Below are 55,009 nucleotides of genomic sequence, written 5' to 3'. Positions count from 1 at the left end.
CCGGCAGAAGAGCAGGACGAATACCTCGAAGCCTACCGGCAGAGGATCGAACAGGACTATCCCAGGGCGGCCGACGGGCGCGTGCTGCTGCGCTTTCCGCGCCTGTTCCTGGTGGCGATCAGGGCTTGAGCAGTCAGGGATTGAGCCCGTCAGGTTCGCGGCAGGCGCTCTCCCCTCAGTCGAAGGGGCAGGGCCAGCTCGACGGGACGGTGAAGCCGGGCGGCAGCTTGGTTCCGGCGTCGCCGCAGGCGAGATCGACCTGCTCCTGCTCCAGCCCGGTCGAGGACGAAAGATCGAGGCCCTCGATCCGGGTCAGGAACAGGAAGGCATGGGAGAAATCGAGGCCGCCCTCGAATTTCGCCTTGCTGAGGTCGGCGCGGGACAGATTGGTGTAGCGGAAGCGGGTGCCTGTGAGCTCGGCGCCGGAGAAATCGGCGCGGCCGAGCTCGGCCTTGTCGAACACCGCATTGGTCAGCACCGCTTCCTTGAAGCTCGCCCGCTGCAATTCGGCGGCGGCAAAGGTGGCGCCGGTGGCGTTGACCCTGTCGAAGCCGGTGCGATAACCCTCGACGCGGTTGAAATTGGTCTTCTCGGCGCTCGCCCCCGTCAGCCAGGCGCGGGCCATGACGGCTTCCTCGAGATTGGCGCCGTCGAGATTGGTCTTGCTGAGGTCGGTCAGGGTGAAGTCGGCCTCGACAAGTACGGCGCCGCTGAAGTCGTTGCCCTGCAGCATGATCATCTTCTTGGCGCAGTTGCTCCAGTCGACGCCCGGCGCGGGCGCGTTCGAACACGCGGCGGCCGCGGCAGGCCGGACTGGTGCAAGCGCGAGCGAGACGAGGACGGCGCCCGCAGCCAGCAGGCAGAGACCCGGACGGTGGCCCGCCGTTGCGGCCGGACGATCACGAAGCGCGGCAAGAATGCTCATTCCAGACTTCATTTCGGCGCACGCTCCTGCAAATCCTGTCGAGCCTCGTTTTTCGCATATGGTGGCGGAAATGGGAAGGACAAGTCGCGCCCCGCCAAGGCCCGGCAGATCAGCGCATCGGGGCTGTCCGTCCAGGTGCGATTGCCCTGCTTGCGAAGGAGATGCGCGGGGCCGGCATGCGGAGGACGTCAGCTTCTTCCAAGCGAGGCCAGCAGCGCCACCAGAGCGGCCTGTCGATGGGTGTCGGTCTTCTGGAAGATGGCCTTGATCCTGCTGCGGGCGGTTTCCTTGGTGACACCGAGCGCGTCCGCCGCATTTTCGAGGGTCTCGCCGGTCGCCAGAAGCGCTGCGAGACGCGCTTCTGCCGGCGTGAGCCTGAAAGCGCGGCTGAATGCCTGCCAGTCGGACCTGGCCGGACGGACGACCTCTTCGAGAAGCAGCAATGCCCGCGCGCACAGAAACGGGGACTTCGCCGCGCCATCGACGGGCAATGTCCTGATCACCAGCGGGGCGGCGTTCTCCCGCCGGACGACGATCGGAGGCGCCAGCAGGGTCTTGCCCTCGCGAAGTCCCCGCAGCCGGTCGACGACCTTGCCGTATTCGGCCGCCGCGTGACGGTCGCGGAACATCAGGCGCTCGCCGACGATAAGGATGGACGCCCGCATCAGTTGCCGTGCGGCGGCGTTGGCATGGATGAACCTGCCGGTCTCGTCGATCGCCACCACCGCCTTGCCGATCTGGTCGAACGAATCGGCCACGGACGACAAGGCGACGCGGCCGGCGAGATGGGCAAGACTGCCGACTTCGTTCAGCCGCAGGGAGAATTGCCGGAAGACGGCCCTGTCGCTCTGTTCGAACGCGCCCTGGCGCAGGGACCGATGCAGTGTCAGGGACCAGAAATCGGGGCCGCCCCGAACGCCGATGCCCGCCCACCACCTGCCGTCGAAGCGGGGCATGAACTCTTCGAAGAACGGCGCGCGCCGGTCGTCGGCGCCGACCAGGTCACGATCGAAGGCAACCTCGCCCCGCATGTTCAGGACCCGGGCGCGCCGGTGACTGTCTGCGTCCTGCTCGGGCCAGCTCTCGCGGACATAGGTTTCCAGGCATTCCGTGAGATGCGCGGTCGCCAGCGCCCCTGCCGATCCCGTCTGCGGGATCAGGGCAGCCCCCATGGCGCCGGTGGCCACCGCCACCTCCGCCAGGAGCTCCGTCCAGCGCGAGGGATCGGCAACGATGTCCGACACCTGCATGGACGCGTGCTGCAACCGCTCGATGTCGATAGACATCCCTCTCCCCCGTCTTCTCCCCTGCGTGCTCTCCCCTGTGTGATCGCCAGGCACAAACGGCGCGCACAACCTGAAGCAGAACCTAGTGCAATATGGACCGGCTGACTACAGGGCGGTTCGGCGCCCCCATTTGCACAGTTTTGCGCGACCGGCCCAAGCCCCGATCAACCCCCAAAAGGGGGTCGAATGTCTTCCCCGCCAATGCTTCCGTCCGCGCCGGGGGATCATGCCCCGCAGGACGAGCGGCAAGAGGGGCTGACGGGTATGGACACTTCCTGGAAACTGGCGGCGGCGCTTGCAGCCGCATTGACGTTCCCGGCGCCGGCACGCGCCGCCGACGGCGACGGGGCGCGCGGCTTCGACGTCGATGTCGCCATCGTCTTCGCGGTCGACTTCTCCTCCTCGATCGATCCGGACATCGCCGACCTGCAACGGAACGGGCATGTTGCAGCCCTCACCTCGCCGGAGATCATCAAGGTCATTTCCGGCAATCCCCGCGGCTGCATCGGCGTGACCTATTTCGAATGGGCGAGCCCGGCGCACATCAGGATCGTCCTGCCGTGGACGCGGATCTGCGGAGCGGCAGACGCCGAAAAGGCGGCCGGGGTGATCAGCCGGAAAGGCGATACCGGCTTCAGCCGGCGGAGCAGAGGCGGGACATCCATCTCGTCGGCGATCGAAGCCGGAAGACTGCTTCTCGACGAATTTCCGGGACACGCCGACAGAAAGGTCATCGACATCTCCGGCAATGGCGAAAACAACGACGGCCTGCCCGTTCAGGACTCCAGGACGAAGGCCGTCGAGAAGGGATACACGATCAACGCGATCGCCATTCCGGATGGAAGGGACGAGAGTTCCGGCCGTTCACTGGCGTCCTATTTTGCCGACAACGTCATCGGCGGTTTCGAAGCCTTCGTCATGGTGCCGCGGGCGACGGGCGACTACACCCTGGCCCTGCGCCGGAAGCTGGCAAGGGAGATTGCCCTCGACATCGACCTGCCCGTGGATCCGCCTATGCAGCGAGCGGAGGCCCGCATCGGGTGGCCGCCGGCCGTAACCATCGCGGACGCGCGATAGGCCGACCCGTCGCTCAGCCGCCGATCCGCGCCGACAGGAAATCGACGAAGGCGCGGATGCGGGCTGCGAGGTGTTCGTGGCCGGCGAAGACGGCGTAGACGGTCTCGATCTCGCCGGAATGGAAATCCTCCAGCAGCGGCACCAGCCGGCCGGCGGCGATATCCGGCTCGACATGGAAGCGGCCGACGCGGCCGATGCCGACGCCGTCGAGGCAGAGCTGGCGGACGATGGAGCCGCTCGAAGCCATGACGTTGCCGGACACCGTGTGGAGGACCGGCGAGGACCGGCCCGGCAGCCGGAACGCCCATTCATCGACGCTGCGGCGGAAGTTGAAGCGGATGCAGTTGTGGGTCGCGAGATCGTCGGGCGTCCTCGGCATACCGTGACGCTCGAGATAGGCAGGTGCCGCCATGACGACCGGCGTGCTCTCCATCAGCTTGCGCGCCAGCAGCGACGAATCGCGCAAGGGGCCCGTGCGGATCGCCACGTCGGTGCGCTCGCCGACCACGTCGATGACGCTGTCGGTCAGGGTCAGGTCGATCCGGATCTCGGGATAGAGCGCCAGGAAATCGGGAAGCAGCGGCAGGATGATGCTTTCGCCGATGGCGACGGCGGCATTGACGCGGATCGAGCCGCGCGGCGAGGCGCGGGCGCCGCCAGCGACCGTCTGCTCGGTCTCCTCGATCTCCGAGAGGATCCGGCGCGCGCGCTCCAGATAGACCTCGCCCTCCGGGGTCGGCTCCAGCCTTCGGGTGGTGCGCACCAGAAGCCTTGTCGACAGCCTGTCCTCCAGCCGGCTGACGAGCTTGCTGACGGCGGACGGCGACAGGCCCAGCCTGCGGCCGGCGGCTGAAAAGCTTTTCATGTCCACGGCCGTCACGAAGACTTCCATTTCGCCTGCGCGGTTGTCCATTGCGGTGATCACCTGTGAATTGGCTTCAAAGATACTTATCCTATCACACGGATTATCGAACAAGGGCGCGCAGGCCATATTGGCGGCAACCAAACCGTTCACCCGTTTTGCCGCCCGGCCCGGGCCCTGCCCCGGCGCCTGCTGCGGAAGGAGAAGTCCATGCCCCTTGCGCTCTTTGCCCTGACGATCGCCGCCTATGCGATCGGCACCACCGAATTCGTCATCGTCGGCCTCTTGCCGACCGTCGCCTCCGACCTCGGCATCACCCTGCCGCTCGCCGGCCTCATCGTTTCCATCTATGCGCTGGGGGTCACCTTCGGTGCGCCGGTGCTGACGGCCCTGACCGGCCGGGCGGCCCGCAAGCCGCTGCTGCTCGGCCTGATGGCGCTGTTCGTCGCCGGCAACACGCTGGCGGCGCTGTCGCCTTCCTACGAGATCCTGCTTGTCGCCCGCGTGCTGTCGGCGTTTGCCCATGGCGTGTTCTTCTCCGTCGGCGCGACGATCGCGGCCGAACTCGTTCCCGAGGACCGGCGGGCGTCGGCGATCGCGATGATGTTCATGGGGCTGACGGTCGCGATCGTCACCGGCGTGCCGCTCGGCACGGTGATCGGCCAGACCTTCGGCTGGCGCGCCACCTTCTGGGCGGTCGCAGCCCTTGGCGTCATCGCCTTTGTCGGCATCGCCGCACTGCTGCCGAACAACCTGCAACGCCAGAAGGCGGCGAAGCTTTCCGAGCAGGTGCGCGTGCTCGGTTCCGGCCGGCTGCTGCTCGTCTTCGCGATGACGGCGCTCGGCTATGGCGGCACCTTCGTCACCTTCACCTATCTCGCTCCCGTCTTGCAGGAGATCACCGGCTTCTCGGCCTCCTCGGTCAGCCTGGTGCTGGTGCTCTACGGGCTTGCGATCGCCGCGGGCAACATCGCCGGCGGACGGATCGCCGACCGCGACCCGGTCAGGGCGCTGACGGTGCTGTTCGCAGCGCAGGCGGCCGTGCTCGTACTCTTCACCTTCACGGCACCGTCGCCGGTGCTGGCGCTCGTCACGCTGACGGCGCTGGGTTTCCTGTCCTTCGCCAACGTGCCGGGCCTGCAGCTCTACGTGGTACAGCTCGCCAAACGTCACCGCCCCGCCGCCGTCGACGTCGCCTCGGCGCTGAACATCGCCGCCTTCAATCTCGGCATCGCGGCCGGCGCCTGGATCGGCGGGCTGGTCGTCGCCTCCCCGCTCGGCCTCGGCGCCACACCCTGGGTCGGCGCCATCCTGGTCGCCGCCGCCCTCGGCTTCACGCTCGTCAGCGGCGCGCTGGACCGGCGCGGCCATGCGGGTTCCGTCGAGGCCGGCGCCGATCCGGCCCGGGCCTAGGCGGGCCGGCGCTGGGGGGCTGCGGGCGGGCGGCCATTCGCTCCAAGCTCGCCCGCCCCTCATCCGCCCTTCGGGCACCTTCTCCCCGCGAGCGGGGAGAAGGACATATGCCACACCGGTTCCCGCCCCCCTCTCCCCGCCCGCGGGGAGAGGGTTCGGGCGAGGGGCGGCCCCTCGCACAATTCGCCCGCGTCGACGTTGCGGCGGCCCCCTCATCCAGCGCTTTTCGCCACCGTCTCCCCGCCGGGGAGAAGACGGGAGGTTCCCGCGCCCATTTCCTTCCGCCGCGGCCTCGGCTATGACGGTTGTGGGCCGTCACGGTGCCGCCCGGGGAACACTTCCATGCAGACCAACCAGAACCTTTCGGCACAGGCGATGCCGGACTGGCCGGCGATTGCCGCCGTCGTGCTTGGCGTCACCGCCTTTTCGGTGGCGCAGGGCGTCACCTATCCGCTGATTTCGCTGGTGCTGGAGGCGCGCGGGGTATCGCCGACGCTGATCGGCGTCAACGCCTTCGGCTTCGCGCTCGGGCTCGCCGCGGCGACGCTGATGATCGGGCGGCTGACGCAGCGTTTCCGCGCCCAGCACCTGATCGTCGCGGGCCTCGTCGGCTGCTCGGTCTGCCTCGCCACATTCGCCGCCTTCTCGTCGATGCCCGTGTGGTTTCTCGCCCGCTTCCTGCTCGGCTTCTGCGCCAGCCTGATCTTCATGCTGAGCGAGGCCTGGCTGAACGTCGCTTGCCCCGACCGGCTGCGCGGGCGCGTCTCGGGGATCTATGGTGCGGCGGTCTGCGCCGGCTTTGCCGCCGGGCCGCTCGCAATCCCGCTGTTCGGCACCGCCGGCGGCTTCGGCTTCGCGCTGACCGCAGTCTATCTCGCGCTCGTCGCGTTCGCCACCGGGCTGTTGATGGTCCAGACCCGCACCGTGCCGGAACCGTCGTCGACGAAGGACGTGTTTTCCTTCTTCCGCCATGCGCCGATGCTGGTCCTGATGGTGTTCGCCTTCGGCTTTGCCGACATCGCGGCGATCTCGGCGATGCCGGTCTATTTCGTCAAGAGCGGGCACTCGGAAGCCTTTGCAGCACTGAGCGTCACCGTGCTGGCGCTGCCGACGGCGCTGGCGCAGCCCTTCATCGGCTATGCGCTGGACCGGCTCTCCCGGCACGCGGTCGCGGTCGGGACGGCGGCGGTCGCGGCGGCCGGCTATGTCGCGCTCCCCTTCCTCGACCGGCCGGCGCTGATCCTCGTCGCCTTCGGCCTGATCGGGGCGGCCAGCTTCTCGCTCTATACCTGCGCGCTGACCATGCTCGGCGAGCGCTTTCGCGGCAGCATGCTGGTGGCGGGAAGTGCTGCCTACGCCTTGACCTACGCGGTCGGCAGCGGCGCCGGCTCCAGCCTCACGGGGCTGGTGATGGGCGTGGTCGGGCTCGATGCCGGCCCGCTGATGGTGGGAGCGGCCCTTGCCGTCTTCACGGGATACTTTGCCCTCTCGGGACGGCGGCAGGCCTGATTTCAGGGCTGATTTCGGGGCTGGCGGGCACGTCCCGGCGCGGCGCTCGCCGTCACCGACGGAATTTCGGCGACGGCGATCTCCAGGAAGAAACAGGCGCTGCCCCGGAGCAGCGCCGGAAGGCCGAGAAGCGCGACCGGACCCTGCGCGGGCGCGCCTTCCGCCGTTTTCGTGCTCAGACGAACTGGCCGAGGCCGGGAACGGAACCCACGACCGCGTCGACGACGTCGTCACCGGCATATTCGCGGGCGACGGCGATCGTCTCCTTGGCAAGCCCGGTGATCTCGCCCATGCCGAGACCCTCGCTCATCAGCTGCTGGCCGAGCGCCATGACGCCGCCACCGCCCATAGCATTCATCAGCCCGCCGAGCAGGCCGCCGCCGCCGGCGCCCTCGCCGTTGTAGCGGGCGACCAGATCGGAGGCGCCGGGGATGGCCTCGATCATCTGCGCCACCGGCCCTTCCGCCGCCTCGCGCTGCAGGAAGCCCAGCATCATGCCGATCGCCTTCTCGGCCGTGGCCGGGTCGATGCCGACGCTTTCCGCCACGCGGTTGACGAGATCGTTCATGGAAATCCTCCGATGTTTTCTTTGACGTTAACGTCAACGTTATTGGAATCGTGCAGCAAACTCAAGCGCCGTCCAACGGCAATCCGCAACCGCGCTGCGGCTTACGAGAGGTGTTGAAGTTCCGCATCCACCTTATAAAGTCGCAAATACGATTCAATGATGAATTCGGGATGAAATCGGGGACGCGGCGGAACGACACGCCCTGCCCCGCCCGGCACGACAAGGGAGTGACACGGTGAGCGAGACGATACTTCAGGACGGCAAGCTCTACATCGGCACCAGCCGCAAGCCGGACAATACGATCAACAAGCCCGAATACCTCGAACTGAAATTCGGCAACCGCCACGGGCTCGTCACCGGCGCCACCGGCACCGGCAAGACGATCACCCTGCAGATCCTCGCCGAAGGCTTCTCCAATGCCGGCGTGCCGGTGTTCTGCGCCGACGTGAAGGGCGACCTCTCCGGCATCGGCGCGATGGGCGAGGCCAAGGACTTCCTGCTCAAACGCGCGGAGGAGATCGGGCTCGAGCCCTACGACTTCCAGGAGTTCCCGGTGATCTTCTGGGACCTCTACGGCGAGAAGGGCCATCGCGTCCGCACCACCATGACGGAGATGGGGCCGCTCTTGCTGTCGCGGCTGATGAATGCCACGGATGCGCAGGAAGGCGTGCTCAACATCGCCTTCAAGATCGCCGACCAGGGCGGCCTGCCGCTGCTCGACCTGAAGGACCTGCAGGCGCTGCTGAACTACATGGGCGAGAACGCCACCGAGCTTTCCAACAAGTTCGGCTTCATCTCCAAGGCCTCGGTCGGCTCGATCCAGCGCGAACTCCTGATCCTCGAACAGCAGGGTGCCGAGCACTTCTTCGGCGAACCGGCATTGAAGATCTCCGACATCATGCGCACCACCAATGACGGGCGCGGCGCGATCTCGGTGCTGGCCGCCGACAAGCTGATGATGAACCCGCGCCTCTACGGCACCTTCCTGCTGTGGCTGCTCTCGGAGCTGTTCGAGGAACTGCCGGAAGTGGGCGACCCGGAAAAGCCGAAGCTCGTCTTCTTCTTCGACGAGGCGCACCTTCTGTTCAAGGACGCGCCGAAGGTGCTGATCGAGCGCGTCGAGCAGGTGGTCCGCCTGATCCGCTCCAAGGGCGTGGGCGTCTATTTCGTCACGCAGAACCCGCTGGACGTGCCCGAGACCGTGCTCGCCCAGCTCGGCAACCGCGTGCAGCACGCGCTGCGCGCCTATACGCCGCGCGAGCAGAAGGCGGTGAAGACAGCCGCCGACACCTTTCGCCCCAATCCCGATTTCGACTGCGCCACCGTGATCACCGAACTCGGCACCGGCGAGGCGCTGATCTCGACGCTGGAGGGCAAGGGCATCCCCTCGATGGTGGAGCGCACGCTGGTGCGCCCGCCGGCCTCGCGCGTCGGCCCGCTCACCGACGCCGAGCGGGCAAATGTGATGAAGGTCAGCCCCGTCGCCGGCCTCTACGACGAGGATTTCGACCGGGAATCGGCCTACGAGATGCTGGCGGGGCGGGCGAAGAAGCTGGAGGAGGCGCAGCAGGCGGAGCAACAGGCCGAGCAGGCGCCGGAACAGGAAGGGGAGAACGGCGGCCGCTGGACGCTACCGGGCTTCGGCGACGAGCCGACCCAGGCCTCGACGACCGGAAAGACCAAGGCGCGCTCCGGCTACCAGCGCGAGACGGTGGTGGAAGCAGCGATGAAATCCGCAGCCCGCAGCGTCGCCAACTCACTCGGACGCGCGATCGTGCGCGGCATCCTGGGAAGCCTGCGGCGGTAGGACGATCCGGTCTCCCCGCACCGGCCCTTCGCCCCCATGCGGGGAGAGAGGCGGTTGAACGCCGGGGCCTCTACCCTCCCCTTGAGGGGGAGGGTTGGAGCGAAACTCCGGGGTGGGGTGATGTGACGCCGGCGAGGAATTCGGCGGTGCGCGCGACGAGCGGCAACCGGGCGCGACATATTGCCGACGACAGCGCCAGCCGACCCCCCGGTGACGACAGCAAAATCGCAGATCACAGCGTCAGCCGCACCGTCGGTCACCCCCACCCGCCGCTGCGCGGCGACCTCCCCCTCAAGGGGGAGGTGGGTGGATGACGCGACGCCGGGGCCTTTACCCTCCCCTTGAGGGGGAGGGTCGGAGCGAAGCTCCGGGGTGGGGTGATGGGACGCCGGTGAACGGGTTCGGCGGTGCGGGGCGACGATCGGGTTCCCCAGTGGGCGTGGCGATCGGCTCGACCGCCGGAGCCTGCAAATCGCCAGACGACCGCGCCCGTCTTGCCAGGCCGCGCAACCTCTGATTAGCTCGGTCCGTCGCAATCTGGAATCACGTCTCCCATGTCGGTCGCAAGGCGGCGGCGCCTGATCAGGCGCCAGCGAAGTTCTGTCGGGCTCGCGCTCGTCGCGGCCATCTCCTTCCTCGCCGGCATGACCGATGCGATCGGGCTGATGGCGGTCGGCGAGTTCGTCTCCTTCATGAGCGGCAACACCACGCGCGCGGCGGTGGCGCTCGCCGAAAGCGACGTGGAGCGGGCGATCCTGCTTCTGACCGGGCTTGTGGCCTTCGTGCTCGGCAACACCTGCGGGGTGATCGTCGCCGCCCGCTCGCGGCCCTCCCGCGTTCTCCTCTGCGTCACCGCTTTCCTCGCCGCCTCGGCCCTGGTGCCGGACCCGCGGGAGGTGCGCTTCCTGCTTCTGATCTTCGCCATGGGCACGATCAATGCCGCCGTCGAGCAGATCGAGGGCCTGCCGATCGGGCTGACCTATGTCACCGGCGCGCTCTCCCGCTTCGGACGGGGGCTCGGGCGCTTCATCCTGGGCGTGCGCGACCGGAAATGGCTGGTCCAGATCGTGCCGTGGACCGGCATGCTGGCCGGCGCGATCGCGGGCGCGAGCCTGCAGCGCAATGCGGCCGGCGCGGCCGTCTGGGCGCCCTTCATCGTCGCCGCCCTCGTCACCGCCGCCTCGATCCTCATACCCCGCCGCTGGTCGGTCCGCTTCCTGCAGCGGTGACGGCCTGCCCGCCTCCGCGAGCCCTCCCCGTGTCGCCAGAGTTGAAAATTCCCGCGATCGGTGCTATCCAGCCGGCCTCAACCGACGCTGCGAAAGGAGGGCGGACGTGAGATTCGATTTCCTGTCCAATCTCTCGCACGGTCCCGATCGTGCCCTGCAGATGCGTTTGCAGGGCTGACCAGAGACCGTTTTTCGACGAACCCCTTCTGGTCTGCCCTTGGTGGCAGCGCGCATCCTTGCGGGATGCTGCGCCAATTCCAATGCTTCCGAGCCTGAACGCGCTTGCATTCGACGATGGCCGATGCCCGCGATGCCGCGTTTGCCCGGACAATTCGACCAGGGACCGACAATGTCGCTCATCACGCTTCGCAATCTCGGCGTCACGCTGGGCATGCCGCTCTTTTCCGGCCTGAACCTCTCCGTCAACGCCTCCGACCGGATCGGCCTCGTCGCCGCCAACGGCCGGGGCAAATCCACCCTGCTGCGGCTGATCGCAGGCAGCCTCGAACCCGGCGAGGGCGAGGTCACCCGCGCGCGCGGGCTGACCGTCGGCCATGTCGAGCAGGGCGTGCCCCCTGCCCTCATGGAGGCGAGCCTGCATGACGCCGTGCTCGCAGCGCTTTCGCCGGAGCAGGCGGGAGACGAGCGCTGGCGCGTCGACGTCGTCATGGAGATGTTGGAGGTGCCGGAGGCGCTGCGCACCCGGCCGCTGTCGCAGCTCAGCGGCGGCTGGCAGCGGCTCGCCCTTCTCGCCCGCACATGGATCCGCGAACCGGACGTGCTGCTTCTCGACGAGCCGACCAACCATCTCGACCTCTCCCGCATCCTGCAACTGGAGGGCTTCGTAAACGGGCTGCCGCGCGGCACGGCGGTGATCGTCGCCAGCCACGACCGCGCCTTCCTCGACGCCACGACGAGCCGCACGCTGTTTTTGCGGCCGGAAAATTCGGCTGCCTTCGCCCTGCCCTATGACCGGGCGCGGGCGGCGCTGGACGAGGCGGATGCGGCGGACGCACGGCGCTACCAGCGCGACATGAAGCAGGCGGCGCAGTTGCGCCAGCAGGCGGCGAAGCTGAACAATATCGGCATCAATTCCGGCTCCGACCTGCTGGTGGTCAAGACGAAGCAGCTGAAGCAGCGGGCGGAGAAGCTGGAGGACGCGGCAAAGCCCGCCCATCTCGAGCGCTCCGCCGGGGCGATCCGGCTTTCCAGCCGGGGCACCCATGCCAGGGTGCTGGTGACGCTGGAGGATGCGACGATCGCCACGCCCGACGGCACGGCCCTCTTTCGCACCGGCCGGCAGTTCATCTGCCAGGGCGACCGGATCGTGCTGCTCGGCTTCAACGGCACCGGCAAGACACGGTTCGTCACGGCGCTGAAGGCCGCGATCGAGGGTGCCGCCGTCTCCGGCATCAAGGCGACGCCGTCGCTGGTGCTGGGCCATGCCGACCAGGCGCTCGCCGACCTTGCCGATACGGACACGCCGCTTGCCGCGCTCACCCACCGCTTCGCTCTTGGCGAGCCGAGGGCGCGTTCGCTGCTGGCCGGCGCCGGTATCGCCATAGAAAAGCAGGGCCAGCCGCTCGGCCGCCTCTCCGGCGGGCAGAAGGCGCGGCTCGGCATGCTGGTGCTGCGGCTGACCGAGCCCAGCTTCTACCTGCTCGACGAGCCGACCAACCATCTCGACATCGAGGGGCAGGAGGCGCTGGAGCAGGAACTGATGGCGCGCCAGGCGACCTGCCTGTTCGTCTCGCACGACCGAAGCTTCGTCCGCGCGGTCGCCAACCGCTTCTGGCTGATCGAGAAGCGGAAACTGGTCGAGGTGGAGGATGCGGAACGCTTCTTTGCAGAGGCCAGGGCGAACTGATCGATGGCGGAGGTGAGCGGACCAGGCCGCTCACCTTCTTGCCGCTGCATGGCTTGGATGTGGCCGCTTGCGCCTAGAGCATAGTCGGCGATTATTGAATCGCCGACTATGCTCCATCTTCTTGGTTCTACGCAATTCCAGACGCAAAACCTGTTCCCACTTTTGCTGGTATTGCTTTGGAGTGATGACCTGCCTTCAGGTGGCGGTTCATTTCTCTGCATCATCGGCATGCGTCGCGCGCAACAGGTTGTCCCGCAACTTCACAACAGATTCCTGCACCACTGGAAACTCGTCGCCCAGCCCGGTGGCCTCCATCAGCACTGAACCCGGTTCCAGTTCCACAAGGTCACGCCCGGCAGGGGTAAGGCTCACCCGCACCTGCCTCTCGTCGGCGGGATCGCGCCTGCGATGCAGGTAGCCTTCGGCCTCGAGCTTCTTGAGGATCGGCGTCAGGGTGTTCGACTCCAGGAACAACTTCTCGCCGAGCGCACGAACGGTCTGCTCGTCCGCCTCGGAGAGCGCCACGAGAGTAATATATTGCGTGTACGTCAGGCCAAGCCTGTCCAGGATCGGCTTGTACGCCCGCCCGAAGGCGAGATTGGCCGAGTAGATGGCGAAGCACATGAAATTCGCGAGCTTTCTTCCGCTGCTGCCCGTCTGCGCGGGCGCATCCTCTATGGTCCTGGTCTGAACAATGGGCATGAACATCTCCATCCGGTTTCTGGCACCCATATTAATCGTATCCGATTAAATCGCAATATGGTTGACAAAGGCATTGAATGAATCTATACACATCGCATCCGATTAGATCGGACACGATCAATATCATCAAAGGATATGAAACATGACTGAGAAGCTCGTACTCAGCGGCAAGACCCACAACACCGGCGGCCGTGACGGCGGCACCCGAAGCAGCGACGGAATGCTGGACCTTCGCCTGTCGCAGCCTCACCCGGCCGCCGAAAACCTCTTCGGCGCCGCATGGTCGGCCTGCTACATCGGCGCAATCGAACTTGCCGCCGCCCAGCGCAAGGTCAAGCTCCCGAACGGCCCCGCCGTCGACGCCGAGATAGACCTGAACGTCAATGAGGGTTCCTACTTCCTGCGGGCACGCTTCAACGTCAGTTTGCCGGGCATCGACCGAGACATCGCACATGAACTGATCCATGCTGCCCACGAAATCTGCCCCTATTCCAAGGCAACCCGCGGCAACATCGACGTGGAAACCACCCTTGCCTGAATCGGGACCGGCAGGCCTGGCTGTCGAACGGCAGGCCCGCCCCACGCGGTGCCAAACGAGCGGAGGACATTCGCCATGACGGAAGAAACACGCAGCGCAGAGAACTACCCCGGCAGGCGCTCGCCCCGCACCACTGCAGCAGCCAACTGGACAGCCGGCTGGCGCCTGGCGTTCCGCAGCAACAAGCCGAACGAGTTCGTGACCGGCGAGCTTCGGGCCGCCCTTGGCGAAGGCTTGCCGGTGCCAACCGGCTTTGGCATCCCGATGAGCCGGCGCAATCTATCCGAAGCCTGATGAAAAAGGCCCGGCGAAGCAGTTCGCCGGGCCGCATCGACCAAGTTATGTCGACCGCTATCAGACGACCGTCGTCTTGACGTCGAGGTTGCCGCGGGTGGCGTGGCTGTAGGGGCAGACGACGTGGGCCTTGCTGACCAGGTCCTCGACCACGGCCTTGTCGACGCCGGGGACGGAGACCTGCAGGGCGGCCTCGATGCCGAAGCCGCCGCCGTCTTCGCGCGGGCCGATGCCGACAGTGGCCGTCACTCTCGCTTCATCGGGGATCTTTACCTTCTCCTTGCCGGCGACGAACTTCAGCGCACCGAGGAAGCAGGCGGAATAACCGGTGGCGAAGAGCTGTTCGGGATTGGTGCCGCGGGCGCCGTCGCCGCCGAGTTCCTTCGGCACGGTCAGCGTCACGTCGAGCACGCCGTCTTCGGTGGCGCCGTGGCCCGCACGGCCGCCGGTGGCAGATGCCTTGGTGGTGTAGAGAATGGGCATGTCGGGTCTCCTTCGGTTGTCGATAAATAATTATGTAGCGCATAATCTAATTGCGCGCAATATAATTTTGCGCATTGCATTTTGAGATAACACCTGCGACAATACGGCATGGCCAAGGAACACGCGATCGCGGACATTCAGAGCAACAAGGCGATGCCGGGCGACGGCGCAATGCGGATCGACGATGCCATGCTGGCGCTCGACCGCCAGCTCTGCTTCGCCATCTACTCAGCCGCGCATGCGTTCAACCGTACCTACAAGCCGCTGCTCGAGCCGCACGGCCTGACCTATCCGCAGTATCTGGTGCTGCTGTCGCTCTGGCAAGACGACGCGAAGACCGTCAAGGCGCTCGGCGAGGCGCTTCACCTCGATTCCGGCACGCTCTCGCCGCTCTTGAAGCGGCTGGAGGCGAGCGGCTACGTCGCCCGCAAGCGCGACCGCGCCGACGAGCGGCAGGTGCTGATCACGCTGACCGGCAAGGGCCGGCAGATGAAGGAGGAGGCCCGCGGGATCCTGATGGAGATCGGCAAGGCCTCCGGCTGCACGGCGGAAGAGCTGGGCGCCCTCGGCGCCGGGCTGCAGGCGCTGGCCGACAAGCTGCGCGCCGGCCACGGCCCCGACCCGGCCGGCGGCCCCGCGGAAGGCATACCGGAAGGCTCGCCGGGAAAATAGGCTGGCTCCGGCAGGCGCCCGCCCTATATTGCCGTTCGTCACCGACGATGGAGGCCGAATGCAGCACGATGACCGGCAATGGCGTCTGACCGGCCTGTCGGCGGGGCTGTGGTGCATCGTCGTCGGCCTCGGCATGATCGTCTTCTGGCTGGCGGAGCCTGCGGAGCTCGCCGCCCGCCATCCCGAGATTTTCGGCATGAAGTTCAATGCGGCGCTGGCGTTCACGGTGCTCGGCGCGGCCTTTCTCCTGGCGCTTTCCGGCCACCGCGCGCTGCCGGCCATCGGCGCGCTCGCGGTGCTCGGCTACGGCGTGGTCGCGCTGGCGCAGCACGTCTTCGCCGTCGACCTCGGCATCGACCAGGCGCTCTACAGGCCGTTCACCGATATCGGCACGAGCCTGCCCGGACGGATCGCGCCGAACACCGCGCTCTGCTTCATCCTCATCAGCCTCGCCGTCATCCGCCGCGCGCTGCGCGGCGAAAGCGACATCGTGCAGATCGCCTGCAGCTATGCGGCCGTGGCGATCGCCGCCACCGCGCTGATCGGCTACCTGATCGATTTCGACGCCGCCCACGACTGGGTCGCCTACACGCGGATGTCGGTGCAGAGCGCCACCTGCTTCCTGGCGCTGGGGGTCGGCATCCTCTTCATCGGCGCGCGGACGGCCGGCTATCACCGGCTGGCGATCGCCGCCTCGCTCGGGGTCGCGACCTACCTGATCCTCTTGACGCTCGCCTATCTGAAGGTCAGCGAACAGGCGAAAAGGCTGCCGTTTGCGATCGATCGCGACGGGATTTCCTCGACGGCGGCCACGCTGCTCGACCTCATCCTGCTGTCCGGGCTGATCTATGCGGGGCTGCTCGCCTATTCCTACTGGAGCTCGCGCCGCTACCGCCGCAGCGCCACCCATCTCAGCGAGAGCCAGGGGCGGCTTGCGGCGATCATCAACGCCGCCGTCGACGGCATCCTGACCGTCGACGCGAACGGCACCATCCTTTCGGCAAATCCCGCCTGCGAGCGCATCTTCGGCCATGCGCCGGAAGACGTCGTCGGCAAGCCGGTCAGGATGCTCCTGCCCGGGCCGCCCGGTGACGGGGCGGAGGCGACCGGAGGCGGCCATAGCGGGGCCGGATACGTGGTCGCCAGCGGCGAGACGGACGCACGGCGCAAGGACGGGCGCATCGTCCCCGTCGAGCTCTCCGTGGCCAGGGTCGAGCTTGCCGAGGGAACCGTCCACACCGCCATCATCCGCGACATCTCCGAGCGCAAGCACTTCGAGCGGCAGCTCCTGGCGGCCAATGCGGAACTGGAGGAATTCGCCTACCGCACCTCGCACGACCTGCGCTCGCCGATCGCCTCCTCGATCGGCCTGCTCAACATTTCGCGCGAGCTTCTGGAAAGCGGCGACCACGACGCGCTGGCGGGCACGCTGGAGCGGATGGAGCGCAACTTCACCCGGCTCGACCACCTGATCCAGAACATCATCGTGCTGACGCGCGACCGGCTGCTGGAGGAGGAGGACCGCCGGATCTCCCCCTTCGACGTGGTGCAGAGCCAGGCCGACACCCTGTCGACGCTGGAAGAGGACGGGCGCGTGCGGATCGCCAACCATATCCCGCCGCAATTGACAATCTCGACCAAGCCATCGAAATTCGAGGTCATCGTCGGCAATCTCCTGTCCAACGCGATCAAGTACCATGATCCCGGGGAGACGGATCCGCGGGTCGACGTCCATATCGAGGAGCATGACGGGAGGATCCGTCTCGTGGTGGAGGACAACGGGCTCGGCGTGCCGGAGGAGAAGCGCCCGCTTCTGTTCCGCATGTTCAAACGCCTGCACCCGAGCCGGTCCTTCGGCAGCGGGCTCGGCCTCTATATTCTGAAGAAGAGCGCCGAATCGCTCGGCGGATCAGTCACCTTCGAGGCCAGGGACAAGGGCAGCCGCTTCATCGTCGAGCTGCCAAACGGGGACGGACATGAAGCTGAACACCATACTGGTGGTCGATGACGACGAGAACGACCAGTTCATCTGCGAATACACGATCCGCAAGTTCGATCCCGCCATCGCCATCCTGAAGGCGCAGGACGGCACCGAGGCGCTGGCGATCCTCAAGACCGAGACGCCGGATGCCATCATCCTCGACATCAACATGCCGATCATGAACGGCTTCGAGTTCCTGGAACACTACGCCAGCACATTCGCCCACCATGCCCCGGTCGTCGCCATGCTGACGAGTTCGCAACTCGGCTCCGACCGCGAGCGGGCGCTGCGCTATCCCTTCGTCAGGAGCTACCTGGAAAAGCCGCTGACCATCGAGCACCTGCGGCAGATGCAGGCGCTTCTGGAGGCCTGACGGGACGCGCGCCTCCGTCTACTTGAACCGTTGCATTGGAGAATAGGCACAGCGTTCCTGCAAAGATGCCCCTCATCCGCCCTACCGGGCACCTTCTCCCCGCAAGCGGGGAGAAGGGCGATGGCCGCGGCGTCTCCGTCCCCTCTCCCCGCTTGCGGGGAGAGGGTCGGGGTGAGGGGCAGGTCTTTCCGTCAGCCGAACCGCCGGCGTTACAGCACCACGATCGGGGAGCCGTTCGGGACGCGGCTATAGAGGTCGATGACGTCCTGATTGAGCAGGCGCACGCAGCCCGATGAGGCGGCGCGGCCGATCGACTTCCATTCCGGAGTGCCGTGCAGGCGATAGAGCGTGTCCTGGCCGTTCTGGAAGATGTAGAGCGCGCGGGCGCCGAGCGGGTTCGACAGCCCAGGCGCCATGCCGCCGTTGCGGGCGGAGTAGCGTTCCAGGTCCGGCTGGCGGGCAATCATGCTGTCGGGCGGGGTCCAGCGCGGCCAGGCCTGCTTCCACTGGATGACGCCGCGGCCGTCCCAGGCAAAGCCCTCGCGGCCGATGCCGACGCCGTAGCGCATGGCCCGGCCGCCGGACAGCGTCAGGTAGAGATAGCGGTTGTCGGTATCGACGATGATCGTGCCCGGCGCCTCGCCAAACGGATCCTGCACCTCGTGGCGCAGGAAGCGGGCGTCGATCTGCCGGTACGGAACCTGCGGGATGGTGAAGCCACCGTCGATGCGGACGTCGTACATGCCGGCATAGGCCGGGTCGAGATCCGGGATGCCGGTCGGCAGCACCGGCTGCTCGTAGGGTCCCTGGTCGGGATCGCGCCCCTCCAGCCACGGCCCCGGGACCCCTTCCAGCGCCGGATTGCGATAGACCGCATCTGTCTGCCAGCGGAACCGGTCGGTGTTCATCGACGACGTGCAGCCGGCAAGGCCCGTGGCCGCGGCAAGCCCGGAGAGCCGAAGGAACCGGCGGCGGGAGAGAGTGAGTTCTGAGGCCATGATCAGCGACGCATTCCATGAAGTCCGAGAGACGCAGGCAGGAAGATAGGGGACGATTCCTTGCCGGCGAGATAACGTCGTTACCGTGCCGCAATTGTGGCAGACCCGGCTGGCGCGTGGCTTGCGGCCGCCACGCCGCCGTCCCCTGCCCCTGCGGAGGCAAGATGTGGGCATTGCCCGCACGCGCGGTTTGCCTAATCTGTGCTCCGACACCAATTCCGGAGCCTGTCCGTGACCGCTATCCGCCGTGCCAGCCTCGACGAGATCCGCCTCTTCCATGCGAAGATGATGGCCGCTGCCGGCAATGCCACCGACGACCGGCTCGCGCGCATCATCGAGGCCGTGCCGCGGGAAGCCTTTCTCGGGCCGGGGCCGTGGCAGATCAGGGCCGGCCGCGGCTATCTGGAGACGCCCGGCGCCGATCCGGCCTTCCTCTACCAGAACGTGCTCGTCGCCCTCGATGCGGAAAAAGGCATCAACAACGGCGAGCCATTCCTGCATGCGGCCTGGCTCTGCGCCGCGGCCCCCGCCGCCGGCGAGACGGTCATCCATGTCGGCGCCGGCACCGGCTATTATACCGCCCTGCTCTCGATGCTGGTGCTGCCGAACGGGCGTGTCCATGCCTACGAGATCGAGGCGGCGCTTGCGGGGCGGGCGCGCGAGAACCTCCGGCCGTTCGAGGGGGTGGAGGTGATCGACGGCGACGCCACGGCCCTGCCGCTGCCGCCGGCCGACCTGATCTACGTGAACGCCGGCGTGGTGGCCCCGCCGGTTCGCTGGCTCGATGCGCTGCGGAGCGGCGGACGGCTGATCTTTCCCTGGCAGCCGACCGACAGGGTGGGGCTCGCGCTGCTGGTGACGCGGACCGATGCCGGCCATCGTGTCCGCCCGCTGATGCGCGCGACCTTCATCCCCTGCATCGGCGCATCGGACCGTTCCGGCTGCCGCAAGGCGCCAAGCGTTGCCGACGCGGCCGCCGTCCGCTCGATCCGGCTGACGCGCGACGGGCCGCCGGACGAGACGGCCTTGGCGATCTACGACGACGTCTGGTTCTCGCGGGCCGACATCTGAAGCACGTCGCGATCTTCCAGCTTCGCTTCCGTGCTTCAGCCCCTTGATCCACGCCTGTCGTCGTCGCAAGACCGTCGCGCACCTCTGCGCGACATTGTTCAGAGCGTGTTCTTGTGGATCCTGCCGTCCTTCATGATGACGGCGAGGTTCTTCTGCGGGTCGCCGAGGAGGGCGATGTCCTCCAGCGGGTTGCCATCGACGAGGAGAAGATCGGCGAAGGCGCCGGGCTCGACGACGCCGAGCTTGGCCGGATAGGGGTTGCGCGGGCCGGAGAGGCCGAGGAGTTCGGCATTGGTCGAGGTTACCATCTTCAGGATCTCGGCGCCGGAATACCATTTCGACAGATGCGTCAGCATGGTGTTCTGGCGCATCGTGATCGCCGGCGAGAACAGCATGTCGGAGCCCCAGGCGAGCTTGAGCCCGTGCTTGCGCGCCAGTTCGTAGACGACGGGCGTGCCGGCGATCACCTGGTTCAGGCGTTCGGCGGACGGTCCGGTCAGGGGCACGGCATCCTCGGTCGACAGGAACGGCTGGGTGCTGAGCCAGGCGCCCTTTTCGGCCATCAGCGCTGCCGTCGCCTCATCCATCAGGTGCGCGTGCTCGATGCAGGCGGCACCGGCATTGACGGCGCGCTGCACCGTTTGCGGCGCATAGGCGTGCACGGCCACATAGGTGTTCCAGTCGCGCGCCACGGCGACGGCTGCGCGCAGGTCCTCCTCGCTGAAGGTGGTCATGTCGAGCGGGCTGCGCGGCGAGGACACGCCGCCGCCGCCCATCACCTTGATCTGGGAGGCGCCCTGCAACAATTGCTCGCGCACGCGCATCTGCACCTCGCCCAGGCTGTCTGCGAGCATCGCGCCGCCCACCTGCTCCATGATGCTGAGCCGGGCGGGATCGCGGGGGATCTCCGTGGGCATCCTAAGGTCGCCGTGCCCGCCTGAGGTGGTGATGAAGGCGCCGGAGGGATAGATTCGCGGGCCGGGAATCGTACCAGTGTCGATCGCCTGCTTGAAGGTGAAGACGGGTCCGCCGAGGTCGCGCACGGTCGTGAAGCCGCGCAGCAGCGTGCGTTCGGCCTCGGCCGTGGACGCCGTGTAGATCAGCCCCGGATCGCCAGTCGTCGCAACCCCCACCGGCACGGCGGCGAAGAGCGTGTGCCAGTGCGCGTCGATCATGCCGGGCATCAGGAACCGGTCGCCGCAATCGATGACCGTCGCCCCCGCCGGCGGCGGGTTGTTGCTCCGGTCGACGGCCGCGATCCGGCTGCCCTCGACCAGGACCTGCACGCCGGTCTCGCTGCCGGCCGAGGTGCCGTCGAACAGCCTCGCCTGCCGGAACAGGGTCTGCGGCGGCTTGTCGGACGCCTGCGCAAGGACGGGCTTCGGCACGCCGGCAATGAGCGCCGCACCGGCGCCGGCGAGCAGCGCGCGACGGGTCAGTCGCTCCAGGCGCAACGATGCCTGCTGGACCTCGAGCGACTGGCAGGCGCAACCGCCACCATGGATCAGATGACGGTATTTCTCCCCGAGACGCAGCATTCACATTCCTCCAGCAGGTCGAGATCGACAGAGACGCAAGGCATGCAACTTCCGCGGCACCTTGGCCGACCACGGCGGCATTGTCCAGCGTTAGCGGAGGCCGGCCGAGCCGCATCCGGGGAACTCGCGGCTATCCGCTCCAGGCGCACTGATAGGCGAGCACCCGCTTGGAGAAGCCCTTCAGCCGGAAGCGGCCGGCGCGGGCGAAGCGGTCGGCTGTGCCGCATTCCTGGAAGACCTTCTCGGAGGCGAGGATCTGGTCGGCGCCGGCGGCGGCGCAGAGCCGCGCGGCCGTCTGGACCGTCGTGCCGAAGAGGTCGTTGCTGTCCTCGACCGGCTCGCCGGAATCGAGCCCGATGCGGATGTGAAGCTCTTCGGGGTTGTCGGCATTGAAGCGCTGGAACTCGCGCTGGATCTTCACGGCACAGTCGACGGCGGCCACGGACGACGGGAAGGCGGCCATGATGCCGTCGCCGGTGTGCTTGACCTCGCGGCCGGCGGAGCGCGACAGGCAGCGGCGGACGACCGAATCATGCGCCCGAACGAGCTCGGTGGCCCTGCGGTCGCCGAGGCGCGAGGTCATTTCCGTCGAGCCGACGATGTCGGTGAACAGCACCGCCCGGTGACCGGCATCCCGGCTTTCGGCACCGGAGCCCCGGCCTTCCAGATCGTCGATCCGGCCGAGGAAGGCCTCCACGGCCGAGAGCGCCACCTCGACGACCTCGCTTGCGACGAAGCCGTGCGCCTCGCGGTGGACACACTGGGCGGTTTCCATGTCGGGCGCATCGATCAGGCAGAAGGTCCGGCCGTTGCGGTGGTCGAACCAGTAGGTCAGGAACTTGACCCCGTACTGGTCCTGAATGCCGAGATCCTTCAGATGCGCTTCGGCCACCTCCTCCGAGGTCGCGCCCGTCAGGTCGTGCCTGTCCATGAATATCGGCATCGCCCGCTCCCCTCGTCGGGATCGTGTCGCATGCCGGAATTTTACGTCAGCCGCGGCGCGGCGTCCATCGCACCCGGCGCTCTCGCCTGGTGCAGGCTGCCCCTCCCGCAACCCTTTCGCCGGACGCCGGCCTGCCGCCGCTCACCCTAGGGTGTCACGATGTTGAACCAGAACTCGAAGTTGTCGAGCATGGACACGAGCTGGCCGAGCTTGGCATTGTCGCCCGTCACCTTGACGCTGCCATCCGCGGTTGCCTTGTCCAGCGTCGTTTCCCCCAGCACGATGCCGTTCAGGCTGTCGCGGGTCAGCGTGATCGTGGCGTCGGCATTGTCGGCCTGCCGGCCAGCCGTGTTGTTCAGAACGCCGTTTTCCAGCTGAAGCAGGTACTTGCCGTCCTTTTCGCCGAAGTCGAAGTTGAAGGTCAGCTTCGTATCGCCGGCCTTCTGGCTGTTCAGACGCACGCCGAGATAGTCGAAGAACAGATCGAGCGACATCGCCCGCACCGTATCCGGGCTTGCGGTGTTCGGCGTCGGCAGTTGCGTGACGCCTTCGCGCAACTCCTTCGCCCCGGTCAGATAGAAGTTGCGCCACGGCCCGGATTCGGCCTGGTAGCCCTGCTGCTCCAGCGCATCGGCGACGAGGTTCTTTGCCGCCTGATTGTCCGGATCGGCAAAGACGACATGGTTCACGACCTCGGCGACCCAGCGGTAGTCGCCGTCCTCATAGGACTTCCTCGCCTTCTCCATGACGGCATCGGCCCCGCCCATGAACTCGACATATCTCTTGCTGGCCTCGACCGGGGGCAGTTCGTGCAGCGTCGAAGGATTGCCGTCGAACCAGCCGAGGTAGAGCACATAGGTCGCCGCCACATCGTGGTAGACGGAGCCGTAATAGCCCCGGTTGGCCCAGAACGTGGCCAGGCTGTCCGGCAGTTTGAACGCCTCGGCGATCTCGCGCATGGTCATGCCCTGGTTCACCATGTGCAGGGTCTGATCGTTGATGAACCGGTAGAGGTCACGCTGCTTGGAAAGCAGTTCCCTGACGTTGTCGTTGCCCCAGGTCGGCCAATGATGCTGGGCGAAGATGATCTCCGCCTCGTCGCCCCACATGATCAGCGCTTCGTTGAGATACTTCGACCACGGCAGCGGCTCGCGAATCTTGGCGCCGCGCAGCGAATAGGTGTTGTGCAGCGTATGCGTCGCGTCCTCGGAGGTCTGGATCGCCTTCTTCTCCTCGATGTACCAGAGCATTTCGGAAGGCGCCTCCGACCCCGGCGCCATCAGGAACTCGTAGGTCAGGCCGTCGATCGTTTCCTTCTGGCCCGTCTCCGTGATGATGTTGGTCGGTGGGATCAGCGTCACCGTACCTGCGGAGGTCGTGGTGCCGAGACCGGCGCCGACCTGTCCTTTCGGGTCGGCGTTCAGTAGGTTGCCGTACATGTAGCTGGCACGGCGGCTCATCGCGGTGCCCGCCATGACGTTCTCGGCGACCGCGGCTTCGAGGAAACCCTCTGGGGCATAGATCTTCACGGCGCCGGAGGCCACGTCGGCCTCCTCGACGATACCGCGAACGCCGCCATAGTGGTCGACGTGGCTGTGCGTATAGATCACTGCCTTCACGGGCTTGTCGCCGCGATGCTGGCGATAGAGGTCGAGGGCGGCTTTTGCCGTTTCGGCGGATACGAGCGGATCGACAATGGTGATGCCCTCGGTGCCCTCGATGATCGTCATGTTCGACAGGTCGTAGTTGCGGACCTGGTAGAGCCCCTCGGTGACCTCGAACAGGCCGCTGATATTGATCAGTTGCGACTGCCGCCACAGGCTGGGATTGACGGTCGCGGGCGCCTCTGCGCCTTCGGCGATGAAGCCGTATTGCTGCGGGTTCCAGATCGGATTGCCGCCGGCGCCCCGGATCACATCGGCCGGCAGCGGCGCGATCAGGCCCCGCTTGGCGTCGTCGAAGTCCGATGTGTCGTCGAAGGGCAGTTGGGTCAGCAGGGCATCGTTTGCGGCCCGCGTTGCCGCCGTGGCGTCCTTCTGTGTCGCCGCGTCCTGCGAATGGGCGGGAGCCCCGCTGCCTGCGATGAGCGCGATAATGGAAAGACCGGTCAAAAATCTGGCTGTACGCATTCTCAAAACTCCATCCAAAAAGGTTTCTGGCACTGGGGTGTCGCTGCTATTTGAGATGCCTGCTCGTCAGAGCGTCAGTTCCTCGCCTCGGCGGCCCTCAACTTGCGGGAGCGGCCTTATCTTTGCGCGATAGACAAGTTGTAGGGCGGGGAGGTCGTATTTCAAAGGAAAACCCCCTGAAAGAACTCAGATTCTTGCGCCGCGGCGGCATTCGGGTTGCCTCCGCCCCCTACCCCGCCTCTTTCGCCTCCACCAGCGCCATCAGCGTCTCCAGCCGGTCGGCATCGCGGGGGAGCTTGTCGTCGCGCAGGCGGGCGATGCGGGGGAAGCGCATGGCGACGCCGGACTTGTGGCGGGTGGAGCGGTTGATGCCCTCGAAGGCGACCTCGACGACGAAGCCGAAGCCGGGCTCGGCGCGCACCGCGCGCACCGGGCCGAAGCGCTCGACGGTGTTGTTGCGCACGAAGCGGTCGAGCACCTCGAGCTCGGCGTCGGTGAAGCCGAAATAGGCCTTGCCGACCGGCACCAGCACCTCGCCCTCCGCCCCACCTTCCGGACCTTGCGCCCAGACGCCGAAGGTGAAGTCGGAATAATAGCTGGAGCGCTTGCCGTGGCCGCGCTGGGCATACATCAGCACGGCATCGACATTGTAGGGATCGCGCTTCCACTTGAACCACGGACCCTTCAGTCGGCCGGCCTGATAGGCGCTGTCGAGACGCTTGATCATCACGCCCTCGATGACCGGATCGGGCGGATCGGCGCGCAGGCGTTCGAGCTCGTCCCAGCTTGAGAACGGCACCAGCGGCGAGAGGTCGAAGCGGTCGTGCGGGGCCTTTTCGACCAGCCCGGCGAGGCGGGACCTGCGCGCGACGAAGGTTTCCGGGCGCACGTCCGCCTCGGCATCAAACAGGATATCGTAGGCGCGCACGAAGGCGGGATAGTCCTCCAGCATGCGGGCGTTGACCGTCTTGCGGTTCAGCCGTTGCTGCAGGTCTGAGAAGCTGCGCGTCGCGCTGTTGGAGCGGGCGGTGCCACCGACCAGAAGTTCGCCGTCGATCACGCCCTGAAAGGTCATGGCCTCGACGATGTCGGGGAAGGCGGCCGAGATGTCGTCGCCGGAGCGGGAATAGAGCCTGCGGGTGCTGCCCGCGGCCGAGAGCTGGACGCGGATGCCGTCCCATTTCCATTCGGCGGCGAAATCGGCCGGATCGAGGCCGTCGAGATCGCCCTCGCCCACGGGATTTGCCAGCATGACCGAATGGAAGATCGCCGGCGTCGCCAGCACCGGGCGTTCCGCCCTGCCCTCCAGCCAGGCAAACAGCGCCTCGTAGGGCGGCTCGAGCCCGTGCCACAGGGTCTCGATCTCGATGATGTCGCGGCCGGAGAAATCGGCGAGCGCCTGCTTGGCGAGCCTCGCCGAGACGCCGATGCGCAGGGCGCCGGTGGCGAGCTTGATGAAGGCGAAACGGGCGGACGGATCGAGCCGGTCGAGCAGGTCGCGCACGGCTCCCCGCACCTCGGTGCGGCCGAGCGCGTTCATGCGGGTGACGACGGCGGACAGGCGCGGCTGGCCGGCCTCGTCGATCCGCTCCTTTCGCTCCTGGTCCCAGACGAGCGCGATAGTCTCGGCGAGGTCACCCACGTAATCGTAGGAATAGCGGAACAGCACCTCGTCCATCCGCTCCAGCACCAGATCGCGCAGCAGCGCCGGCTTGACGCTCTTCAGGTCCAGCGTGCCGGCGATCGCCGCAAGGCCATAACCGCGATCGGGATCGGGCGTGTCGCGGAAATAGTCGGCGAGAAGCTTCAGCTTGCCGTTGCGCGACGGGGTGAGCACGAGGCGATCGAGGAGGCTGGCGAAGGCTTTCATGGGGGTGCCGCCGTGCAGCAAGTCCTCTCCCCACCCCCTCCCCACAAGGGAGAGGGGTTCGGCCGGCGCCGGCCGAAGCTGTCGGCCATCCGGTGCACCGCGGCGAAGCCCCCCTCATCCGGCCCTGCGGGCCACCTTCTCCCCGACGGGGAGAAGAGGGAGTGCGCAGGTGGCGCAACGTTACCGAGCTTTCCTTTGGCGAGGGCGTGGCCGCCCGGGCTCTTCTCCCCACCGGGGAGAAGGTGCCGGCAGGCGGATGAGGGGGGCGGCGGGGATGGCACGGCCGCAATGAGGTCGCCAGTCCGATTGCGATGAAGCACCATCAATCCCCCTCGTCCTCATACCCCACGAGGTGCAGCGGGCGGGCGGGGATGTTGGTGAGTTCGCACCAGCGCACCAGCGCCTCCTCGCGGCCATGGGTGACCCAGACCTCGGCCGGGGCGAGGTCGCGGATGGTTTCGGTCAACTCGGGCCAGTCGCAATGGTCGGAGATAACCAGCGGCAGCTCGACGCCGCCCTGCCGGGCGCGCTGGCGCACCATCATCCAGCCGGAGGCGAACGCGACCAGCGGCTCGGGGAAGCGGCGCGCCCAGCGCTCGCCGAAGGCGGACGGCGGGCCGACGATCACGGCGCCGGAGAGATCGGTCAGGTCCCCCTTTTCCAGCGTCGCCGGGCGCAACTCGCCGAGATCGATGCCGCGCGAGACGTAGTAGTCGCAGAGCCTTGCCAGCGAACCATGGATGTAGATCGGCCGGTCGTAGCCGCAGTCGCGCAGGAGCCGGATGACGCGCTGCGCCTTGCCGAGCGAATAGGCGCCGACGAGGTGGCTGCGCCCGGGAAACTGCCTCAGCGAGGTCAGAAGCTTGCCGATCTCGCCCTTCGGGTCGGGGTGGTGGAACACCGGCAGGCCAAAGGTCGCCTCGGTGATGAAGACGTCGCAGGCGACCGGCTCGTAGGGCGCGCAGGTGGGGTCGGGGCTGCGCTTGTAGTCGCCGGAGACGCAGAAGCGGATGCCGCCGGCCGAAATCGCGATCTGCGCCGAGCCGAGCACGTGACCGGCCGGATGGAAGGAGACCTTCGTGCCCGAGAGGTCGATCGTCTCGCCGAAGGCGACGGCCTGCGCGGTCCCGCAGAAATCCGCGCCGTGGCGGATCGCCATGATGTCGAGCGTCTCGCGGGTGGCCAGCACCGCGCCGTGGCCGGCGCGGGCATGGTCGAAATGGCCGTGGGTGATCAGCGCGCGGGCGACCGGCCGCATCGGATCGACGTAGAAATCGCCGGAGGGGCAATAGAGGCCGGCGGGCGCAGGATAGAGCAGCTGATCTGGCTTCATCCCCGGAAAGATAGGCGAATTTGCGCGGGCCGCCAGAGCGGGCGGCGACTTTGCGGAGGCATGCTCCGGCGAACCCGGCCGCTCCGCCATCGCGCCGCATGACGGGCGCTCGGGATGACCACCGCTCAGGACAGCATCGTCAATCCCTGCCGCAGCGCGTCGACGTCGACGCCGGTAAGGCCGGCTTCGACTGCGGCATGGGTTTCGACCCAGATCGGCAGGGCGCGGGCCAGAAGGTCCCTGCCCGCTTCGGTCAGCGCCAGCCTGCGGCCGCGGCGGTCGCGCGGATCGGGCAGGACGGCGACGAGGCCGCGGCGCGACAACGGCTTGACGGCCGCCGTCAGCGTCGTCCGGTCCATGGCGAGCAGGGCCGCGACGGGCGCCATCGGCGGCGGCTCGGGACGATTGAGCGCCATCAGCAGCGAGAACTGGCCGTTGGTCAGGCCCACCGGGCGCAGCGCCTCGTCGAAGCGGCGCCCGAGCGCGCGGGCGGCCCTCTGGGCATGCAGGCAGAGGCAATGGTCACGCACGTGCAGCGTGGTATCGTGGGAAACGGCGGGGATGGCAGCATGCTCGGTCATTTGCACTACTGTTGATATCAACGTAGTCTTGTCAAGAGCCACCATGCCGCAGGTCCTAAGCTGGCCTTGGCGGACAGGGGATGGCTCCGAGTTTCTATCGCGGACGACACGCACGGGAGGTAGCGGCAATGGCAGAGATCACGACACAGCACCGGTGGCTGGAGCGGCTGGTGGGCACCTGGGACGTCTCCGACGAGGCGACAGCCGGACCGCCGGCGGAAACCACCTGGACGGAAACCGTCCGCCGCGTCGGCGGGCTGTGGGTGCTGTGCGAGGGCCGCGGGCTGATGCCGGACGGCGAGCCGGGCGAATCGGTGATGACGATCGGCTACGATCCCGCCCGCGACCGCTATACCGGCACCTGGATCGGCTCGATGATGACGCATCTGTGGCACTATGACGGGATCCTGGAGCCGACCGGCAACGTGCTGGCGCTGCACAGCGAGGGCCCGGATTTCGAGAACGAGGGCAAGCGCCTGCCCTATCAGGACGTGATCACCTTCATCGACGACGACCACCGCACGCTGACCGCGATCGTCAACAAGCCGGGCAAGGGCTGGGAGAAGATGATGGAAGTCCACTACTGGCGGCGCCGATAGGCGATCGTCCTTCTCCCCGCCTGCGGGGAGAAGGGACGCAGGAGGCGCAGCGGGCGCGGTGCCGCAGGCGCGGAGGCGTCCCTGCGCCATTTGCGGCCATGGGCGGATCGACCTTGCGATGATGGCGAGACAGCCGGACGACACCGGGCGTCCTCGGTTGACATATGGGGGGCAGCCCATAAGCTGCGGGCACGCCTTTGGCATCGACACCGTTTTGGGAGACAGGGATCATGCAGGTGCCCCGCAGACACGTATGGCCAGGCGCATGAGGCGGCTTCTGCTGGCGAGCCTCGCTCTTTGCCTTTCCGCCCTGGCGACCGCGGCCGCAACGCTCGACACGATCGCGAAACGTGGAACCGTGCGGATCGGCTACATCGCCGACCAGGCGCCCTTTTCCTCCGGCCAACCGGGGGCCGAACCTGCGGGATATGCCATCGACCTGTGCGGCAGGATCGCCGACGAGATCGAACATCAGTTTCCGCAGTTGAAACGCGAATATGTCGAGATGACGCTCGCCAACGGCTTCGATGAGGTCAGGAACGAAGAGATCGACCTGCTTTGCGGTTCGATCACCGTGACCTTGCAGAGGCGGGAGATCGTCGATTTCTCGCAGCCGATCTTTCTCACCGGCGCGAGCGCGCTGCTGCGCAAGGATTCACCCGACTACCTGCAGACGCTCTTTCTCGACGGACCCGCCGTTCACGCCGTCAGCGAGCGCCCGGCCACGAACGTCATCGGCATGCGCGCGAACACGACGACGACGGCGACCCTGCACGAGGCGCTGGCGATCCAGGAATCCAAGACCCGGCTTGCCGATTTCAACACGCATGAGGACGGGCTCAAGGCGCTGGAGGATCGCAAGATCGATGCCTACATCGCCGATCAGGCGCTGCTCGTCAGCCTGGCCAAGCGGGCGCGCGATCCGTCCGCGCTCAAGGTCGGCGACCGCCTGATCACGCATGAACCCTATGCGATTGCGCTCCGCCGCGGCGACGCCGACTTCCGCCTGCTGGCAGACCGGGCGCTGACGGACTTCTACCTGTCCGACGATTTCCTGCCGCTGCTGGAAACCTATTTCGGCGCCGAAGCCCCGATGCTGCACACGCAGATCATCATGCAGCACGTGCCGTAAGTCGAGCGTGCGGGCGGAAGCCGGTTTGCCTGCACGGTCTTCGGACAATGTCTGCGAAGGGTCGGCAACGGCAAACGATGATGTCGTGGACCTGTCCCATCGCGGGCGGTGGGCCGCCCCGGTTCTGCCCGATCGCACCAAGCTCGAAAGCACTGGCCGATACCTCCGGGCAAGCCCACTCATGCCGTGTGCGTGGGAATGTCACGATCTCTGCGTCAACATGGCTGATGTCGCATGCAGCAGTCTTGAGGTAGTGATCCGTCACGACAGATAGCGTCAAGCAATAGCCTGGAAATATCCGAAATGTGGGATTGGTTCCCTATAGTCTTCTTTCCGCTCAAGATTCTCGTGTTAGGCACGGGCATGTTCTTCGCCATCAAGTGGCATTACGATCAAGCGAAGAAGAAATAGCGAAACCAGCGGACCGCAAGCGCCCGCCGATCGGAGAAGCCCCGCCCGTTTGGTCCGTTCAAAGCCGCCAAAGGCCGTCATTGCCAAAAAGGAAAATCTGAGATCAGAAAACGGAGTTTCTGGTCCTTGTGTTCGTGTCATCAACGTCCTGCCCCGCAGACGGCGGGCGACATGAAGACAGGATAGACGACATGATGCAGAATCACGCCCTGGCAGCCACGCCGGAAGGTATCGTCCCGGCCTTGCTGGCCCACCTCAACTCCCTCGACGTCGAAACAATGCTCGGCTACTACCATTCGGACGGTATGATTATCGACGCGGCCGGGCATGAGCACAAAGGGCGCGCGGCAATCGGAGCCGAACTTGAGAAGTATTTTTCTCTCGGCCTGCAAATGTCGATCACGCAACGCCACCTGTTTGTCGCAGCGGATACGGCGTTGCTCATCCTCGACTGGTCCTACATCGGCACCGCTCGCGACGGGACCGAGATCAACATGGTGGCGACGGCAACGGATATTGCACGACGAGGTGACGACGGCTTGTGGCGTTATCTGATCGACAATCCATTCGGCGCGCAGCGCCGGGACCAATCCTGATGACCGAGGGCGCGCTCAAGCCTGATCCGGGCGCAGATACCCGCGTTGACGGCATCTGGCGCGGCGTCATCACCACTGGCATCTACTGCCTGAATTCCTGTGGCTCCCGTGCGCCGCGCGCCGAGAACCTCCGTCGTTTCCGATCCGCGGAAGAGGCCGAGCGTGCCGGATTTCGACCCTGCCGTCGCTGCCGGCCGAACGAGGGAAACGTCGAGCAACGAAATGGCGAAATCATCGCCGAAGCATGCAGGCTGATCGAAGAGGCTGACGATGCCGCTTCCGTATCCGCGCTGGCGCATGCTGTCGGCGTGAGTGAAGGACATTTCCATCGACTTTTTCGCAAGCACACCGGCCTGACGCCGCGGGCGTACCGGGAGCAAAAGCGAGCGGCGGACGTGAGGGAAAAACTTGTCCGCGGGCGTCCCGTGACCGAGGCGTTCTATGACGCGGGCTATGGTTCGAGCGGGCGGTTCTACGCCGTCACCAACAGGTCGCTCGGCATGACGCCGCGTCATTTCAGGGATGGCGGAACGCAGGAAACGCTGCATTTTGCCGTTGGACAAACCTCGCTCGGGGCAATCGTCGTCGCCTCAAGTCCAAAGGGTATCGCCGCAATCCTGATCGGCGACGACCCGGAGACCTTGCTTCGCGACCTGCAGGATCGTTTTCCGAAAGCGATCCTGGTCGGAGGCGATGCCGACTACGAACGCACCGTCGCCCAGGTCGTCGGCCTGATCGAGGCTCCCAATCTTTCGAAGGATCTGCCGCTGGACATCCGGGGAACCGTCTTCCAGCGGCGCGTATGGCATGCCCTGCAGTCGGTTCCTGCCGGAAGCACGGTCTCATACGACGAGATTGCGAGGCGCGTCGGTCACCCCCGGGCCGTCAGTGCAGTTGCCAGCGCCTGTGCTTCGAATCCGCTTGCTGTTGCCATTCCGTGTCATCGGGTGGTGAAAAGCGACGGCACGTTCTTCGGGTACACCTGGGGGCTTGAAAGAAAACGAACCCTGCTCGCGCGCGAATACGAGGCGACACGGATGACGACGGAAAGCTTGTCATAAGCTGCGCTGCAGGAAGCGCCCGACCTTCTCACAGCAAGTTCTTGCAGAAGTCGCGACGATTTGCCGGCGGTGCGAAGCACCGGCGACGAAACACCATGAACCAATGACAGGAAAGTCAAACATATGGCCCGCATGAACTGGTATGAGATCGCGCCGGAAGGCGCGAAAGCGTTGCTGGGTGTCCATCACTACGTGATGAAGAGCACGAACCTGCCCGAAGACCTTATCCATCTTGTGTTTCTCCGGGTATCGCAGATCAACGGCTGCGCCCATTGCATCGATCTGCACAGCCGCGATCTGCGCAAGACCATGTCGGTCGACAGGATCACGCTGGTGCCGGTGTGGGATGAAGTCCCGCATCTGTTCTCCGATCAGGAGCGCGCCGCCCTGGCGTGGGCCGAGGAAGTGACCCGGCTCAGCGAAACCCATGCCTCCGACGAGGCCTACGCGGCGGCGTCTGCGGCGTTCGCACCGAAAGAGCTGGTCGATCTGACGATTGCCATAGCGGCCATGAACGCCTTCAATCGCCTGGGTGCCCCTTTCCGCCTTCCTGTCGTCGCCAAGGCGGCTTGATCCGGAGCAGGACAGGACAAGGCGATGATGTCGCCTTGTCCTTCGCGGAGGGCCGGCGTCCACCGCACACGTCGTGACAGCTCAGATATTGGGAATGCGGAGCAGGGTCTCGATGCCTTCGGCGCGCACGGGCTTGCTCAGATAGTAGCCCTGGATCTCGTCGCAGCCGGCGCCGCGCAAGAAATCCAGTTGCTCGCGGGTCTCCACGCCCTCGGCGATCACCTTCAGTTGCAGCGTATGGGCGAGCGAGATGATGGCGCGGGCGATCGCCGCGTCGTCGGGATCGTCGGGCAGGTCCTGGACGAAGGAGCGGTCGATCTTGAGGCGGTCGACCGGGAAGCGCTTGAGCGCGCTGAGGCTGGAATAGCCGGTGCCGAAATCGTCGATCGCCAGATGCACGCCCAGTTCCTCCAGCCGGTGCATGAGGGCGACGGCCTGCTGCACGTCGGCCATGATCACGCTTTCGGTCAGCTCGAGCTCGAGATAGCGCGCCTCAAGCCCGCTTCGCTTCAGGGCCGAGGCGACGCGCTCGACCCATTCCGGCTCCTGGAACTGGCGGGCGGAGACGTTGACGCTGACGACGACCGGCGGCAGTCCGGCGTCCTGCCAGGCCTTGTTCTGCCGGCAGGCGGCCCGGAGCGTCCAGTCGCCGATCTGGCCGATCAGGCCGGCCTCCTCGGCGAAGGGAATGAAGTCGCCGGGCATCAGCAGCCCGCGCTCGGGGTGGTTCCAGCGGATCAGCGCCTCGACGGCGAAGATGTGCCCGGTCTTCAGGTCCATCTGCGGCTGATAGTGGAGCACGAACTCCTGGCGCGCGATCGCCCGGCGCAGTTCCTCCTGGTAGCGCAGCTTCTCATGCGCGCTCGACGCCATCTCGGCGGTGAAGAACTGCAGCGCGTCGCGGCCGATCTCCTTGGAGCGGTACATGGCGAGGTCGGCATTGGCGAGCAGTTCCGTGGCGTTGCGGCCGTGGCCGGGATAGAGGGCGACGCCCATGCTGCAGGTGACCTGCACGCTGTGGCCCTCGAGCAGGACGGGATCGGCGACCGCCCTGCGGATCGATTCCAGCCGGACCGACAGCTGCTCGTTCCTGCGGCGCGGGCCGGTGAGGAGGACGACAAACTCGTCGCCGCCGAGGCGCACCAGCGAATCCTCCGGGCGCAGCTTGTCCAGCATCCGCCGCGACACCGTCTTGAGCAGTTCGTCGCCGGCGTGATGGCCGAGGCTGTCGTTGACCAGCTTGAAGTTGTCGAGGTCGATGAAGGCGACGGCGATCGTGCCGTTGGCGTCGTCGGCGGCCTCGATCGCGCTGGAGATGCGCTCGTCGAGCATGCTGCGGTTGGGCAGGCCGGTCAGAACGTCATGATGGGCGACGAACTGGATGCGGTCCTCGGCCTGCTTGCGCTCGATCGCGATGCCGGCGATGTGCGTGGCCATGCCGAGCAGCTTCTGGCAGGCGGCGGACGGCAGGCCGGGCGTGCGCCCGTAGAGCCCGAGCGAACCGAGCACCTGGCCCTGATAGGAAAGGATCGGCGCCGACCAGCAGGAGCGGAAGCCGAAAGGCAAAGCGAGGTCGCGATAGCCTTCCCAGAGCGGATCGGCCGCGATGTCGGCGACGAACACCGGCTCGCCGCGCCACATGGTGGTGCCGCAGGAGCCGACCGCCGGGCCGATCGGGATGCCGTCGATGCGGGTGAAGCAGTCCGGATCGAGATTGGGGGCAGCGACGTGCCGCAGGCAGTTTTCCGCCGGGTCGAGCAGCAGGATCGAGCCCGCGACATCGGCGACCTGCCCCTCGATCAGGTGGATGAGCGCGGTGAAGACATCCTTCAGCGGCGCGCCGACCGCGATCATCTTCAGAAGCTCCGCCTGGCCGAGATGCAGTTGCTCCTGGCGCATGCGCTCGGTGATATCGCGGGCAATGCCGATGATGCCGACGATTTCGCCCTGCTCGTTGCGCATCGGCAGCTTGGAGGTGAGCAGGCACTTCAGCCCGCCCCGGCCGTCCGGGATCTTCTCCTCCATGTCCAGCATCGGCTCGCCCGAGCGCATGATCTCCTGCTCGATCTCGAAGAACTGCTGCGCGAGTTCGGGCGGAAAGAGGTCGAAATCGGTCCTGCCGGTCAGGTCCGTCTCCCTGTAGAGGTCGGAGATGACGGAGTGATTGGCCAGCAGGAAGCGGCTGTCGCGGTCCTTGAAGAAGAAATAGTCCGGCGCCTGGTTGATCATCGCCTCCATCCAGTAGGCGCGACTGTGCGGATCGCCGGCGATGGGAAAACGGCGCGCAGCCTCCGCCATCAGCCGCTCGCTCGCCGCAAGCAGGCGCGATGTCGGATCTATCGTCTCGCCTTCCGGCGGCGACAAATGCTCTGACAGCTGCATCCGCAATTCCCCAACCTGCCTGCCTTGTGTGCGGCAGGACCTCGTCATTGCAACCCAAAGCTACACTCCAGACCATTATCCAAAGCTGAATCCATTCGTTCCAATGCCGGATATCCGGCGACTTCCGCACGGAAACGGCACGGCGGCCGGGCCGGCCGCGCAGGCCGGCCGGTGCCCCGTTTTCGCAAGCCGTCCCGCGATGGACAGGCCCTCCGGCGGCGGGCGGGCGCAATCACGCGGAATCCGTGTCATTTTGGCACAGAACAATCTGGCACGGTTCCTGCTCCCCGTAGGCCAAGGAGCAGAAATGGTTACCAGACGCCTAATCATCTCTTCGATCGGCCTCGGGGTGCTCGGCGCAGCCGCGCCGGCGCGCGCCGCAGGCATGCCGGCGGCAATCGAGGTCGACCTGCGCGGCGCCATCGACGCCTCGGCGCATGGCGTGCGGCCAGGCGGCGGCGACCGCAAGAGCAAGGCCTTTTCCCGACTCCTGAAGGAGGCCACGGCGAAGCAGATGCCGGTCTTCCTGCCGCCCGGCGATTATGTCGTCTCCAACATCGACCTGCCCGACAACACGCGGCTGACCGGCGTTGCCGGCGCCACCCGGATCCTCTACGGCGGCGACGGCTACCTGTTCGCCTGCCAGGGCGCCGGCAGCATCGTGCTCGAAGACCTGGTGATCGACGGCAACAACCGCTGGCTCGACGACACGGTGGAAGGCCTCGTCCATCTTGCCGCCGCCAGCGACGTCAGGATCGAGAACTGCGAGATCAAGGGCTCGTCGAAATCCGCGCTCCACCTGGAGCGTTGCGGCGGCCGCATCGAGAAGAACCGCATTTCGGGCGCGGCGGAGCATGCGATCCATGCGATCGAGAGCACCGGGCTTTCGATCGCCGCCAACACCGTGCTCGACTGCGCCGACGGCGGCATCCTCGTGCACCGCTGGACCAAGGGGCCGGACGGCACGATGGTGACCGGCAACCGGGTCTCAGGCATCGGCGCGCGCAGCGGCGGCACCGGCGAATACGGCAACGGCATCAACATCTTCCGCGCCGACAACGTGATGGTGACGAACAATCACCTCTCCGACTGCGCGTTTTCCGCGATCCGCTCCAATGCCGGCTCCAACGTCCAGATATCCGCGAACACCTGCCTCGCCTCGGGGGAGACGGCGATCTATTCCGAGTTCGGCTTCGAGGGCGCGATCGTCAGCGGCAACCTGATCGACGGGGCGGCCAACGGCATCCTGATCGTCAACTTCAACGAGGGCGGGCGGCTCGCGACGGTCACCGGCAACGTCGTGCGCAACCTGAAGCTCGACGGCCCCTACGTCCACGACGGCGCCGGCTTCGGCTTCGGCATCGCCGTGGAGGCCGACACCGTCGTCAGCGGCAACACCATCGAGAACGCACCGAGATACGGCCTGATGCTCGGCTGGGGGCCCTACATGCGCGGCCTCGTCGTCAACGGCAATCTCGTGCGCGCCGCGCCTATCGGCTGCGCCGTGACCGTGGTCGAGGGCGCCGGCACGGCGCTCATCTCGGGCAACGTCTTTTCGGAAACGCCGCAGGGCGCCATCGCCGGCTACCGCTGGAACGAGCGGACGACGGGCGAGCTTGCGGACGGGGCGGAGCCCTTCGCCCATCTCACGATCGAGCGCAACCGGACGGGATAAGCCGGGCAGGCGCTCCCGCGGTGCGCGTCTGGCCGACGCGCCCGCGGTCAACTCGAAGACAGGCCGCCGGGCGATCCGCCTCGCGGCCTCTGGAACTCGCTCCTTCCGGTTTCCCGAACGCCGGAGGGGGCGATGGGGCGGGATGGGGAAGGTTACTCTGCGTGCCTTTCCCATCTCCGTCCGCCCCGATCGGCCCGCCCCGGCCCGTCGCTGCGCTGCCATCCGGTACCCTGTTACCAATGCCGCCGACATGGCCGCTGCCCTGCGTATTGACATATCGGTAAATATCGATATTATCAGGGCATGGAATTGCTCGAAATATTCAAAGCCCTCTCGAACCGGACACGTCTCGAAATCGTGAAAGGTCTGAAGGATCCCGCGAAGAACTTCCCTCCACAGGATGAAGGCGACGTTCATACAGTAGGGGTCTGCGTCAGCAGTATTCAAGAAGGCGTCGGGCTGTCGCAGTCGACGGTGTCCGACTATCTGGCAACGCTGCAACGCGCAGGCCTGGTCGAAGTCCGGCGCATTGGTCAGTGGACCTACTACAAGCGGAATGAAGCAACCATCCGTGCCCTGGCCGAGATCATCGGCAAGGACCTGTAATTTTTTGACATGAAATATCGAGATTTCTCGATATTCCTTTTTAACGAAGTGAGGATCTGGAAATGAAAGCGATGACACTCAATTCCTTTGGCGGCCCGGACGCGTTCGAGCTTCGCGACATGCCAAAGCCCGTTCCGCAGGCCGGACAAGTCCTGGTGCGGGTCCATGCCACGTCGATCAACCCCCTGGACTACCAGGTTCGGCGCGGCGACTATCGCGACCTGGTCCCCTTGCCGGCCATCACCGGTCATGACGTTTCCGGCGTTGTCGAAGCCGTCGGTCCGGGCGTGACGGCGTTCTCGCCGGGAGACGAGGTCTGGTACACCCCGCGGATATTCGACGGTCCGGGAAGCTATGCCGAGTACCACGTTGCGAACGAGGGCATCATCGCAAGGAAGCCCGCCTCGCTCAGCCATCTCGAAGCGGCCAGCCTGAGCCTCGTCGGCGGGACGGTGTGGGAAGCCCTGGTCGGGCGCGTGGCGCTCAGGGTGGGAGAAAGCATCCTGATCCATGGCGGCGCGGGCGGGGTCGGTCATGTGGCGATCCAGGTGGCGAAAGCCATCGGTGCGAAGGTGTTCACGACGGTGCGCGAAGACAACTTCGCGTTCGCCCGCAGTGTCGGGGCCGATGTCGTCATCGACTACACGAAGGAAGATTATGTCGACGCCGTCATGCGGGAAACGGATGGCCGCGGCGTCGATGTCGTGTTCGACACGATTGGCGGGGACGCGTTGTCCCGCAGCCCCGACGCGCTCGCACAACTGGGTCGCGTTGTCTCGATCGTGGACATCGCCCAGCCGCAGAACCTCATCGAAGCATGGGGCAAGAACGCCAGTTTTCACTTCGTGTTCACAAGGCAAAACCGCGGCAAGCTCGACGAGTTGAGCACCTTGGTGGAGCGTGGCCAGCTGCGGCCGCATGTGGGCGCCGTCTATCCGCTTGCCGACATTGCGCTCGCCCATGCCCGGCTGGAGACCCCGAACAACGGTCTTCGAGGAAAGATCGCGATTGCAGTCGATCCGTCAGCGCGTCTCGCAGGTGCGGGCTCCTGACCGTCGAACGCACTGAAAGGAACGCCATGATGTATGAAACCGCTCCGGCTAGAGCAACTCCAGCAAAAGTGGCGTAAAAACCGGAGCATTGCCGGCGGTTCTATGATCGCCGGCAATGCTCTAATGTGCCTTGTGGCCCGCGCCCGCCGCGCTGCCGGACCTGAACGCCTCCACCTCGAACTCGACCTCGACCACGCCCGCCTTCTCGAAGGTCAGGGTGGCGGGGATGCTCTCGCCTTCCCGGAAGGGGGCGGCGATCCTCATGAACATCACGTGCATCCCGCCGGTCTCGAGCCTGACCGTCGCGCCGGGCGGGACCGGGATGCCGTCGGGGAGCTTGCGCATCTGCATGACGTCGTCCTGCAGGCTCATCTCATGCATCTGCATCTCGCCGGAGACCGGCGAGGTGATGGAGACGAGGCGATCGGGCTCGGCGCCGTGATTGACGAGGGTGAAGAAGCCGCCGCCGACCGGCTGGCCGGGCATCGTCGCCTTGGCAACCGGCTGGAGGATCTCGATGCTGCCGGCCTTGTAGTCGCGCGCCGCGCCGAAGGTAGGGGCCAGAAGAAGCGGGGCCAGAAGCAGCAGCGCCGCCGAAAGAATGTTGAAAAGCCGCTTCATCCCGGGTCCCCCTGTTGATCCCAACCCTTCGCGGGCGCGCCCGCCTGTGATGCCCGTGCGGCAATCACGCGGAAGCGGCACGGCAACCCCGACAGGAGCCCCGCGGACGCGAACGGTCACGCGCGATCATACCGCATCGCGCCTGACCTTTCGCCTCCTGCCCGGCCGCGGCACATCCGATCACCACAATTCATCGTTCGATCACCGGCACGCGCTGTCATCCTGCCCGCCGCTTGCCTATGGTGCGGCACCGAAACGGAGGACCGCACATGCTCACGATCTACGGCGTCTATCGCTCGCGCGCGTCGCGAAACTACTGGATGGCAGGTGAACTCGGCCTTGCCTTCGCCTCCGTGCCGGTGATCCAGGCGCGGCGGCTCGACGATCCGGCTGCGGCCGATGCGCCGCTGAACACGCAGTCGCCGGATTTCCTCGCCGTCAATCCGACCGGCCTTATCCCCTGCATCGACGACGGCGGCTTCGTGATGAGCGAATCGCTGGCGATCAACCTCTACCTCGCCCGCAAACATGGCGGCCCGCTGTCCGGCCTGACGCTCAAGGAAGAGGCGGAGATGCTGCAATGGACGACATGGGCTGCGACGGAGGTCGAACCGCATGCGGTCAAGATCATCCTGACGCTCGACACCCATGCGGCCGCGAGCGAGCAGGGACGGCTGACGATCCGCGCCGCCACCAAGGCATTGAAGAAGGCATTCGCGCTGCTCGACCGGCGGCTCGCCGCGACCGGCCATGTCGTCTCCGACCGCTTCACCGTCGCCGACCTGAACCTCGCCGAGGTGTTCCGCTATACGATGAGCGAGACGGAACTCTTCGACGCCGCGCCGAACGTCAGGGCATGGCTTGCCGCCTGCCAGGCGCGGCCGGCCTTCAAGGCGATGATGGCGGCGCGCCAGCAGGAGCTGGAATAGGCCCGCCGCCGCCATCGTCGCCGATGCTTTCGGCGATCGCGCGGCGCATCCATGCCTTGAAGAGCGTCACCTTGCGCGGCTCGCGCACGTCCGGCGCGGTGATGAAGTAATAGCCCATGCCGGTCTTCACCCGGATGCCGAAGGGGGCGACCAGCCGGCCTTCCGCCAGCGCCCAGGAGGCGAGGATCGGCCAGGCCAGCAGCACCCCCTGGCCGGCGAGCGCGGCGTCGAGGCAGAGCGAGGCGTCGCTGAACACATGGCGGGTGCGCGGCGCCGGCTGGTCCAGCCCCGCTGCCGCAAGCCAGCGGTCCCAGGTGAATTCGTCGTTCGCATCGATCACCGCCGGCATGTCGACGAGGTCGGCCGGCGTCTTCAGCCGCTTCGCCAGGTCCGGCGTGCAGACCGGAAACATCTCCTGCGGCAGCACGAATTCCGCCCGCACGCCCGGCCAGGTGCCCGGACCGATGCGGATGCCGAGATCGACATCCGAGCCCGACAGGTCGGCAAGCGCGGTGGTCGATTCGATCCGCAGGCTGATCTCGGGGTGGGCGGCGCTGAACTGATGGATGCGGTGGATCAGCCAGCGCGAGGCGAAGATCGGCGCGACCGAGATCACGAGGATCGTATCGTCGCGATGGCGGGCGCTGCCGACCGCCTCGGCCAGCTCGCGAAAGCCCGCCGAAAGCTTGCGCAGGAACGGGGCGCCGAAGGGCGTCGGCCGCATGCCGCGGGCGGTGCGCTCGAACACCGTGCGCCCCAGTTGCGCCTCGGCCTTGATCACCTGCTGGCTGACGGCGCCGACGGTGACGCCCAGTTCGTCCGCCGCCGCCTGCAGCGAGCCGAGCCGCCCGACCGCCTCGATCGCCCGCAGGCCGTTCAGATGGATGCTGTTCAACGGATTCATATAGTTTTTCTATAGCATACGCCTGAACTGCTCAATTGAATTCACGGCCGGGCTGATCCAGTATCCAACCATACTCCTTTGATCCCAACGCCCACTCGCAAGACACGAGCGGCCAATCCCTTGAACGGGAGAGGACGATGCTGAAGCTTTTCTTGAACCTTTTCACCCCAGTCGACACATTGGTGCGTAAGCCCGACGACCGGGACTGCATCTGGATCCGCGATCCGCTGGCGCATCCCGACATCGAGGCGATGGACGAGCGCCAGCGCGCCGACCTGCCCTTCCATAGCCTTCAGAGGGTCCCGGACCTTTCCGCACCGGCGGCGTGCCGGCCCTGAGCCTGTCGCAAGCCGCCTTTCAGGCAAGGCAGTCGCGGCAAGGCCGCCGATGCGCTAGTGTCTGTCCGGAGGGAGACGGCGTCATGGCGGAGACAGGGACGGAGACGGCAGCGCTCGTGGCGCGCCTGGAGCGGTTGGCGGCGGGTCTGCCCGGCGTCGAGACCGGCACCTCCTATGGTGCCGCCGCGCTGAAGGTCGCAGGCAGGATGATCGCCACGGCGAGGGACGCCGGGACCGTCGTGCTGTCGATGCCGCTCGACGAGAAGGAGCATTTCCTCGAACTGGCGCCGGAGATCTACTACGAGACGCCGCATTATCACGGCTGGCCGGCCGTGCTGGTGCGCGCCGGCGCGATCGGCGACGACGAACTGCGCCAGCGCCTCGGCGAGGCCTGGCTCAGGCGGGCGCCGGCGAAGCTGCGCAAGCTGCTGCCGGCCGGCGACGGATAGCGACGGGCCGGGGCGGCAGCGGGCGAACCGTCCGTCTCGCGTGTCCTTCTGCAATCCGAAGATTGCCGGCGCGTGGTTGCGGCAGCGACCCGGCGCGGCTCAGCCCGCCGCCCGCTCCAGCGCCCGGGCGACGGCGGGGCGTTCCAGCATGCGGGCGCGATGCGCGGCGACCCGCGGAAAGCTGTCGATATCGACGCCGTCCGATTTCAGCCAGCCGCTGATGGTGAAGAGATAGGGATCGGCGACGCTATAGGCTTCGCCCATCGCCCAGGGGCCGGAAGGCATCGTCGCCTCGATCAGGCCGAAGCACTCGGCCATGTTCTGCGGCACCTTCGCCCGCATCGTCTCCTGCGCGGCCGGATCGTCCGACCATCGCGCGCCGCGGCGGAAGTGGGCGTGGGCCACGTGGACCGTCGAGCACAGATAGGCGGTGAAGGCCTGCAACTGCGCGAAGGCGAAGGGATCGTCCAGCGGCGCGAGGCGCTTTTCCGGCACGACCTGGGCGATATAGGCGAGGATCGCCGGCGTCTCGGTCAGGACGCCGCGATCGGTGGCAAGCGCCGGCACGCGGCCCTTGGGGTTGATCTCGAGATAGGCCGGCGAGCGCTGCTCGGAAACGGCGAAATCCACCGTCTTCACCTCAAAGGCCAGCCCGCTCTCCTCCAGCGCGATCAGCGATGCCAGCGCGCAGGTGTTCGGGGCGAAGTGAAGCGTCAGCATGGCGAAATCCTCCGGGCCGTTGGTCGCCGCCGCAACAGAGCGCATATGCCGGCGGATGGCAAGCCGGGAAGCGGGACACCATCCGGCCGCGTTTTCCGCCGCGGCGGCCAAGACGGACTGCGGGCAGAGCCGGCGGCGCCGGTGCCCCTTCCGCGCCGGCATCCCCGGCACAGGGCCGGGGACGAGGGCGAGCCTCCTGCGAGGCCGGCAACCGAGCGGACGCGGCTGGCGACTATTCCTGCGCCATATGCATCATTTCCCAGACATGGCCGTTGATGTCCTGGAAGCTGCAGCCGTACATCGGGCCGAACTCGATATTGGGCTTCCATTCGCGGGCGCCGGCGGCGAGCGCCTTGGCCTTGAACTCGTCGACCTCGGCGCGGCTTGCGGCGGAGAGGCAGGTCAGCACCTGCGTCTCCTTCTCCGGGTCGCCGACCTTGCCGTTGACGAATTCCTGGAAGCGGGCCTCCACCATCAGCATGACGAAGATCGCGTCGGAGACGACCATGCAGGCGGCCTGCTCGTCGCTGAACTGTTCGTTGAAGGTGAAGCCGAGGGCGCCGAAGAAGCGACGGGTGGCGGGCATGTCCTTGACGGGCAGGTTGACGAAAATCATGCGCATGCGATCAGTCCTCCGGTTGGTCGCGGCCCGCCTCTCGCGGCCGCCGATGCCCCAAGGACGCGCATATAGGGCGCGGACCGACAGGTGCCGCCGACTTTTTTCCACCGGCACGGGAAAGAGGCCTGCCGAGAGGCCGCCGCGGACGGCTCCGGGTGGCGAAGCAGAAAGGGGATGGCGCCAAGGCGGATACAGTGCCCTCCCCGGCATATCGGCCTTGCGCTGGTATCCAACCCACGCGAGTCCTTGCGCGAAAAAGCGCATTCCCCGCGCCGCGGACGCGACGCCGCTGGATCCCGGCTCGGGGCCGGGATGACGAAGGTGAGCGGCATACGGAGGCGGATGCGGCCGGCACCGGCTGGAGAAAGGGAACGGCGGTGCCAACGGATGGTTTGTCGGGCCAGTTCTTCCCCGTCATCCCGGCTCGGGGGCCGGGATGACGGAGGGGAGCGGGGGCGGCCGGGTGGATGCGGCCGGCTCGGTTTGCGAAATGGGGAAGCGGCGGTCCGGCGGGGCTATCCCCGCAGCGCTTCGGTCACCCGGACGGCGGCGACGGGGAGGCCGTTCCAGTTCTTCATGGCGTGGTCGGCCTGGCGCATCAGGGCGGCGGCGACGGCGGGGTCGTCGTCGAAGAAGCGGGCGAGCGTGGCAGCGACCATGGCTTCGGCGGCGCGGGTGGCGCCGTCCTCGCATTTCAGCGCGATCGCGATGCCCTTTTCGGGGACGGCGGCGCAGAAGACGCCCTCCGCGCCCGTCTTGGCGAAGATGCGCCCCGGCGCCGTCTCCATCAGCCGGGTGCAGGCGCGGCGGGTGCCGGCGACGTAGAAGGGCTCGGCCATGCAGGCGTCGACCAGCCGGCGCGCGGCCCTTGCGCGGGCGGGCGGCAGGCCGGCGCCCGTCACCATCCTGGCAAAGCCGTGTGCCAGCGCCTTCAGCGGCACGGCATAGGTGGGGATGGAGCAGCCATCGATGCCGCAATCGTCGCGGCCGAGCGGCGTGCTCGTCAGGTCCTGCATGACGGCGCGGATCTCCGCCTGGACGGGATGGTCGTAGCCGACATAGCCCTTCGGATCGAGACCGCCGTGGCAGGCGGCGCAGACGAAGCCGGCATGCTTGCCCGAGCAATTGTTGTGCAGGGCCGTCGGGCGCTCGAGCGTGCGCGCCTGGCCGATCAGGACGGGTTGGTCGAAAGACCAGTGCGCGCCGCATTCCAAAACGCCCGCCTCCTGCCCGGCCGCAGCCAGCATGCCGGCCGCCAGCGCCACGTGCTTCGGCTCGCCGCTGTGCGAGGCGCAGGCGAGCGCCAGTTCCCTGTCGCCGAAGCCATAGGCATCGGCCGCGCCGCCTTCGACCAGCGGCAGCGCCTGCATCGCCTTGCAGGCCGAACGCGGAAAGATTGCAGCCTCGATGTCGCCGCGGGCAAACGCCACCTTGCCGTCGCCATCGACCGCCACCACCATGCCGCGATGGCGGCTCTCGACGCGATTTCCGCGCGTCACCTCGACGAGAACGGGATTTTCCATTGCCGGTGCCTTCAAAATTCCGATATCGGCTGTGGTATTAGCGGAATTCTCGCCCCGGCGCAGCAGTGGAAACGGAGAAGGCTGCATGAAAATCGGCAGGAAATTCCTGGCCCTGTTCCTGGCCATCTACCTGGTGCCGGCGCTTGCTAGCGCCGGCTACTGGTACCTGCTCGACCGGCCAGGCTCGTGGCGCGAGGCGAACTGGTCCTCGGCCGGCATCCTGCCGCATCCGGACGACGAGCCGCGGGCGACGATCCACGTCTTCTCGGCTGCGACCGGCGGCATGAAGGGCGCCTTTGCCAGCCACGCCTGGATCGTCACCAAGAAGGAGGGCGCGGAACGCTACGACCGCTACGACAAGGTCGGCTGGGGAAGCCCGATCCGGAAGAACGGCTATCCGGCCGATGCATACTGGTATTCCAACCGGCCGCGCGCCGTCGTCAGCCTTGCCGGCGAGGAGGCGGCAAGCCTCATTACGAAAGTCGAGGCGGCGATCGCCTCCTACCCTTATGCCGAGGCCGGCGGCTACCGGATGTGGCCGGGGCCGAACTCCAACACCTTCGTCGCCCATGTGCTGCGGAACGTCCCCGAACTCGGCGCGGTGCTGCCGCCGGACGCGGTCGGGCGCGACTTCCTGCCCTTCGGCACCTTCGTCTACATCGCCCCTGACGGGCGCGACGTGCATGCGAGCTTGTTCGGGCTGATCGGCTTCTCCGCCGGCCTGCGCAGCGGGCTGGAGATCCACCTCGCCGGCCTCGTCGCCGGCATCGACATCATGCGGCCGGGCGTGAAGTTCCCGGCGCTGGGGCGCATCGGGATATAGGGGGCGCTGCGGGATCGGAAAGCAAGGCCCCTCCCCAACCCTCCCAAGGGAGAGGACTTAACCCGGCCGCGCCGTCGAGGCTTCAATCGGGCAAGCGGGCTCCCCCGGGGTCTTCTCCCCCCTTGCGGGGGAGATGGCCGGCAGGCCAGAGGGGGTTCTATCATGGCAACAGCCCCATCATGACCCTTCCCTCCGCGGACATTGCGGCGGGCGTGAAAATGTGGTCGGGTGCAACCCCGTCCCGACACACCGGCTCCCGTCAGATCCCCATGGCAGACATGACCCCGCAAGCAGACACGGCGCGCCTTTCGGCGCTCTTTCGCCCCGAAAACCTGCTGGCGACGATGATGCTTGGCGGCGGCATCGCGCTGCATGCGGTCGAGACGTATATCACTGCCACGCTGATGCCCTCGATCGTGCGCGACATCGGCGGGCTGCCGCTGTTCGCCTGGGCGACGACGATCTACGTGATCGCCTCGGTGGTCGGCTCGATCTATGTCGCCGTGCGGCCGGCCGGCGTGTCGCTGAACCGATGCTATGTCTGGGGTGCCGTGCTCTTCGGCGCCGGCAGCCTGGTCTGCGCGCTCGCACCGGTCATGGAGATCGTGCTCGCCGGCCGCGCCGTGCAGGGGCTGGGGGCCGGGCTGCTGGTGACGCTCGGCTATGCCTTCATCCGCTTCGTCTATCCCGAGGCGCTGTGGAGCCGGGCCTCGACGCTCTATGCCGCGGTCTGGGGGATCGCCACCTTCGTCGGCCCGAGCATCGGCGGCATCTTCGCCAGCGGCAGCGCCTGGCGCGAAGCCTTCCTCATCCTCGTGCCGATCGCGCTTCTCATGGCCTGGCTCGCGCCGCGCAGGCTTCCGGCCGGCGAGGATCGCCATGCCGCAACCCCCGCCCCCTTCGTCCAGATCGCGCTGATCCTGGCCTCGGCCATGCTCGTCTCCTTCGCCGGCTCGGTGACGGCGATATGGCTGCGGGGGGCGCTGGCCGTGGCTGCAGTCGTGGCCGTGACGGCGATGGTGCTTGCCGAACGGCGGGCGAGCGCACGGCTGCTGCCGACCGGCGCCGTCGAGCTTTCATCCGCGCTTGCCCGGATCTACCTGATCATGCTGCTGATGCTGGTGGCGCTCGCCTCGGACATCTACATCCCCTATTTCCTGCAGGAACTGCACGGGGTGGCGCCGCTCGCATCGGGCTATCTGGTGGCGCTGCTGGCGCTCGGCTGGACGGCCGCGGCCTTCCTGACGGCCGGCCTGACGGGACGGCGCGCGATCGCCTCGATCGCCGGCGGAACGCTGCTCGAGGCCGTCTCGACCGGGCTGCTGGTGCTGCTTTTGGCGCGCCACAATCCGCAAGGCGACATCGCCGTGCTGGCGGCGGCGACGGTTGCGATCTTCGGCATGGGCTTCGGCGTCGGCATGGGCTGGGCGCACCTCGTCACCCTGGTGCTCAGGCTTGCGCCCGACGACGAGAAGGACAAGGCCTCGGCGGCGATCGTGACGATGCAGGCGCTCGGCACCGCCTTCGGGGCGGCCCTTGCCGGCGTGGTCGCCAACAGCACCGGCCTCCTCGATCCCGGCGGCATCGCCGGCAACGTCTCCGCCGCCGCCTGGCTCTATGGCCTGTTCGCGCTCCCGGGCCTTGCCGCCTTCGGCCTCGCCGTCTCGCTGCTGCGAGAGCGCGACTGACGGCTGATCAGTCATCAATCGAAGGCGATCACCACCTTGCCGATATGGTCGCCGTGCTCGAGCATGCGGTGGGCATTGGCGACCTCGGCGAACGGCAACACGGCCTGGATCACCGGCGCCAGCCGCCCGGCGTCGAGCAGCGGCCAGACCCTTTCCTGGAGGTCGTCGCGGATCGCCTGCTTCTCCTCGGCCGTGCGCGGGCGCATGGCCGATCCCATGATCCGCAGCCGCTTGCGCAGGATCGGGCCGAGGTTGACCTTCTCGGCGAAGGTGCCGCCGAGGAAGGCGATGATCGACAGCCGTCCGTCCAGCCCGAGCGACTTGAGGTTGCGGTCGAAATAGGTGGCGCCGACCATGTCGAGGATGACATCGACGCCGCGCCTGCCGGTCTCCTCGGCGATGACGGCGGCGAAGTCCTCGGTGCGGTAGTTGATCGCCCGGTGCGCGCCGAGGCCGACGCAGGCCTCGCATTTCTCCGCCGTTCCCGCGGTCGCATAGACCCTTGCGCCGAAGGCCCGGGCAAGCTGGATCGCCGTGGTGCCGATGCCGCTCGTGCCGCCGTGGACGAGCACGGTCTCGCCGGCCTTCAGTTCCGCCATCATGAAGAGATTGGCCCAGACGGTGAAGAAGGTCTCGGGAAGGGCCGCCGCCCTGCCGGCGTCGTAGCCTTTCGGATACCGCAGCGCCTGGGAGGCCGGGACGGCGCAATATTCCGCATAGCCGCCGCCGTTCGCCAGCGCGCAGACCTTGTCGCCGACCGAAAACGCCGTCACCCCGGGGCCGAGCGCGACCACTTCGCCGGCGACCTCGAGGCCGAGGATCGGGCTTGCGCCGGGCGGCGGGGGATAGTCGCCCTTGCGCTGCATGATGTCGGGGCGATTGATGCCGGCGGCTGCGACCCGAACCAGGATCTCGCCCGTGCGAAGCAGCGGAAGGGGACCGCTGGCGATGACGAGATGCTCCGGCCCGCCCGGCTCCCGCACTTCGACATGGGACATGGTCTCGGGCAACATGGCTTCGGGCGACGGCATGGGCTTTCCTCCGGCTGCGATACGGCAATGCAATTCCTGCGCGACGGGTTCCGACCATAGCCGAAAGCGGACGGCCAAGACAGCCGCAGAGACGGGCCCGCGCCCCCGGAACATTAAATTTCGGTCATCTGGAATGCCGCCACAATTTGCCACAAACCATTGAAATAGCGACATTTCATGGGCTTGCCGGATTAATTATCTTTAATTTGAAGTGCCCTTCCGCCGGGCATAACGTTCTGCTCGAAGCCGGGAAGCGCCGGCGGTTTTCGCCGCGACGCGACGCCTTCCGGACGGCTTCATCCAATGCCCTCTCCCAGGGCAGATTACCCAGGGACAAGTCTCATGCGTGTTCTTCTTTCCAACCTCGCGATCGTGACCGTTCTCACCGCTCCGGCCGTTGCTCTGGCAGCCCAGACGACGACCGGGACAGTCAAGGCCTTCAGCCCGGCAGCGCAGACGCTGACGCTGTCGGACGGCACGAGCTACATGCTGCCGAAGGGCTTCAAGGACCCCGGCATCAAGGCCGGCGAGAAGGTATCGATCGCCTACGACATGGTCGGGAAAAAGCATGAAGCCAAGACTGTGAAGATCCTGCAGTAATTTCCGCAGGAAGGATCCTGCAGTGACATCCGCAGGCTTGAGCGGTCTGCCCCGACCCTACATGGACCGCTCAGGATAGGCCGCACCAGCGCTGTGTGTGTACCGCTGGCCGGCCGAAAGAGGGCGGGTCCGTGGCCGGGCCCGCCCTTCCTTCGTGTCATACACTCATCCGGCGACGTGCGGACCGGCGCCGAAGAGGACGATCCCGTCCTTGCTCGTCTTCGCCTGTCCCTTGAGCGTGGCGATGCGGGCGCTGATCTGCTGCGGATCTGCGACCAGTTCCTCCTCGGGAACGACCAGCACCACCGCCGAGCAGCGCATCAGCGGAAAATTGCGCTCGTTTCCGTCGCGGTCGTGGCCGCGGATCACGCCGGCGAGCAGGTCCGCCGGCGCATAGAGCTGCCGGGCTTCGTGGGCGAAATCGCCGAGCAGGCGCTCGATCAGTTCGCGCACGGCGCCGACGTCCCGACCGGAGACGCCGGCGAAGAAATCGTCGCCGCCGAGATGGCCGATGAACACGTCCTCGCCGATGAAGTGACGGCGCAGCAGCGAGGCGAACTGCAGGATGGCGCGGTCGCCCATCTGGAAGCCGTAATGGTCGTTGAACGGCTTGAAGTTGTCGAAGTCGAAATAGCAGAAGCAGCGCAGCTGGTCGCCGTCGAGCGTCCGGTCCTGCAGGTAGTCGTGGATCGAGCGATTGCCGGGAAGCCCGCTCAGCGGGTTCTGGTCCTCGGCATTCTTCAATTGCTTCTCGCTGATGATCTTCAGGAGCGAGGAGGCGCTGAGGATGCCGGCGTAGCGCATGTTCTCCGTCAGGATCACGCATTCGCTGCCACCCATGTCGGCGAAGATGGAGAGCAGTTGCTCGGCCGGGGTCTCGAGATCGGCGACGGGCGCCATGGTGGAGAAATGCGACAGGCTCTTCTGGTAGATCTTGTTCTTCAGCAGATCGCGGCCGAACGGATGGTAGCTGAGTTCGCGGACATGGTATTCGTGCAGGATGCCGCGCGGCTCGTCATTGGCGTTGAGCACCGGGAAGAAGGTGCGCCGCGGATCCCGGCGGAAGAGCTCGAAGACGGATTCCAGGCTGTCGCCCTCGTGGACGGCCGGCAGGTGCTCGATCTGGCGGCGGATGAGGATGCTGTCGAGCGAGGCCGAACTGCGCCGGCCGGTCGCCGCGCGCGCCACCGGCGCATAGACCGACTGCAGGGCGGACATGTCGGTCTGCGGGCGGGCGATGTACCAGCCCTGCACCAGATCGCAGCCGCAATCGCGGCAGGCGACGAACTCCGCTTCCGTCTCCACGCCCTCGGCGATCACCCGGATGCCCAGCACATGGGCGAGGTTGACCGTGCTCTTGACCAGATGGCGCTTGCGGGCATCCGTGTCGAGGCCGGACATGAAGTGCCGGTCGATCTTGAGATAGTCAAACGGGTGGTCGCACAGCGCCTTCATGCCGCTGTGGCCGGCGCCGAAATCGTCGATGGCGAGCTTGAAGCCTTCCTGGCGCAGGCGCGCGATCAGGGTGCCGAACTCGGGCATGCTGCCGTTGTCGAAGCGCTCCGAGATCTCGAAGCAGATGGAGGAGGCCGGGATACCGGCCCGTTTCAGGTGGCCCGACAGGCGGTCGACGACGTCGGAGGCGTCGGTGACGAGGCGGGAATCGAGGTTGACGAACAGGGTGCGGCTGGCGAAGTCCGGCAGGGCGGCGAAGGCCGCGAGCGCCCGGCTGTTGACCATGTGCTCCAGCGCCAGCAACTGCCCGGCCTCGTGCGCCCGGTCGAGAAGATCGAGCGGCGAGGCAAAGCCGAGCCGGTCGTGGCCGCGCATGAGGGATTCATAGCCGAACACCGCGCCCGAGGCCGTCTCCACGATCGGCTGGAACGCCGTCTCGATCACGAGCTTGGCAAGCGTGACAATCTGATCGTCGCCGAAGCGGCGCAGTGAGATCATTTCGGCGGCGGACATGGATCGGAAGCTCCGGGTCATCACATTGCGGCCCGACTCTTCTGTATCGAATCTGAACATTCCCTTTATGCCACGTGACAGTTTGATGAAACTTCAATGACTGCAAAGGGTTAAGTAAAGTTTCCTTCAAATGCGAAGCGTCAGCATGATGGCGCCGGCGGCGATCATGCAGACCGCCAGCCAATGCGCCGGCGAGAGGCGTTCGCCGAGGAAGATCGCCGCGAACGCCGCCACCAGAACCACGCTCAGCTTGTCGACGGGGGCGACCCGGGAGGCGTCTGCAAGCTTGAGTGCGCGGAAATAGCAGAGCCACGACGCGCCGGTCGCAAGGCCGGAGAGGACGAGGAACAGCCAGCTTTTCGGCGATACGGTCGAGGGCGCCTGCCAGCCGCCCGTCACCTGCAGGATGAAGGCGATCGAGACGAGGATGACGAGCGTGCGGATGAAGGTGGCGAAATCGGACCCGACACCCTCGATGCCGACCTTGGCAAAGATCGCCGTCAGCGCCGCGAAGACCGCCGAGCCGATTGCCCAGAACTGCCAGGAAAGCAGGAGCGGCTTCACGTCAGGCTCACCGGGACGAGGCGTGCGAGAAACAGGCCGGCCGCGACGGCTGCGAGCGAAAGCACCACGCTCGAAAGCACGTAGACGAGCGCGTGGCCGATATTGCCGCGCTCCCACAGCACGGCGGAATCGAGGGCGAAGGCGGAGAACGTGGTGAAGCCGCCGAGGATGCCGGTGGTCAAAAACAGCCGGGCTTCCTGCGGCAGGTGGCCGCGAAAGGCGAAATAGCCGGCGAGCAGGCCCATCGCCATGCAGCCGAGGATGTTGACGATCAGCGTTCCCAGCGGAAAGCCGCTGCCGAACAGGCGCGCGGCAAGCACATTGACGCCATGGCGGCCGGCGCCGCCGACCCCTGCCCCGAGAAACACGATGAGATAGTTCATGTCGTCACCTTTCCACGATGTGGCGGCAACGGAAACCACCCAAGAGCGGCTGCTGGTCGCAGGCCTGCACCGGGCGACCTTCCGGTACGCCTCTGGCAGGAGCTATCAGCCGTTATGGCGGTTGTCGGGGAGCTCCATCCCCATCACACGCAAAATTCCTATCGCGGATGCGGCGGCGCTGTCAAACGGCAGCGCCGCCGGAAGTCCTATGCCTTGCGCAGCGCCAGGCCGAAGCCGATCAGGGCCCAGCCCTGCATGGCGAGATCGAAGGCGAGAAACAGGCCGAGCAGCCACAGGCTGTTCACCGGCCAGCCGATCAGGAAGACGAGGCCGGCGAGCGCGGTCACGATGCCGCCTGCCAGCAGCCAGCCCCAGCCGCCCTCCTGGCGGGCGCGCATCGCCACCCAGATGCGGAACAGGCCGGAGATGATCAGCGCCCAGGCCATGAGCAGCGTCAGCACCTTGGCGGTGAGCATGGGATTGCTGAAGGCGAGCACGCCGGCGGCCAGGTAGAGCAGCGCGCTCAGCACCCAGTAGATCGTGTCCTTCCACGCCTTCACCTGGAAGGCATGGGCGAGATAGACGGCGCCGCCGACGATCATCAGCATGCCGACATAATAGACGGTGACGGCGGTGGCCCAGAGAAGGTTGCCCGCGGCGATGAAGCCGAAGACGAGGAGCGCGAAGCCGAGGGCGACGAACCAGCCCCACTTGCCGCGCACTTCCGAAAGACGCGGTATTGACGAATGCACAGCCATGACGACCCCCCGATAGCTGAAACAAAACAATTCGATAGTATCACGAAATCGGCGGTTGTCATCGCCTGCGGGATACGCGCCGGTAACGATCAGATTTTTATTGATTGGCCAATCAATTAAAAATAACATTGCGGCAAAGGGAGACAGGCCTTGCCGAAAGTCGGAATGGAACCGGTGCGCCGCAGGGCGCTGATGGATGCGACGCTGAAGGCGGTCGGAGACCACGGCTCTCTGGCCGTCACCATGTCGGAGATCGCCCGCCATGCCGGCGTCTCGCCGGCGCTGGCGCACCACTATTTCGGTTCCAAGGAGCAATTGCTGCTCGCCACGATCCGGAACCTTCTCCAGCAATTGCGCGACGATGCGGTGAAAGCCGTCCAGGCCGTTCACACGCCGCGCGAGAAGCTGTCGGCGATCATCCGCGTCAGTTTCCACGCCGACCAATTCGCGCCCGAGACGATCGCCGCCTGGCTCGCCTTCTATGCCGAGGCGCAGCGATCGGAGGAAACCCGGCGGCTGCTCGTGCTCTATGCCCGGCGCCTGCGCTCGAACCTCGTCGCCCGGCTTGCCACGCTCTGCCCGCGCGAGGACGCCGTCCGCATCGCCGAAGGGGCCGCCGCCATGATCGACGGGCTCTACATCCGCCAGGGCCTCAGGGCCGCCCCGATCAGTGCGGCCGCATCGATCGCGCTGACCGAGGACTACCTGGAGGCGCAGTTGCGGGTATTTCAAGGTCATGGCGAGGTTGGCGGCGATGGCTGAGGACATGTACCACCCCCCTCTGCCCTGCCGGGCATCTCCCCCTCAAGGGGGGAGATCGGCAAGACGGCGCGGTCATAGTTCACCCGCGACGCATGCGATAGACGAGACGTATCGGCAAGGATCACAAGGCTCGTTTCGGGCAAGGCATCGCCCCCGTCCGATCTCCCCCCTTGAGGGGGAGATGTCCGGCAGGACAGAGGGGGGTGTCCAAACCCACGCACGGCCCGGCCTGTCGCAGGATCACCCCCACCCGCCGCTGCGCGGCGACCTCCCTCCTCAAGGGGGAGGTAGGGTGCGCGCCGCATCCGCCACGATCTCCCTCACCCCAAGGAACCGCACCCCGTGACCGCCAGAAAGCCCAATATCCTGATCATCATGGTCGACCAGTTGAACGGAAAGCTGTTTCCGGACGGGCCGGCGGCGTTTCTGCATGCCCCGCATATCAAGGCGCTGGCGAAGCGCTCGGCGCGGTTTGCCAACAACTACACCTCCTCGCCGCTCTGCGCGCCTGCGCGTGCCTCGTTCATGGCCGGGCAGCTGCCGAGCCGTACGCGCGTCTACGACAACGCCGCCGAATACGTCTCCTCGATCCCGACCTTCGCCCATCACCTGCGCCGGGCCGGCTACTACACGGCGCTCTCGGGCAAGATGCACTTCGTCGGCCCCGACCAGTTGCACGGCTTCGAGGAGCGGCTGACGACCGACATCTACCCGGCCGATTTCGGCTGGACGCCGGACTACCGCAAGCCCGGCGAGCGCATCGACTGGTGGTACCACAACATGGGCTCGGTGACCGGCGCGGGCGTCGCCGAGATCACCAACCAGATGGAGTATGACGACGAGGTCGCCTTCCTCGCCAACCAGAAGCTCTATCACCTCGCCCGCGAGAACGACGACGAGGCCCGCCGCCCCTGGTGCCTCACCGTCTCCTTCACCCATCCGCACGACCCCTATGTGGCGCGGAAGAAATACTGGGACCTCTACGAGGATTGCGCGCACCTGACGCCCGAAATCGGCATGCTGGAGACGCAGGACCCGCATTCGCAGCGCATCCTGCAGTCCTGCGACTATGCGGGCATGTCGATCACCGAGGAGGACGTCCGCCGCTCGCGCCGGGCCTATTTCGCCAACATCTCCTATCTCGACGACAAGGTCGGCGAACTGGTCGACACGCTCGAGCGGACGCGGATGCTCGATGACACACTCGTCCTGTTCTGCTCCGACCACGGCGACATGCTCGGCGAGCGCGGGCTGTGGTTCAAGATGACCTTCTTCGAGGGCTCGGCGCGGGTGCCGCTGATGATCGCCGGCCCCGGCGTCGCCCCCGGCCTGCACACAAGCCCCGTCTCCAACCTCGACGTGACGCCGACGCTCTGCGATCTCGCCGGGATCTCGATGGAAGAGGTGATGCCGTGGACGGACGGCGAAAGCCTCGTGCCCGTCATCAACGGGGCGGAGCGGACGACGCCTGTTCTGATGGAATATGCGGCGGAAGCCTCCTACGCGCCGATCGTCGGCATTCGCGAGGGCAAGTGGAAATACATCCACTGCGAACTCGACCCGGAACAGCTCTACGACCTTTCCGCCGACCCACTGGAGCTGAACAATCTCGCGACCTCGGACAATCCCGTCATCCGGGCGACACTGGAGGCGTTCAGGCAGATGCGCGAGGCCCGCTGGGACATGGTGGCCTTCGACCAGGCGGTGCGCGAAAGCCAGGCGCGGCGCTGGGTCGTCTACGAGGCGCTGCGCAACGGCGCCTACTACCCCTGGGACCACCAGCCGCTGCAAAAGGCCTCCGAGCGCTACATGCGCAACCACATGAACCTCGACAATCTTGAGGAATCCAAACGCTACCCGCGGGGAGAATGAGATGAGAGCCCAGCCGAAAGCCAGCCACTTCATCGACGGCGCATATGTCGAGGACACCGCCGGCACGCCGTTCGAAAGCCTCTATCCCGCCACCGGCGAGGTGATCGCCAAGCTGCATGCGGCAACGCCTGCGATCATCGAGAAGGCGATCGCCTCTGCGAAGCGGGCGCAGAAGGATTGGGCGGCGATGAGCCCGACCGCGCGCGGACGCATCCTCAAGCGTGCCGCCGAGATCATGCGCGAGCGGAATCGCGCGCTTTCCGAACTGGAGACGCTCGACACCGGCAAGCCGATCCAGGAGACGATCGTCGCCGATCCGAC

54 protein-coding genes and 1 riboswitch (2 of these 55 cut by a window edge) are annotated in these 55,009 nt (G+C 66.6%); of the genes, 30 read left to right on the top strand and 24 right to left on the bottom strand.

The annotated features are described in order from the left end of the window. Positions 1 to 129 carry the 3' end of a trans-aconitate 2-methyltransferase gene (tam, locus tag OCK02_RS05375; protein WP_263811902.1) on the top strand. The gene continues 642 nt to the left of window position 1, outside the view, so only the last 129 of its 771 coding nucleotides appear in the window; its start codon lies off the left edge, out of view; it ends in the stop codon at positions 127 to 129. Between the two features lie 46 nt (positions 130 to 175). On the opposite strand, the gene OCK02_RS05370 is transcribed toward tam, so the two are convergent. Both OCK02_RS05370 and OCK02_RS05365 read right to left on the bottom strand, forming a co-directional pair. Further along, positions 176 to 925, bottom strand: a complete 750-nt coding sequence (locus tag OCK02_RS05370; RefSeq protein WP_263811901.1) for a pentapeptide repeat-containing protein — start codon at positions 923 to 925, stop codon at positions 176 to 178. Between the two features lie 188 nt (positions 926 to 1,113). Beyond that, positions 1,114 to 2,211 (bottom strand): helix-turn-helix transcriptional regulator, encoded by a 1,098-nt coding sequence (locus OCK02_RS05365; RefSeq protein ID WP_263811900.1) that lies wholly within the window; start codon positions 2,209 to 2,211, stop codon positions 1,114 to 1,116. A gap of 264 nt (positions 2,212 to 2,475) precedes the next feature. Between OCK02_RS05365 and OCK02_RS05360 the strand changes: the two genes are divergently transcribed. Next, positions 2,476 to 3,288 carry a DUF1194 domain-containing protein gene (locus OCK02_RS05360; RefSeq protein WP_263811899.1) on the top strand — a complete coding sequence of 271 codons (813 nt, stop codon included), beginning with the start codon at positions 2,476 to 2,478 and terminating at the stop codon, positions 3,286 to 3,288. A gap of 13 nt (positions 3,289 to 3,301) precedes the next feature. Here the strand turns inward: OCK02_RS05360 and OCK02_RS05355 are convergent, their stop codons facing one another. Then, a complete protein-coding gene (locus OCK02_RS05355) occupies positions 3,302 to 4,201 on the bottom strand; it encodes a LysR family transcriptional regulator (protein WP_263811898.1) in 900 nt (299 codons plus the stop codon). A 159-nt stretch (positions 4,202 to 4,360) separates the two neighbouring features. On the opposite strand from OCK02_RS05355, the gene OCK02_RS05350 reads away from it, so the two are divergent. Continuing rightward, positions 4,361 to 5,563 (top strand): MFS transporter, encoded by a 1,203-nt coding sequence (locus OCK02_RS05350; RefSeq protein ID WP_263811897.1) that lies wholly within the window; start codon positions 4,361 to 4,363, stop codon positions 5,561 to 5,563. Positions 5,564 to 5,905: 342 nt separating this feature from the next. Continuing rightward, complete coding sequence (locus OCK02_RS05345) at positions 5,906 to 7,072, top strand: MFS transporter (protein ID WP_263811896.1); 1,167 nt, start codon at positions 5,906 to 5,908, stop codon at positions 7,070 to 7,072. Positions 7,073 to 7,247: 175 nt separating this feature from the next. Here the strand turns inward: OCK02_RS05345 and OCK02_RS05340 are convergent, their stop codons facing one another. Next, the gene (locus OCK02_RS05340; protein ID WP_263811895.1) at positions 7,248 to 7,640 is read right to left on the bottom strand and encodes a hypothetical protein; all 393 of its coding nucleotides are present in this window, start codon (positions 7,638 to 7,640) and stop codon (positions 7,248 to 7,250) included. A 247-nt stretch (positions 7,641 to 7,887) separates the two neighbouring features. On the opposite strand from OCK02_RS05340, the gene OCK02_RS05335 reads away from it, so the two are divergent. The 3 genes from OCK02_RS05335 (at position 7,888) to OCK02_RS05325 (ending at position 12,543) form a co-directional block, all read left to right on the top strand. Continuing rightward, positions 7,888 to 9,447, top strand: a complete 1,560-nt coding sequence (locus tag OCK02_RS05335; RefSeq protein ID WP_263812206.1) for a helicase HerA-like C-terminal domain-containing protein — start codon at positions 7,888 to 7,890, stop codon at positions 9,445 to 9,447. A 554-nt stretch (positions 9,448 to 10,001) separates the two neighbouring features. Further along, positions 10,002 to 10,676: a YoaK family protein gene (locus OCK02_RS05330; protein ID WP_263811894.1), complete on the top strand. Its 675-nt coding sequence runs from the start codon at positions 10,002 to 10,004 to the stop codon at positions 10,674 to 10,676. A gap of 349 nt (positions 10,677 to 11,025) precedes the next feature. Then, on the top strand, positions 11,026 to 12,543 hold the full coding sequence (locus OCK02_RS05325) for an ATP-binding cassette domain-containing protein (RefSeq protein ID WP_263811893.1): 1,518 nt from the start codon (positions 11,026 to 11,028) through the stop codon (positions 12,541 to 12,543). Between the two features lie 207 nt (positions 12,544 to 12,750). Here OCK02_RS05325 and OCK02_RS05320 read toward each other — a convergent pair whose 3' ends face one another. After that, positions 12,751 to 13,245, bottom strand: a complete 495-nt coding sequence (locus OCK02_RS05320; RefSeq protein WP_230803062.1) for a MarR family winged helix-turn-helix transcriptional regulator — start codon at positions 13,243 to 13,245, stop codon at positions 12,751 to 12,753. 142 nt (positions 13,246 to 13,387) lie between these two features. Here OCK02_RS05320 and OCK02_RS05315 point away from each other — a divergent pair, with 142 nt between their 5' ends. Together OCK02_RS05315 and OCK02_RS05310 are read left to right on the top strand one after the other, a co-directional pair. Next, a complete protein-coding gene (locus tag OCK02_RS05315) occupies positions 13,388 to 13,783 on the top strand; it encodes an Ohr family peroxiredoxin (protein ID WP_263811892.1) in 396 nt (131 codons plus the stop codon). A gap of 75 nt (positions 13,784 to 13,858) precedes the next feature. Further along, positions 13,859 to 14,077 carry a hypothetical protein gene (locus OCK02_RS05310; RefSeq protein ID WP_263811891.1) on the top strand — a complete coding sequence of 73 codons (219 nt, stop codon included), beginning with the start codon at positions 13,859 to 13,861 and terminating at the stop codon, positions 14,075 to 14,077. A 60-nt stretch (positions 14,078 to 14,137) separates the two neighbouring features. Here the strand turns inward: OCK02_RS05310 and OCK02_RS05305 are convergent, their stop codons facing one another. Further along, positions 14,138 to 14,560: an organic hydroperoxide resistance protein gene (locus OCK02_RS05305; protein WP_230803059.1), complete on the bottom strand. Its 423-nt coding sequence runs from the start codon at positions 14,558 to 14,560 to the stop codon at positions 14,138 to 14,140. 153 nt (positions 14,561 to 14,713) lie between these two features. Between OCK02_RS05305 and OCK02_RS05300 the strand changes: the two genes are divergently transcribed. From OCK02_RS05300 to OCK02_RS05290, 3 genes are read left to right on the top strand one after another with little or no spacing between them, the layout of a single operon-like run. Further along, positions 14,714 to 15,232, top strand: coding sequence for a MarR family winged helix-turn-helix transcriptional regulator (locus OCK02_RS05300; protein ID WP_263812205.1), 519 nt, complete (start codon positions 14,714 to 14,716; stop codon positions 15,230 to 15,232). A 58-nt stretch (positions 15,233 to 15,290) separates the two neighbouring features. Then, positions 15,291 to 17,240 carry a PAS domain-containing sensor histidine kinase gene (locus tag OCK02_RS05295; protein ID WP_263811890.1) on the top strand — a complete coding sequence of 650 codons (1,950 nt, stop codon included), beginning with the start codon at positions 15,291 to 15,293 and terminating at the stop codon, positions 17,238 to 17,240. After that, positions 17,209 to 17,586: a response regulator gene (locus OCK02_RS05290; RefSeq protein WP_230803057.1), complete on the top strand. Its 378-nt coding sequence runs from the start codon at positions 17,209 to 17,211 to the stop codon at positions 17,584 to 17,586. The genes OCK02_RS05295 and OCK02_RS05290 overlap by 32 nt, the downstream gene beginning before the upstream one ends. 209 nt (positions 17,587 to 17,795) lie before the next feature. On the opposite strand, the gene OCK02_RS05285 is transcribed toward OCK02_RS05290, so the two are convergent. Further along, entirely contained in the window at positions 17,796 to 18,584 is a 789-nt protein-coding gene (locus OCK02_RS05285; RefSeq protein WP_230803056.1) for a L,D-transpeptidase family protein, read from the bottom strand. A 231-nt stretch (positions 18,585 to 18,815) separates the two neighbouring features. On the opposite strand from OCK02_RS05285, the gene OCK02_RS05280 reads away from it, so the two are divergent. Next, the gene (locus tag OCK02_RS05280) at positions 18,816 to 19,655 is read left to right on the top strand and encodes a protein-L-isoaspartate O-methyltransferase family protein (protein ID WP_263811889.1); all 840 of its coding nucleotides are present in this window, start codon (positions 18,816 to 18,818) and stop codon (positions 19,653 to 19,655) included. 98 nt (positions 19,656 to 19,753) lie between these two features. Here the strand turns inward: OCK02_RS05280 and OCK02_RS05275 are convergent, their stop codons facing one another. From OCK02_RS05275 to OCK02_RS05250, 6 genes are all read right to left on the bottom strand, one after another. Continuing rightward, a complete protein-coding gene (locus OCK02_RS05275; protein WP_263811888.1) occupies positions 19,754 to 21,193 on the bottom strand; it encodes a metal-dependent hydrolase family protein in 1,440 nt (479 codons plus the stop codon). Positions 21,194 to 21,323: 130 nt separating this feature from the next. After that, entirely contained in the window at positions 21,324 to 22,136 is an 813-nt protein-coding gene (locus OCK02_RS05270; RefSeq protein ID WP_263811887.1) for a nickel-binding protein, read from the bottom strand. 146 nt (positions 22,137 to 22,282) lie between these two features. Further along, complete coding sequence (locus OCK02_RS05265; RefSeq protein ID WP_263811886.1) at positions 22,283 to 24,265, bottom strand: alkyl/aryl-sulfatase; 1,983 nt, start codon at positions 24,263 to 24,265, stop codon at positions 22,283 to 22,285. Between the two features lie 229 nt (positions 24,266 to 24,494). Continuing rightward, positions 24,495 to 26,135 (bottom strand): cisplatin damage response ATP-dependent DNA ligase, encoded by a 1,641-nt coding sequence (locus tag OCK02_RS05260; protein ID WP_263811885.1) that lies wholly within the window; start codon positions 26,133 to 26,135, stop codon positions 24,495 to 24,497. A gap of 322 nt (positions 26,136 to 26,457) precedes the next feature. Further along, positions 26,458 to 27,468, bottom strand: a complete 1,011-nt coding sequence (locus tag OCK02_RS05255) for a ligase-associated DNA damage response exonuclease (RefSeq protein WP_263811884.1) — start codon at positions 27,466 to 27,468, stop codon at positions 26,458 to 26,460. Between the two features lie 125 nt (positions 27,469 to 27,593). Next, on the bottom strand, positions 27,594 to 28,049 hold the full coding sequence (locus tag OCK02_RS05250; RefSeq protein WP_263811883.1) for a MarR family winged helix-turn-helix transcriptional regulator: 456 nt from the start codon (positions 28,047 to 28,049) through the stop codon (positions 27,594 to 27,596). Positions 28,050 to 28,177: 128 nt separating this feature from the next. Here OCK02_RS05250 and OCK02_RS05245 point away from each other — a divergent pair, with 128 nt between their 5' ends. The 5 genes from OCK02_RS05245 to OCK02_RS05225 all read left to right on the top strand — a co-directional run bounded on the left by OCK02_RS05245 (position 28,178) and on the right by OCK02_RS05225 (position 32,421). Next, entirely contained in the window at positions 28,178 to 28,648 is a 471-nt protein-coding gene (locus OCK02_RS05245; protein ID WP_230803047.1) for a DUF1579 domain-containing protein, read from the top strand. Between the two features lie 265 nt (positions 28,649 to 28,913). Further along, positions 28,914 to 29,780 (top strand): amino acid ABC transporter substrate-binding protein, encoded by an 867-nt coding sequence (locus OCK02_RS05240; protein WP_263811882.1) that lies wholly within the window; start codon positions 28,914 to 28,916, stop codon positions 29,778 to 29,780. A 602-nt stretch (positions 29,781 to 30,382) separates the two neighbouring features. Next, positions 30,383 to 30,787: a YybH family protein gene (locus OCK02_RS05235; RefSeq protein WP_263811881.1), complete on the top strand. Its 405-nt coding sequence runs from the start codon at positions 30,383 to 30,385 to the stop codon at positions 30,785 to 30,787. Next, on the top strand, positions 30,787 to 31,848 hold the full coding sequence (ada, locus tag OCK02_RS05230) for a bifunctional DNA-binding transcriptional regulator/O6-methylguanine-DNA methyltransferase Ada (RefSeq protein WP_263811880.1): 1,062 nt from the start codon (positions 30,787 to 30,789) through the stop codon (positions 31,846 to 31,848). The genes OCK02_RS05235 and ada overlap by 1 nt, the downstream gene beginning before the upstream one ends. 123 nt (positions 31,849 to 31,971) lie before the next feature. Next, positions 31,972 to 32,421, top strand: a complete 450-nt coding sequence (locus OCK02_RS05225) for a carboxymuconolactone decarboxylase family protein (protein WP_263811879.1) — start codon at positions 31,972 to 31,974, stop codon at positions 32,419 to 32,421. Positions 32,422 to 32,502: 81 nt separating this feature from the next. Here OCK02_RS05225 and OCK02_RS05220 read toward each other — a convergent pair whose 3' ends face one another. Then, complete coding sequence (locus OCK02_RS05220) at positions 32,503 to 34,803, bottom strand: EAL domain-containing protein (RefSeq protein ID WP_263811878.1); 2,301 nt, start codon at positions 34,801 to 34,803, stop codon at positions 32,503 to 32,505. A 307-nt stretch (positions 34,804 to 35,110) separates the two neighbouring features. On the opposite strand from OCK02_RS05220, the gene OCK02_RS05215 reads away from it, so the two are divergent. The 3 genes from OCK02_RS05215 (at position 35,111) to OCK02_RS05205 (ending at position 38,136) form a co-directional block, all read left to right on the top strand. After that, on the top strand, positions 35,111 to 36,478 hold the full coding sequence (locus tag OCK02_RS05215) for a TIGR03808 family TAT-translocated repetitive protein (protein ID WP_263811877.1): 1,368 nt from the start codon (positions 35,111 to 35,113) through the stop codon (positions 36,476 to 36,478). A 303-nt stretch (positions 36,479 to 36,781) separates the two neighbouring features. Further along, positions 36,782 to 37,084 carry an ArsR/SmtB family transcription factor gene (locus OCK02_RS05210; protein ID WP_263811876.1) on the top strand — a complete coding sequence of 101 codons (303 nt, stop codon included), beginning with the start codon at positions 36,782 to 36,784 and terminating at the stop codon, positions 37,082 to 37,084. Between the two features lie 62 nt (positions 37,085 to 37,146). Then, positions 37,147 to 38,136, top strand: coding sequence for a zinc-dependent alcohol dehydrogenase family protein (locus tag OCK02_RS05205; protein WP_263811875.1), 990 nt, complete (start codon positions 37,147 to 37,149; stop codon positions 38,134 to 38,136). A 120-nt stretch (positions 38,137 to 38,256) separates the two neighbouring features. Here the strand turns inward: OCK02_RS05205 and OCK02_RS05200 are convergent, their stop codons facing one another. Beyond that, on the bottom strand, positions 38,257 to 38,757 hold the full coding sequence (locus OCK02_RS05200; protein ID WP_263811874.1) for a copper chaperone PCu(A)C: 501 nt from the start codon (positions 38,755 to 38,757) through the stop codon (positions 38,257 to 38,259). Positions 38,758 to 39,026: 269 nt separating this feature from the next. On the opposite strand from OCK02_RS05200, the gene OCK02_RS05195 reads away from it, so the two are divergent. Next, positions 39,027 to 39,686, top strand: coding sequence for a glutathione S-transferase family protein (locus OCK02_RS05195; RefSeq protein ID WP_263811873.1), 660 nt, complete (start codon positions 39,027 to 39,029; stop codon positions 39,684 to 39,686). Here OCK02_RS05195 and OCK02_RS05190 read toward each other — a convergent pair. After that, entirely contained in the window at positions 39,646 to 40,590 is a 945-nt protein-coding gene (locus OCK02_RS05190; RefSeq protein WP_263811872.1) for a LysR substrate-binding domain-containing protein, read from the bottom strand. The two genes, OCK02_RS05195 and OCK02_RS05190, sit on opposite strands and share 41 nt — an antisense overlap. Before the next feature lie 137 nt (positions 40,591 to 40,727). Between OCK02_RS05190 and OCK02_RS05185 the strand changes: the two genes are divergently transcribed. Beyond that, entirely contained in the window at positions 40,728 to 40,928 is a 201-nt protein-coding gene (locus OCK02_RS05185; RefSeq protein ID WP_230803038.1) for a hypothetical protein, read from the top strand. Positions 40,929 to 41,011: 83 nt separating this feature from the next. Continuing rightward, positions 41,012 to 41,377: an MmcQ/YjbR family DNA-binding protein gene (locus OCK02_RS05180; protein ID WP_263811871.1), complete on the top strand. Its 366-nt coding sequence runs from the start codon at positions 41,012 to 41,014 to the stop codon at positions 41,375 to 41,377. A gap of 99 nt (positions 41,378 to 41,476) precedes the next feature. Here OCK02_RS05180 and OCK02_RS05175 read toward each other — a convergent pair whose 3' ends face one another. From OCK02_RS05175 to OCK02_RS05165, 3 genes are all read right to left on the bottom strand, one after another. Beyond that, the gene (locus tag OCK02_RS05175) at positions 41,477 to 42,097 is read right to left on the bottom strand and encodes a glutathione S-transferase family protein (RefSeq protein ID WP_263811870.1); all 621 of its coding nucleotides are present in this window, start codon (positions 42,095 to 42,097) and stop codon (positions 41,477 to 41,479) included. A 232-nt stretch (positions 42,098 to 42,329) separates the two neighbouring features. Continuing rightward, positions 42,330 to 42,719, bottom strand: coding sequence for a VOC family protein (locus tag OCK02_RS05170; protein ID WP_230803035.1), 390 nt, complete (start codon positions 42,717 to 42,719; stop codon positions 42,330 to 42,332). Between the two features lie 512 nt (positions 42,720 to 43,231). Continuing rightward, positions 43,232 to 44,239 (bottom strand): asparaginase, encoded by a 1,008-nt coding sequence (locus OCK02_RS05165; protein ID WP_263811869.1) that lies wholly within the window; start codon positions 44,237 to 44,239, stop codon positions 43,232 to 43,234. An 85-nt stretch (positions 44,240 to 44,324) separates the two neighbouring features. On the opposite strand from OCK02_RS05165, the gene OCK02_RS05160 reads away from it, so the two are divergent. Next, positions 44,325 to 45,062: a DUF3750 domain-containing protein gene (locus tag OCK02_RS05160; protein WP_263811868.1), complete on the top strand. Its 738-nt coding sequence runs from the start codon at positions 44,325 to 44,327 to the stop codon at positions 45,060 to 45,062. Between the two features lie 269 nt (positions 45,063 to 45,331). Continuing rightward, positions 45,332 to 46,750 (top strand): MFS transporter, encoded by a 1,419-nt coding sequence (locus OCK02_RS05155; protein WP_412178753.1) that lies wholly within the window; start codon positions 45,332 to 45,334, stop codon positions 46,748 to 46,750. A 14-nt stretch (positions 46,751 to 46,764) separates the two neighbouring features. Here OCK02_RS05155 and OCK02_RS05150 read toward each other — a convergent pair whose 3' ends face one another. After that, positions 46,765 to 47,781: an NAD(P)H-quinone oxidoreductase gene (locus OCK02_RS05150; RefSeq protein WP_263811867.1), complete on the bottom strand. Its 1,017-nt coding sequence runs from the start codon at positions 47,779 to 47,781 to the stop codon at positions 46,765 to 46,767. A 342-nt stretch (positions 47,782 to 48,123) separates the two neighbouring features. Between OCK02_RS05150 and OCK02_RS05145 the strand changes: the two genes are divergently transcribed. Then, positions 48,124 to 48,381, top strand: coding sequence for a DUF1344 domain-containing protein (locus OCK02_RS05145; RefSeq protein WP_230803031.1), 258 nt, complete (start codon positions 48,124 to 48,126; stop codon positions 48,379 to 48,381). A 165-nt stretch (positions 48,382 to 48,546) separates the two neighbouring features. Here the strand turns inward: OCK02_RS05145 and OCK02_RS05140 are convergent, their stop codons facing one another. The 4 genes from OCK02_RS05140 to OCK02_RS05125 form a co-directional block, all read right to left on the bottom strand. Further along, on the bottom strand, positions 48,547 to 50,349 hold the full coding sequence (locus tag OCK02_RS05140; protein ID WP_263811866.1) for a bifunctional diguanylate cyclase/phosphodiesterase: 1,803 nt from the start codon (positions 50,347 to 50,349) through the stop codon (positions 48,547 to 48,549). A 126-nt stretch (positions 50,350 to 50,475) separates the two neighbouring features. Next, positions 50,476 to 50,913 carry an EamA family transporter gene (locus OCK02_RS05135; RefSeq protein ID WP_263811865.1) on the bottom strand — a complete coding sequence of 146 codons (438 nt, stop codon included), beginning with the start codon at positions 50,911 to 50,913 and terminating at the stop codon, positions 50,476 to 50,478. After that, a complete protein-coding gene (gene crcB / locus OCK02_RS05130) occupies positions 50,910 to 51,296 on the bottom strand; it encodes a fluoride efflux transporter CrcB (RefSeq protein ID WP_263811864.1) in 387 nt (128 codons plus the stop codon). The genes OCK02_RS05135 and crcB overlap by 4 nt, the downstream gene beginning before the upstream one ends. A gap of 89 nt (positions 51,297 to 51,385) precedes the next feature. Further along, positions 51,386 to 51,447: riboswitch (Fluoride riboswitch) on the bottom strand. A 55-nt stretch (positions 51,448 to 51,502) separates the two neighbouring features. Continuing rightward, positions 51,503 to 52,054, bottom strand: a complete 552-nt coding sequence (locus tag OCK02_RS05125) for an HdeD family acid-resistance protein (protein WP_263811863.1) — start codon at positions 52,052 to 52,054, stop codon at positions 51,503 to 51,505. 150 nt (positions 52,055 to 52,204) lie between these two features. Between OCK02_RS05125 and betI the strand changes: the two genes are divergently transcribed. From betI to betB, 3 genes are all read left to right on the top strand, one after another. After that, complete coding sequence (gene betI, locus OCK02_RS05120) at positions 52,205 to 52,816, top strand: transcriptional regulator BetI (protein WP_263811862.1); 612 nt, start codon at positions 52,205 to 52,207, stop codon at positions 52,814 to 52,816. Positions 52,817 to 53,158: 342 nt separating this feature from the next. Further along, positions 53,159 to 54,688, top strand: a complete 1,530-nt coding sequence (gene betC / locus OCK02_RS05115) for a choline-sulfatase (protein WP_263811861.1) — start codon at positions 53,159 to 53,161, stop codon at positions 54,686 to 54,688. A gap of 1 nt (position 54,689) precedes the next feature. Beyond that, positions 54,690 to 55,009 carry the 5' end (the start) of a betaine-aldehyde dehydrogenase gene (betB, locus tag OCK02_RS05110; RefSeq protein WP_263811860.1) on the top strand. 1,144 nt of this gene lie beyond the right edge of the window, so 320 of the gene's 1,464 nt are visible here — the first part of the coding sequence; the start codon lies at positions 54,690 to 54,692; the stop codon falls past the right edge of the window.

Origin of the sequence: Rhizobium sp. TRM96647 (assembly GCF_025780115.1) — a bacterium.
Lineage (GTDB): Bacteria > Pseudomonadota > Alphaproteobacteria > Rhizobiales > Rhizobiaceae > Mycoplana.
This window is presented reverse-complemented; position numbering and strand designations above follow the sequence as displayed.

Bases quoted from the DNA above. Each gene is read 5' to 3' on its own strand.
- OCK02_RS05195 (WP_263811873.1), top strand. From the start codon at position 39,027: ATGCTCACGATCTACGGCGTCTATCGCTCGCGCGCGTCGCGAAACTAC.
- OCK02_RS05160 (WP_263811868.1), top strand. From the start codon at position 44,325: ATGAAAATCGGCAGGAAATTCCTGGCCCTGTTCCTGGCCATCTACCTG.
- OCK02_RS05360 (WP_263811899.1), top strand. From the start codon at position 2,476: ATGGACACTTCCTGGAAACTGGCGGCGGCGCTTGCAGCCGCATTGACG.
- crcB (WP_263811864.1), bottom strand. From the start codon at position 51,296: ATGAACTATCTCATCGTGTTTCTCGGGGCAGGGGTCGGCGGCGCCGGC.
- OCK02_RS05255 (WP_263811884.1), bottom strand. From the start codon at position 27,468: ATGAAGCCAGATCAGCTGCTCTATCCTGCGCCCGCCGGCCTCTATTGC.
- OCK02_RS05235 (WP_263811881.1), top strand. From the start codon at position 30,383: ATGATGCAGAATCACGCCCTGGCAGCCACGCCGGAAGGTATCGTCCCG.
- OCK02_RS05185 (WP_230803038.1), top strand. From the start codon at position 40,728: ATGCTGAAGCTTTTCTTGAACCTTTTCACCCCAGTCGACACATTGGTG.
- OCK02_RS05350 (WP_263811897.1), top strand. From the start codon at position 4,361: ATGCCCCTTGCGCTCTTTGCCCTGACGATCGCCGCCTATGCGATCGGC.
- OCK02_RS05225 (WP_263811879.1), top strand. From the start codon at position 31,972: ATGGCCCGCATGAACTGGTATGAGATCGCGCCGGAAGGCGCGAAAGCG.
- OCK02_RS05320 (WP_230803062.1), bottom strand. From the start codon at position 13,245: ATGCCCATTGTTCAGACCAGGACCATAGAGGATGCGCCCGCGCAGACG.
- OCK02_RS05175 (WP_263811870.1), bottom strand. From the start codon at position 42,097: ATGCTGACGCTTCACTTCGCCCCGAACACCTGCGCGCTGGCATCGCTG.
- OCK02_RS05315 (WP_263811892.1), top strand. From the start codon at position 13,388: ATGACTGAGAAGCTCGTACTCAGCGGCAAGACCCACAACACCGGCGGC.
- OCK02_RS05210 (WP_263811876.1), top strand. From the start codon at position 36,782: ATGGAATTGCTCGAAATATTCAAAGCCCTCTCGAACCGGACACGTCTC.
- OCK02_RS05285 (WP_230803056.1), bottom strand. From the start codon at position 18,584: ATGGCCTCAGAACTCACTCTCTCCCGCCGCCGGTTCCTTCGGCTCTCC.
- OCK02_RS05245 (WP_230803047.1), top strand. From the start codon at position 28,178: ATGGCAGAGATCACGACACAGCACCGGTGGCTGGAGCGGCTGGTGGGC.
- OCK02_RS05190 (WP_263811872.1), bottom strand. From the start codon at position 40,590: ATGAATCCGTTGAACAGCATCCATCTGAACGGCCTGCGGGCGATCGAG.
- OCK02_RS05180 (WP_263811871.1), top strand. From the start codon at position 41,012: ATGGCGGAGACAGGGACGGAGACGGCAGCGCTCGTGGCGCGCCTGGAG.
- OCK02_RS05155 (WP_412178753.1), top strand. From the start codon at position 45,332: ATGGCAGACATGACCCCGCAAGCAGACACGGCGCGCCTTTCGGCGCTC.
- ada (WP_263811880.1), top strand. From the start codon at position 30,787: ATGACCGAGGGCGCGCTCAAGCCTGATCCGGGCGCAGATACCCGCGTT.
- OCK02_RS05325 (WP_263811893.1), top strand. From the start codon at position 11,026: ATGTCGCTCATCACGCTTCGCAATCTCGGCGTCACGCTGGGCATGCCG.
- OCK02_RS05250 (WP_263811883.1), bottom strand. From the start codon at position 28,049: ATGACCGAGCATGCTGCCATCCCCGCCGTTTCCCACGATACCACGCTG.
- OCK02_RS05310 (WP_263811891.1), top strand. From the start codon at position 13,859: ATGACGGAAGAAACACGCAGCGCAGAGAACTACCCCGGCAGGCGCTCG.
- OCK02_RS05340 (WP_263811895.1), bottom strand. From the start codon at position 7,640: ATGAACGATCTCGTCAACCGCGTGGCGGAAAGCGTCGGCATCGACCCG.
- OCK02_RS05275 (WP_263811888.1), bottom strand. From the start codon at position 21,193: ATGCTGCGTCTCGGGGAGAAATACCGTCATCTGATCCATGGTGGCGGT.
- OCK02_RS05200 (WP_263811874.1), bottom strand. From the start codon at position 38,757: ATGAAGCGGCTTTTCAACATTCTTTCGGCGGCGCTGCTGCTTCTGGCC.
- OCK02_RS05305 (WP_230803059.1), bottom strand. From the start codon at position 14,560: ATGCCCATTCTCTACACCACCAAGGCATCTGCCACCGGCGGCCGTGCG.
- OCK02_RS05220 (WP_263811878.1), bottom strand. From the start codon at position 34,803: ATGCAGCTGTCAGAGCATTTGTCGCCGCCGGAAGGCGAGACGATAGAT.
- OCK02_RS05300 (WP_263812205.1), top strand. From the start codon at position 14,714: ATGCCGGGCGACGGCGCAATGCGGATCGACGATGCCATGCTGGCGCTC.
- OCK02_RS05330 (WP_263811894.1), top strand. From the start codon at position 10,002: ATGTCGGTCGCAAGGCGGCGGCGCCTGATCAGGCGCCAGCGAAGTTCT.
- OCK02_RS05140 (WP_263811866.1), bottom strand. From the start codon at position 50,349: ATGTCCGCCGCCGAAATGATCTCACTGCGCCGCTTCGGCGACGATCAG.
- OCK02_RS05125 (WP_263811863.1), bottom strand. From the start codon at position 52,054: ATGGCTGTGCATTCGTCAATACCGCGTCTTTCGGAAGTGCGCGGCAAG.
- OCK02_RS05215 (WP_263811877.1), top strand. From the start codon at position 35,111: ATGGTTACCAGACGCCTAATCATCTCTTCGATCGGCCTCGGGGTGCTC.
- OCK02_RS05205 (WP_263811875.1), top strand. From the start codon at position 37,147: ATGAAAGCGATGACACTCAATTCCTTTGGCGGCCCGGACGCGTTCGAG.
- OCK02_RS05240 (WP_263811882.1), top strand. From the start codon at position 28,914: ATGAGGCGGCTTCTGCTGGCGAGCCTCGCTCTTTGCCTTTCCGCCCTG.
- OCK02_RS05345 (WP_263811896.1), top strand. From the start codon at position 5,906: ATGCAGACCAACCAGAACCTTTCGGCACAGGCGATGCCGGACTGGCCG.
- OCK02_RS05355 (WP_263811898.1), bottom strand. From the start codon at position 4,201: ATGGACAACCGCGCAGGCGAAATGGAAGTCTTCGTGACGGCCGTGGAC.
- OCK02_RS05260 (WP_263811885.1), bottom strand. From the start codon at position 26,135: ATGAAAGCCTTCGCCAGCCTCCTCGATCGCCTCGTGCTCACCCCGTCG.
- OCK02_RS05265 (WP_263811886.1), bottom strand. From the start codon at position 24,265: ATGCGTACAGCCAGATTTTTGACCGGTCTTTCCATTATCGCGCTCATC.
- OCK02_RS05165 (WP_263811869.1), bottom strand. From the start codon at position 44,239: ATGGAAAATCCCGTTCTCGTCGAGGTGACGCGCGGAAATCGCGTCGAG.
- OCK02_RS05150 (WP_263811867.1), bottom strand. From the start codon at position 47,781: ATGCCGTCGCCCGAAGCCATGTTGCCCGAGACCATGTCCCATGTCGAA.
- OCK02_RS05145 (WP_230803031.1), top strand. From the start codon at position 48,124: ATGCGTGTTCTTCTTTCCAACCTCGCGATCGTGACCGTTCTCACCGCT.
- OCK02_RS05170 (WP_230803035.1), bottom strand. From the start codon at position 42,719: ATGCGCATGATTTTCGTCAACCTGCCCGTCAAGGACATGCCCGCCACC.
- OCK02_RS05370 (WP_263811901.1), bottom strand. From the start codon at position 925: ATGAGCATTCTTGCCGCGCTTCGTGATCGTCCGGCCGCAACGGCGGGC.
- OCK02_RS05290 (WP_230803057.1), top strand. From the start codon at position 17,209: ATGAAGCTGAACACCATACTGGTGGTCGATGACGACGAGAACGACCAG.
- OCK02_RS05295 (WP_263811890.1), top strand. From the start codon at position 15,291: ATGCAGCACGATGACCGGCAATGGCGTCTGACCGGCCTGTCGGCGGGG.
- OCK02_RS05365 (WP_263811900.1), bottom strand. From the start codon at position 2,211: ATGTCTATCGACATCGAGCGGTTGCAGCACGCGTCCATGCAGGTGTCG.
- OCK02_RS05270 (WP_263811887.1), bottom strand. From the start codon at position 22,136: ATGCCGATATTCATGGACAGGCACGACCTGACGGGCGCGACCTCGGAG.